At 69.3% G+C, this 56935-nt stretch carries 55 protein-coding genes (1 of these 55 cut by a window edge); 35 read left to right on the top strand and 20 right to left on the bottom strand.

Features of this window, described 5'->3' with window-relative positions:
• From DI005_RS38240 to DI005_RS20250, 3 genes are all read left to right on the top strand, one after another.
• Nucleotides 1–145: the 3' portion of a hypothetical protein gene (locus DI005_RS38240; RefSeq protein WP_158559847.1), read on the top strand. The gene continues 32 nt to the left of window position 1, outside the view; only the last 145 of its 177 coding nucleotides appear in the window; the start codon falls outside the window, past its left edge; the stop codon is at nucleotides 143–145.
• Between the two features lie 7 nt (nucleotides 146–152).
• Entirely contained in the window at nucleotides 153–512 is a 360-nt protein-coding gene (locus tag DI005_RS20255) for a hypothetical protein (RefSeq protein ID WP_113643139.1), read from the top strand.
• A gap of 602 nt (nucleotides 513–1114) precedes the next feature.
• Nucleotides 1115–1567, top strand: a complete 453-nt coding sequence (locus tag DI005_RS20250) for a hypothetical protein (protein WP_113643138.1) — start codon at nucleotides 1115–1117, stop codon at nucleotides 1565–1567.
• Between the two features lie 45 nt (nucleotides 1568–1612).
• Here DI005_RS20250 and DI005_RS20245 read toward each other — a convergent pair whose 3' ends face one another.
• From DI005_RS20245 to DI005_RS20235, 3 genes are all read right to left on the bottom strand, one after another.
• Complete coding sequence (locus tag DI005_RS20245; RefSeq protein ID WP_158559846.1) at nucleotides 1613–2524, bottom strand: ATP-dependent DNA ligase; 912 nt, start codon at nucleotides 2522–2524, stop codon at nucleotides 1613–1615.
• Nucleotides 2525–2680: 156 nt separating this feature from the next.
• Nucleotides 2681–2932, bottom strand: a complete 252-nt coding sequence (locus DI005_RS20240; RefSeq protein ID WP_113643136.1) for a hypothetical protein — start codon at nucleotides 2930–2932, stop codon at nucleotides 2681–2683.
• A gap of 58 nt (nucleotides 2933–2990) precedes the next feature.
• Complete coding sequence (locus tag DI005_RS20235; RefSeq protein ID WP_199543021.1) at nucleotides 2991–3233, bottom strand: helix-turn-helix domain-containing protein; 243 nt, start codon at nucleotides 3231–3233, stop codon at nucleotides 2991–2993.
• A gap of 149 nt (nucleotides 3234–3382) precedes the next feature.
• Here DI005_RS20235 and DI005_RS20230 point away from each other — a divergent pair, with 149 nt between their 5' ends.
• From DI005_RS20230 to DI005_RS39485, 3 genes are all read left to right on the top strand, one after another.
• A complete protein-coding gene (locus DI005_RS20230) occupies nucleotides 3383–3766 on the top strand; it encodes a hypothetical protein (protein ID WP_113643134.1) in 384 nt (127 codons plus the stop codon).
• 57 nt (nucleotides 3767–3823) lie between these two features.
• Complete coding sequence (locus tag DI005_RS20225) at nucleotides 3824–4021, top strand: DUF397 domain-containing protein (protein WP_113643133.1); 198 nt, start codon at nucleotides 3824–3826, stop codon at nucleotides 4019–4021.
• 425 nt (nucleotides 4022–4446) lie between these two features.
• Nucleotides 4447–5427, top strand: coding sequence for an NlpC/P60 family protein (locus tag DI005_RS39485; protein ID WP_113643132.1), 981 nt, complete (start codon nucleotides 4447–4449; stop codon nucleotides 5425–5427).
• 17 nt (nucleotides 5428–5444) lie between these two features.
• Here the strand turns inward: DI005_RS39485 and DI005_RS20215 are convergent, their stop codons facing one another.
• A complete protein-coding gene (locus DI005_RS20215) occupies nucleotides 5445–6050 on the bottom strand; it encodes a hypothetical protein (RefSeq protein ID WP_113643131.1) in 606 nt (201 codons plus the stop codon).
• Nucleotides 6051–6178: 128 nt separating this feature from the next.
• On the opposite strand from DI005_RS20215, the gene DI005_RS20210 reads away from it, so the two are divergent.
• From DI005_RS20210 to DI005_RS20165, 10 genes are all read left to right on the top strand, one after another.
• Nucleotides 6179–6721, top strand: coding sequence for a hypothetical protein (locus DI005_RS20210; protein ID WP_147263879.1), 543 nt, complete (start codon nucleotides 6179–6181; stop codon nucleotides 6719–6721).
• The gene (locus DI005_RS20205) at nucleotides 6721–7017 is read left to right on the top strand and encodes a hypothetical protein (protein WP_113643129.1); all 297 of its coding nucleotides are present in this window, start codon (nucleotides 6721–6723) and stop codon (nucleotides 7015–7017) included. Before DI005_RS20210 ends, DI005_RS20205 begins: the two co-directional genes overlap by 1 nt.
• Before the next feature lie 16 nt (nucleotides 7018–7033).
• Complete coding sequence (locus tag DI005_RS20200; RefSeq protein WP_113643128.1) at nucleotides 7034–7708, top strand: hypothetical protein; 675 nt, start codon at nucleotides 7034–7036, stop codon at nucleotides 7706–7708.
• 6 nt (nucleotides 7709–7714) lie between these two features.
• Nucleotides 7715–9130 (top strand): hypothetical protein, encoded by a 1416-nt coding sequence (locus tag DI005_RS20195; protein WP_147263878.1) that lies wholly within the window; start codon nucleotides 7715–7717, stop codon nucleotides 9128–9130.
• Nucleotides 9127–10608, top strand: a complete 1482-nt coding sequence (locus tag DI005_RS20190; protein ID WP_113643126.1) for an SCO6880 family protein — start codon at nucleotides 9127–9129, stop codon at nucleotides 10606–10608. The genes DI005_RS20195 and DI005_RS20190 overlap by 4 nt, the downstream gene beginning before the upstream one ends.
• A 15-nt stretch (nucleotides 10609–10623) precedes the next feature.
• Entirely contained in the window at nucleotides 10624–12168 is a 1545-nt protein-coding gene (locus DI005_RS39480; RefSeq protein ID WP_113643125.1) for a hypothetical protein, read from the top strand.
• Entirely contained in the window at nucleotides 12165–13922 is a 1758-nt protein-coding gene (locus DI005_RS20180; protein WP_113643124.1) for a type IV secretory system conjugative DNA transfer family protein, read from the top strand. Before DI005_RS39480 ends, DI005_RS20180 begins: the two co-directional genes overlap by 4 nt.
• A complete protein-coding gene (locus DI005_RS20175) occupies nucleotides 13919–14389 on the top strand; it encodes a DUF4913 domain-containing protein (protein ID WP_113643123.1) in 471 nt (156 codons plus the stop codon). Before DI005_RS20180 ends, DI005_RS20175 begins: the two co-directional genes overlap by 4 nt.
• A 30-nt stretch (nucleotides 14390–14419) precedes the next feature.
• A complete protein-coding gene (locus DI005_RS20170; protein ID WP_113643122.1) occupies nucleotides 14420–15820 on the top strand; it encodes a DNA translocase FtsK in 1401 nt (466 codons plus the stop codon).
• Between the two features lie 62 nt (nucleotides 15821–15882).
• On the top strand, nucleotides 15883–17400 hold the full coding sequence (locus tag DI005_RS20165) for a helix-turn-helix domain-containing protein (RefSeq protein WP_113643121.1): 1518 nt from the start codon (nucleotides 15883–15885) through the stop codon (nucleotides 17398–17400).
• Between the two features lie 373 nt (nucleotides 17401–17773).
• Here DI005_RS20165 and DI005_RS20160 read toward each other — a convergent pair whose 3' ends face one another.
• Nucleotides 17774–19303: a hypothetical protein gene (locus DI005_RS20160; protein ID WP_113643120.1), complete on the bottom strand. Its 1530-nt coding sequence runs from the start codon at nucleotides 19301–19303 to the stop codon at nucleotides 17774–17776.
• Nucleotides 19300–19791: a hypothetical protein gene (locus DI005_RS20155; protein ID WP_158559845.1), complete on the bottom strand. Its 492-nt coding sequence runs from the start codon at nucleotides 19789–19791 to the stop codon at nucleotides 19300–19302. Before DI005_RS20155 ends, DI005_RS20160 begins: the two co-directional genes overlap by 4 nt.
• 468 nt (nucleotides 19792–20259) lie before the next feature.
• Here DI005_RS20155 and DI005_RS20150 point away from each other — a divergent pair, with 468 nt between their 5' ends.
• From DI005_RS20150 to DI005_RS20145, 4 genes are all read left to right on the top strand, one after another.
• Nucleotides 20260–22287 (top strand): NACHT domain-containing NTPase, encoded by a 2028-nt coding sequence (locus DI005_RS20150; protein WP_158559844.1) that lies wholly within the window; start codon nucleotides 20260–20262, stop codon nucleotides 22285–22287.
• A 47-nt stretch (nucleotides 22288–22334) separates the two neighbouring features.
• The gene (locus tag DI005_RS37965; protein WP_147263877.1) at nucleotides 22335–22706 is read left to right on the top strand and encodes a hypothetical protein; all 372 of its coding nucleotides are present in this window, start codon (nucleotides 22335–22337) and stop codon (nucleotides 22704–22706) included.
• A gap of 62 nt (nucleotides 22707–22768) precedes the next feature.
• On the top strand, nucleotides 22769–22900 hold the full coding sequence (locus DI005_RS39475; RefSeq protein WP_255565729.1) for a hypothetical protein: 132 nt from the start codon (nucleotides 22769–22771) through the stop codon (nucleotides 22898–22900).
• Between the two features lie 20 nt (nucleotides 22901–22920).
• Nucleotides 22921–24960, top strand: coding sequence for a toprim domain-containing protein (locus tag DI005_RS20145; protein WP_113643117.1), 2040 nt, complete (start codon nucleotides 22921–22923; stop codon nucleotides 24958–24960).
• 5 nt (nucleotides 24961–24965) lie between these two features.
• On the opposite strand, the gene DI005_RS20140 is transcribed toward DI005_RS20145, so the two are convergent.
• From DI005_RS20140 to DI005_RS20110, 7 genes are all read right to left on the bottom strand, one after another.
• Entirely contained in the window at nucleotides 24966–25583 is a 618-nt protein-coding gene (locus DI005_RS20140; RefSeq protein WP_113643116.1) for a hypothetical protein, read from the bottom strand.
• 103 nt (nucleotides 25584–25686) lie between these two features.
• Nucleotides 25687–25974, bottom strand: a complete 288-nt coding sequence (locus DI005_RS20135) for a hypothetical protein (protein ID WP_113643115.1) — start codon at nucleotides 25972–25974, stop codon at nucleotides 25687–25689.
• A 34-nt stretch (nucleotides 25975–26008) separates the two neighbouring features.
• Entirely contained in the window at nucleotides 26009–26521 is a 513-nt protein-coding gene (locus tag DI005_RS20130) for a hypothetical protein (RefSeq protein WP_113643114.1), read from the bottom strand.
• Between the two features lie 61 nt (nucleotides 26522–26582).
• On the bottom strand, nucleotides 26583–26789 hold the full coding sequence (locus tag DI005_RS20125; protein ID WP_113643113.1) for a hypothetical protein: 207 nt from the start codon (nucleotides 26787–26789) through the stop codon (nucleotides 26583–26585).
• A 158-nt stretch (nucleotides 26790–26947) separates the two neighbouring features.
• Nucleotides 26948–27694, bottom strand: a complete 747-nt coding sequence (locus tag DI005_RS20120; protein WP_113643112.1) for a hypothetical protein — start codon at nucleotides 27692–27694, stop codon at nucleotides 26948–26950.
• Nucleotides 27695–27757: 63 nt separating this feature from the next.
• Nucleotides 27758–30184 (bottom strand): DNA cytosine methyltransferase, encoded by a 2427-nt coding sequence (locus tag DI005_RS20115; RefSeq protein ID WP_199543020.1) that lies wholly within the window; start codon nucleotides 30182–30184, stop codon nucleotides 27758–27760.
• A gap of 115 nt (nucleotides 30185–30299) precedes the next feature.
• Complete coding sequence (locus DI005_RS20110; RefSeq protein WP_113643111.1) at nucleotides 30300–30734, bottom strand: hypothetical protein; 435 nt, start codon at nucleotides 30732–30734, stop codon at nucleotides 30300–30302.
• A gap of 506 nt (nucleotides 30735–31240) precedes the next feature.
• Here DI005_RS20110 and DI005_RS20105 point away from each other — a divergent pair.
• A complete protein-coding gene (locus DI005_RS20105) occupies nucleotides 31241–31636 on the top strand; it encodes a hypothetical protein (RefSeq protein ID WP_113643110.1) in 396 nt (131 codons plus the stop codon).
• The gene (locus DI005_RS20100; protein WP_199543019.1) at nucleotides 31603–37335 is read left to right on the top strand and encodes a methyltransferase domain-containing protein; all 5733 of its coding nucleotides are present in this window, start codon (nucleotides 31603–31605) and stop codon (nucleotides 37333–37335) included. The genes DI005_RS20105 and DI005_RS20100 overlap by 34 nt, the downstream gene beginning before the upstream one ends.
• Nucleotides 37336–37491: 156 nt before the next feature.
• On the opposite strand, the gene DI005_RS20095 is transcribed toward DI005_RS20100, so the two are convergent.
• The 7 genes from DI005_RS20095 to DI005_RS20065 form a co-directional block, all read right to left on the bottom strand.
• Complete coding sequence (locus tag DI005_RS20095) at nucleotides 37492–38349, bottom strand: ParB/RepB/Spo0J family partition protein (RefSeq protein ID WP_113643109.1); 858 nt, start codon at nucleotides 38347–38349, stop codon at nucleotides 37492–37494.
• The gene (locus DI005_RS20090) at nucleotides 38349–39065 is read right to left on the bottom strand and encodes a ParA family protein (RefSeq protein WP_113643108.1); all 717 of its coding nucleotides are present in this window, start codon (nucleotides 39063–39065) and stop codon (nucleotides 38349–38351) included. The genes DI005_RS20095 and DI005_RS20090 overlap by 1 nt, the downstream gene beginning before the upstream one ends.
• A 1148-nt stretch (nucleotides 39066–40213) precedes the next feature.
• Nucleotides 40214–41749 (bottom strand): replicative DNA helicase, encoded by a 1536-nt coding sequence (gene dnaB / locus DI005_RS20085; protein WP_113643107.1) that lies wholly within the window; start codon nucleotides 41747–41749, stop codon nucleotides 40214–40216.
• 174 nt (nucleotides 41750–41923) lie between these two features.
• Nucleotides 41924–43120 (bottom strand): hypothetical protein, encoded by a 1197-nt coding sequence (locus DI005_RS20080; protein ID WP_147263876.1) that lies wholly within the window; start codon nucleotides 43118–43120, stop codon nucleotides 41924–41926.
• Between the two features lie 245 nt (nucleotides 43121–43365).
• The gene (locus DI005_RS20075) at nucleotides 43366–43575 is read right to left on the bottom strand and encodes a type II toxin-antitoxin system Phd/YefM family antitoxin (protein WP_113643105.1); all 210 of its coding nucleotides are present in this window, start codon (nucleotides 43573–43575) and stop codon (nucleotides 43366–43368) included.
• Nucleotides 43576–43915: 340 nt separating this feature from the next.
• Nucleotides 43916–44749, bottom strand: a complete 834-nt coding sequence (locus DI005_RS20070; RefSeq protein WP_147263875.1) for a hypothetical protein — start codon at nucleotides 44747–44749, stop codon at nucleotides 43916–43918.
• Entirely contained in the window at nucleotides 44746–45600 is an 855-nt protein-coding gene (locus tag DI005_RS20065; RefSeq protein WP_147263874.1) for a sigma-70 family RNA polymerase sigma factor, read from the bottom strand. The genes DI005_RS20070 and DI005_RS20065 overlap by 4 nt, the downstream gene beginning before the upstream one ends.
• 815 nt (nucleotides 45601–46415) lie before the next feature.
• On the opposite strand from DI005_RS20065, the gene DI005_RS20060 reads away from it, so the two are divergent.
• From DI005_RS20060 to DI005_RS20000, 13 genes are all read left to right on the top strand, one after another.
• On the top strand, nucleotides 46416–46685 hold the full coding sequence (locus tag DI005_RS20060; RefSeq protein WP_113643102.1) for a WhiB family transcriptional regulator: 270 nt from the start codon (nucleotides 46416–46418) through the stop codon (nucleotides 46683–46685).
• A complete protein-coding gene (locus tag DI005_RS20055) occupies nucleotides 46682–46945 on the top strand; it encodes a hypothetical protein (protein WP_113643101.1) in 264 nt (87 codons plus the stop codon). Before DI005_RS20060 ends, DI005_RS20055 begins: the two co-directional genes overlap by 4 nt.
• Before the next feature lie 202 nt (nucleotides 46946–47147).
• Nucleotides 47148–47423, top strand: a complete 276-nt coding sequence (locus DI005_RS20050) for a hypothetical protein (protein ID WP_113643100.1) — start codon at nucleotides 47148–47150, stop codon at nucleotides 47421–47423.
• Nucleotides 47420–47713 carry a hypothetical protein gene (locus DI005_RS20045; RefSeq protein WP_113643099.1) on the top strand — a complete coding sequence of 98 codons (294 nt, stop codon included), beginning with the start codon at nucleotides 47420–47422 and terminating at the stop codon, nucleotides 47711–47713. The genes DI005_RS20050 and DI005_RS20045 overlap by 4 nt, the downstream gene beginning before the upstream one ends.
• Nucleotides 47713–47904 carry a hypothetical protein gene (locus DI005_RS20040; RefSeq protein WP_113643098.1) on the top strand — a complete coding sequence of 64 codons (192 nt, stop codon included), beginning with the start codon at nucleotides 47713–47715 and terminating at the stop codon, nucleotides 47902–47904. Before DI005_RS20045 ends, DI005_RS20040 begins: the two co-directional genes overlap by 1 nt.
• A 113-nt stretch (nucleotides 47905–48017) precedes the next feature.
• Nucleotides 48018–49310, top strand: coding sequence for a DUF2637 domain-containing protein (locus DI005_RS20035; RefSeq protein WP_113643097.1), 1293 nt, complete (start codon nucleotides 48018–48020; stop codon nucleotides 49308–49310).
• A 105-nt stretch (nucleotides 49311–49415) separates the two neighbouring features.
• Nucleotides 49416–49739, top strand: coding sequence for a hypothetical protein (locus DI005_RS20030; protein WP_147263873.1), 324 nt, complete (start codon nucleotides 49416–49418; stop codon nucleotides 49737–49739).
• 61 nt (nucleotides 49740–49800) lie between these two features.
• Nucleotides 49801–50325 carry a hypothetical protein gene (locus DI005_RS20025; protein WP_113643095.1) on the top strand — a complete coding sequence of 175 codons (525 nt, stop codon included), beginning with the start codon at nucleotides 49801–49803 and terminating at the stop codon, nucleotides 50323–50325.
• A gap of 25 nt (nucleotides 50326–50350) precedes the next feature.
• Nucleotides 50351–50830, top strand: a complete 480-nt coding sequence (locus DI005_RS20020) for a hypothetical protein (protein ID WP_113643094.1) — start codon at nucleotides 50351–50353, stop codon at nucleotides 50828–50830.
• A gap of 19 nt (nucleotides 50831–50849) precedes the next feature.
• Nucleotides 50850–52247, top strand: coding sequence for a hypothetical protein (locus tag DI005_RS20015; protein ID WP_147263872.1), 1398 nt, complete (start codon nucleotides 50850–50852; stop codon nucleotides 52245–52247).
• Between the two features lie 111 nt (nucleotides 52248–52358).
• Nucleotides 52359–54743, top strand: coding sequence for a winged helix-turn-helix domain-containing protein (locus DI005_RS20010; protein ID WP_147263871.1), 2385 nt, complete (start codon nucleotides 52359–52361; stop codon nucleotides 54741–54743).
• 468 nt (nucleotides 54744–55211) lie between these two features.
• A complete protein-coding gene (locus DI005_RS20005) occupies nucleotides 55212–55958 on the top strand; it encodes an alpha/beta fold hydrolase (protein WP_158559842.1) in 747 nt (248 codons plus the stop codon).
• A 267-nt stretch (nucleotides 55959–56225) separates the two neighbouring features.
• On the top strand, nucleotides 56226–56935 hold a 710-nt coding region (locus DI005_RS20000), incomplete at its 3' end, for a metal-dependent hydrolase (RefSeq protein WP_147263870.1).

Below are 56935 nucleotides of genomic sequence, written 5' to 3'. Positions count from 1 at the left end.
GGTCTCCGGCCAGCTCGACGTGCCGGCCCGGCGGATCCCGCGATGGCACGAGCCTGACCCGGGCACCACGTTCTCCAACGATCCCGACACGATGCGCCGCGTCCGCGACGCACTGGTCAACCTGACCACCGACCGCCAGAGGTGACTCGTTGATGACCGCTCAACTCGACCACCCGCGCACCGAGTTCCCGACGCTGGACCTCGCTGAGCTGGACCAGGCACCGCTGCGCCCGGCGATCTACCTGCGCACCGTGGAACACCACGGGTTCCCCCGCGCGCTGGCATGCATGTTGCCGAGCGTGGTGCACGCCGTGCGCCATGTCGCCGGCGGTCACGACGAGCACGAGTTCATCGACACGCGCGACGGCGCCGCAGTGCGCCTGGTGCTGAGGATGGATGTCCACACCCACGAGGTTCGCGCTCAGGTCGCCGAGTCCGGCCCGTTCGGGTTGTGGGACCGCATCGTCGTCGCCGCGAGCACCTGGGATCGCGAGGGGCGTCCGCAGGACTGACCATTGCCTGCACGCAGGGCCCGCCACCGCGTGCTTACCAAGGCGGTTCGATCGGGTGGCCACGTGGAGTAGTTCAGCGACGTCGTGAACATCGCGTTGGTTTGGTTGGGCCGGCTAGTTGTTCGTTGCCATTCGGCGATGAAGCTGACACGCGGTGAAGCCGTGGTCGCTTGCCGTGCGGTCCTCGTAGTAGCGAGTCACCACGGCGTGGCCCCATGCTGGGCTGGGAAGGTCCTGCTTCCGGCAAAACGCACTTCGCAGTCGATCCCCTACTGAGAGATCGACTGCGAAGCAACTGGTAAAGGCGTTCTGGTCAGTTCAGCAAACCGAGGGATTCGGCTTACTGGGATTTAGGAGGCCACACCGCCGTCGCGAGCGCGCCACAGGCAGCAAGGGAGCAAACTATGACGACGGTCCCGTCCAGGAATAGAACTGTGCTCCATAGGGCAAGCGCAACTAGTGACCAGAAGACTATCCAGAGTGGCCGCCTCGGACGCATTAGGTGTAGTCCTCCAAGGTGGTCGCTGTCGTTACAGCTGTCGTCACAAGAAATCCGCCGACGGCGACGCCTGCTAGTAGCGAAGGCCTGGTTGGATCAGGCTATGGCGGGCTACCCGGAGCTGCGAGTAGATCGAGACGTTCTGGTTGTGCACGGCGACCAGCGCGAGCGGGCGCGTATTCGCGGCTGGCTGGATGGCTACGACGGCCCGCATCCGACATATCGGATCGAACTGTTCACCCGCATGGGGCGCTACGGCGGTCCCTATACCGCCACCGGGCCTGACATGTTCGAGGCGCTCGTTCGCTTGCGTCGTCAGCTTGAGCCCGAAGGCGTCGTGATCGCAGTGCAGGGCGCCCGGCAGGATGCGTTCCCAAGTGGCATGGCACGCAATATGGGTGGTGGCGAGCTGATCTATGTGCTGCGCCTGGGCCGGCAGGCAACCACCGATGATCTGGTCGACACCTTCCAGGACGCCGAAGTTGATCAGTTGGCGACGGTGCGCGATCAGTACGAGTACTGGAGGGCGTGGTCAGACCAGCCCGAAAAGGCGTAACGGCTGCGTCCGATCCTGGTTCCCTGCCCCGCCGCGCCCTCTGCCTCACGGAGCCTTCGCATTCGTGACGGTGATGCGGTGGCGGAAGCGGCCGAGGTCACGAGTTGCGTCGGTGTGGATCTCGACCTCGACGTCGGGCTGCACGGGCGTGTAGATACGCGGCTCCCCGCCGAAGAGGCCACCACCGATGCGGGGTGTACCGGCGATCGGGCGCAGGCGCCCAGCCAGGCTGGCCAGCGCGCGGCGGGACAGCGGCGCTGAGAGGCCGATCGGGTGGAGGGTGCCGTTGTCGTCGGCCTGGCCCAGCACGAGAGCGGTGGGCGCGGAGATGGGCCCGAGGACGCCGAGGACCACGGCTTCGGCCGTCTGGCTGTACTTGACCTTGATCCACCCGGAGCGCTCCTTGGCGCGGGTGGGGTAGGTGCTCGCAGTCGGTTTGGCGACAACGCCCTCGATGCCGACGGCGGCCTGCTCGGCGCTGATCCACTGGGCGGCGGTGGCGGGGTCGTCGGTGCTGCCGACCAGCTGGACCGGGCCGCCCGGCTGGCCGAGCAGGTCGGCCAACCGGGCGCGGCGGACGTGCAGGGGCTGGCCGCGCTGGTCGCGGCCGCGCCAGGCGAGCAGGTCGAAGGCCACGAAGACCAGGGCCACGCCCTCGGCGGCGCGTCGGCGGGAGCTGTAGGTCAGGGGGACGAACTCCAGGCCCCCGCCGGGGCGGTAGGCGACCAGTTCGCCGTCGAGCACCGCACCGCCCTTCAGCCGCTGCACCGCGGCAAGGATGTCGGGGAAGCGGGCGGTGAGGTCGCTCGGCCGGCGGGAGTGCAGCACACCCGCCGGGCCGTGCACGCAGACCCGCCAGCCATCGACCTTGGTCTCGTAGAGCAGGTCGTCTCGTACCGGCAGCGTGGCAGCCGGTACCGCGGCCGCCAACGGGAGTGGCGGCGGTGGGACAGGCACGTCTTCATGGTCAGCCCCAGCCAGGTTCATGGCGACCTGCGGTGACCCGATGGTGCGGACGCAGCGATCACACGGCTGAGACGAGTGTGTGGCCCTGGGGTCCCCCAGGGCCACACACTCATGCCGGTGTCGGTCGGGCTCGCGCCACGCCGATTCTCAGGGTTGGACGTTCAGCGGGACGATCCGGTACAACTCCCGGTCGCGCGCGCCGTCCGCACGGTAAGCGTAAGAGCTGGGTGAGTGCTCCTGCCAGCGGACGGGCCCGTGGCCACCGCGCTGGGCGTAGTGCTCGACTCCGGCTTTGGCCTTGTCGCGGCTGGTGTAGACGTGCAGCCAGTAGCGGGTGTAGGGGGCGGGCTCGTCGTCGGTGTGGTCCTCGACCAGGTACACGGTGCTGAAGTTGCCCATGCACTCGATCATGCCGGGCGAACCCAACAAAAGGTGGCATGCGGGGCAGCGTCGCGGTTCAGGCGTCGTCGGGCTTCAGCCCGGACAGCAGTGCGCCAGGATCGGTATCGAGCAGCTGCGCGAGCTTGAGGATGACGTCGAAAGTTGGGTTGGCCCGGCCGCGTTCGAGGTCGCTGATCGTGGAGTAGGACATCTCGCCGCGCTGGGCGAGACGTTCCTGGGTGAGGTGGAGCTTCTCGCGCTGCGCCCGCAGCCGGCGCCCGAACTCTCGGGACGCGGCAGTGGCGGGCGGGCGTGGCACGCCGTAACGATCAAGCACTAAAGGACCAGAAACCATAGGCCATGATCTTTAGTACATGTGCCTTAGTTCATGTACTAAAGTGGGATCGGGAGCGCACACGAAACACCAGGTTGACGGTCGCGGGTTGAGGGGCGGCGAGGGAGCCGACGATGACGGATCGGGTGAGGCGAGCACAGTCCGAACCCTGGTTTGGCGCAGCCGTCGAACATCAGCGGGCTGCGCGCGGCGAGGCGGCCGAGCGCACCCAACCACTGCCGCGGCTGCGGCGGCCGTACGTGCCCCTTCCCCCGACCGACATCCATTCCGGCGACCTTGTCCTTCCGGCGCAAGTCGTGCCCGCTGAGCTGCTCCCCTACCCGCGGCTCGAACACGACGACGTGATCCTGCTTCGCCCTGATGATCACACGGTGGCCGCGGTCCTGGCACCGCTTGCCGTCGGCCGTCTCTACACGGGATTGCGTGACGCGCTCTACCAGCTGACCCCGGAACCCCTTCGCCCCGCCGCTGACTGGCGGGCCGGGTTTCTGCCCTGAGCCCACCGCCAATAGCCATTGACCTCCATCCACGGCAGAGAAGGGAAACCCTGCGCGATGCGCCCTGAGCAGCTCCACTGGTTCAAGTCCAGCCATTCCGGCGGCGGCAACGACTGCGTCGAGGTCGCCTTCACCGCTGACGGCGCCGCGATGCGGGACTCCAAGAATTCGACTGCCGGTGCTTTGAGCCTGACGGCAGCGGGCTGGGACGCCCTGCTGCGTGCGGCGCACGCCGGCGAGCTGGATCTGACCTAGATCGACTCGCTGGCGCTCGGTCGACGCCTCCTCGTGGCGCCGGGCCGCTATCGCGAGGGTCCGGCATGGCGAACCTCCGTGCTCGCCGACTCGCTGCGGCTGCCCGACCCGCGCCGAACCGTGTGGGCATGGTTTTCGCGCCTCACCGCCGCGCCGTTGAACTTTCCGCCAATGTGTAAACAGCGCGGTACCCGTCGCCGGGGTGAGCAGCGGGTGTAAACAGCGCCCGGCGTGCCTTTCGACCAGCCCAAGGGCAGCCTGAACCCCCTGTCTCCCCCGTGATCCGGTGCTTCTTGTGACGATCTTGCGACTTTCTGTGGCCAAGTCTGTTGACGAGAAGTGTCTACACATGTTTACAGTGTGCGGTCTGCGTTGATCTGTAGCCGCCCGGTCATGGCGCGGCGCCCGGGACTGGGGAGAGCGGGATGAGGTCAGCACTGCGGCTGGGGGTCGCCGTGTTGTCGGTGCCGGTGCTGGCGCTGCTGTTTCTCCTGCTCGCGGTTTCGGGATCGGAGCAGCCGCCCGCGCTGGCGGCCGGGCAGATGTGCGCGGTGGGTCCGGCGCCGGATGGGTCGGTGGCCGGCTACGGCGGTGAGTCGCTGGAGATCGCCGCGGCGATCGTGGTGATCGGTAAGCAGCGCAAGCTGCCGCCGATCGCCTGGCAGATCGCCACCCAGGCCGGGATGGCCGAGTCGGGGCTGCGCAACCTCAACTACGGCGACCGGGACTCGCTGGGCATCTTCCAGATGCGGCCTTCGATGGGCTGGGGCACGCCGCAGCAGCTGCAGGACGTCGAGTATCAGGTCCGCAAGTTCTACGAGGTGCTGGTGACGGTGCCCGGCTGGGAGCGGATGCGTCCCGGTGAGGCCGCGCAGGCGGTGGAGCGCTCGGCGTTCCCGGAGCGCTATCACGCGTTCGAGGTCGCGGCCCGGCAGGTGCTGGGCGCGGTGCAGGGCATTGAGTGCCTGGAGGCCTCGCCGACCGCGACGGCCGGGGTGATCACTGCGGCGATGGAGCAGATCGGGGTCCGCTACGCCTGGGGCGGCGGGGATCTCGACGGCCCGAGCAGCGGCACCGGTATCGACGCGGGCGTGGTCGGGTTCGACTGCAGTTCCTTGGTGCGGTTTGCCTACCACCGGGGCACCGGCGGCAAGGTGACGCTGCCGCGTACCTCTCGGGAGCAGTACCAGGCCACCAAGGGCCTGCAGGTCCCGGTCGACCAGCTGGCCAAGGGCGACTTGCTGTTCTACGGCAGTTCCCCCGGCTCCATCCATCACGTGGCGCTGTATGCGGGCAACGACCAGATGATCGAGGCGCCGGAGTCGGGCAAGACGGTGCGCACCACGCCGGTGCGACTGGGTGGCGACTTCTTCGCCGCGACCCGCGTGCTGACGAGGGGGCAATGATGGCCCCGATCCCCCGTTCAGCCTGCTTCGGTGCGGGCGTTGACCAGCCACTCGCCGGAGGGCTCACGCGTCAGCTCGAGCGTCGCGGTCACCAGGGTTTCGGCCGGGAACGGCGGGGTGTCTGGGTTCAGCTCGCAGGCGGTGACCGCCACGCCCTGCACCAGAAGCCAACGGCTGTCCTCGGTACTCGGCGCGCCCGGAGCTTGTTCGGCGTGCAGGTCCCGCACGGTGCGGGTGCAGCGCTGCCGCTGGAAGTTCTCCCACACCACGCCGCCGTTGCCATCGCGGAACTGGGCCAGACCAGCGCGCATCTGGTCGGTGGCGAGGTTTTCCACCCGGGCGATCCAGGCGTCCGGACGCGGGTCGTGGGCGTAGAGGGTGTGCTGCCCGGCCAGCCACTGCCGGGCCACGGTCTCCGGCTGCGGGCGGGCCGCCGCGCTCGGCCTCGGCGGCACCGGCTCGCCGCGCCTGGGGCCCTGCTCGGGTTCGGCGCCGACGTGGTTGACCACGTTGGTGCCGTGGTCGTCCTCGGCGGCCTGCTGGTAGCCCACCCAGAACCCGGCGCCCAGGACGGCCAGCACGGCCACGGCGACCACGGTGATCCAGATCGTGCGTCGGCTCATAACGTTCCCCCCTGTCAGACGGCCTCCGGCCGAAGTGGCGCCGCCCTGGTGATCGTTTGTACCAGCCGGGTCCGCGCCAGGCCGGGCGTTGCCGCCTCTGGCGGCCGCCGCGGGACGGGGGTGGCAGCATGAGGATGCCTGTGGTCAGTGGGGTCGCTGGCGGGGTCGGTGCCCGCACGCTGGCGCTTGCGCTCGGCGTGGGCATCAACCCGCCGGGCCAGCACAGCGCGTGCGACGTGCTGGTGTGCCGGGGCACGGTGCATTCGGTCGGGCTGGCCGAGCGGCACGTCGCCACCGTGCGCCGGCCGGTGCTGCTGGCCGTGGTCGTCGACGGGCAGGGGCTGCCGTTCGCCGCGCGGGCGAAGCTGAAGATGATCGCCCCGCACGTGGCCGGGATGATCAAGGTTCCGTGGGTGCCGCGGTGGCGGGAGATCACCGATCCCTACGCCGAAGCCGCGCGGCTGGCCTCCAGCACCGCCGACGAAGTGCCCAAGCACCTGCGGGCCTACCACGCGACCGTGATGCAGCTGGCCCACCACCTCGCAGCCACGCTCTCCCCCGCCGTTACTGCTGCGCCAGCCCCCGCGCTCGGCGCTGCCCCACTGTCTCCGGCGGCACCGCCCGCGCGGCCGCCGTCGCACCCGTTTCGCACCACCGCAGGAGGTCACTGATGTCTCTCACCGCACTGTTCACCGAAGCCGTACCGCTGCTGGCCCAGCCGCCCGACCCGGCACCGGCCCCTCCGCCGGGGCTGCAGGGCTTCGGCAACAGCGTCATTTCCTGGACGAAGTGGGGCCTGCTGATCGCCGGGATGGTCGGAATCATCGTCTCGGCGATCATGATCGCGATCGGCCGCCGCAACCGGCACCAGACCGCCTATGACGGGCTCACCGGTGTCGGCTGGGGCCTGGTCGCCCTCGCGATCGGCAGTGTGGCGGCCACTCTCGTGGGCGCCTTCCAGCTTTAGCCCCGGGGGAGAATCCGTGACCAGTCTCGACAGCACCTCGTCCTCACCGCGCCGCCGCCCCACCGGGTGGATCGTGCTGGCCGTCCTGCTCGTGGCCACGCTCGGCGTCGGGGCCTACGTCCTCGGCCTTGAGGCGGGCGAGTCCACACCGGACGCGGCAGCGCCGCCCTCATCGGCGCCCGCGGGGCCGGATACCGCGGTGCCGACCTCGGCGCCGGCGGACACGCGGTGGGAGCTCTACCAAGGGTTCGCGCTGCCGTCCTCTCCCACACATGGGCCCTCCACTGTGGATGGGGCTCTCGCCTCCGGCTACGCGCGCACCCCGACCGGGGCGCTGCTGGCGTCGGTCAACGTGGTCTACCGGCTGGCGCTGGCCCCGGGTCAGTCCTGGCGTGCGGTCGCCGAGCAACAGGTCGTGGGCGATGGCAAGCAGGCCTTCATCGAGCAGATGGCCGGCGCCGATCGCGCCGCCACGAGCGGATTGCAGCCCTTCGCCGGGTTCAAGTTCCTCAGCTACGACGGCCAGACCGCGGTCATCGGCACCGCCGTGGGCACGCCCGGCAACTACACCACCTCCACGGTGGTCATGCGCTGGGTCGACGGGGACTGGCGGTTCTCGCTGACCGGCACCGACACCGCGCTCACCCAGCAAGTGAGCGACCTGACCGGCTACATCGCCTGGGGAGGGTGATCGAGGATGCCTGACGTCTGCCGGATGCCGATCGTGTCCACCTTCTGCGCGGGAACCGCCGTCGCCGGTGCCGCCGGGGACGCGGTCGGGGACGCCGTGGGCGACGCGGCCGCCGGGGTGGCCACCACCGCCTTCGAGAAGATGGCCGAGTCCGCCGGGGCGTGGGCCGGGGACATGCTCGTGCGGGCGATGACGTGGTGGGTGCAGACCCCCACGGTCAACCCGGACAACCCGGCCGTGCGCATCGCGCAGAGCTGGACGTTGCCGCTGGCGGGGATCGTCCTGGTTGTCTCGGTGATCTGGCAGGCCAGCATGCTCGCGCTGTCGCGCAAGAAGGAACCGTTGCTGCGCATCGGCACCGGGCTGCTGCGCTACCTCGTGGTCACCGCCCTGGGGCTGGTCGCGCTCGGCGGGGCGATCCAGGCCGGCGACGAGCTCGCCACGGCGATGGTCGGCGAAACCGCGAAGAACTTCGGCACCCACATGCAAGGGATGCTCTCCCGTGAGGTCGTGCAGAACCCGTTCGGGCTGCTCGTGGTGGGGCTGTTGCTGGGGTTGCTGTCGCTGGTCCAGTGGATCCTCGGGTTTTTGCGCCAGGCCGGGATCCTCATTCTCGCCGCGATGATCCCGCTGGCCGCCTCCGGCTCGCTCAACGAGTCGACCAAGCCGTGGTGGCCGCGCCTGGCCACCGCCGCGCTGGCGCTGGTGGCCTACAAGCCGATGGCCGCCTTCATTTACATGATCGGCTTCACCTTCGTCGGCGAAGGCCGCGACCTGGGCACCGTCATGGTCGGAATGATGATCTTGTTCCTGTCGCTGTTCGCGCTGCCCGCGCTGATGCGCTTCTTCTCCTGGGCCGAAACCCGCATCGGCGGCGGCAGCGGAGGAGGAGGCGGCGGGCTGGCCACCGGAGCGGCGCTCCTCGCCGCCGGGGCCACCGCCCGCTCCGGCGGGGGCGCCTCGGCCCCGGCGATGGCCAGCGCCCTGCAGGCCACCGGCCCGGGCTCCCAGGGGCAGGCCGGGGGCGGGTTCGGAGCCATCCCCGGCGCCCCGACCGGCGCCCGCGCCGCCGACAACACCGCAGGCCCCCACACCCCCGGTGCCCGCACAGGCCCGGGATCCGAGACCAGCCAACCCTCCTCCGGCCAGGCCGCGCCGGGGTCGAGCTCGGCACACCCGATCCAGCGTTCCGGCGCCACCCCGGAGGCGTCCGGTTTGGCCAGCGCTGGATCACCCGCCGCGCCCTCCGGGGCCGGTGCGGCGGGAACCCAGGGCTCCGCGGCTCCCGGCGCCACGACCTCCGGCGCCGGGGCCGCGGGCCACTACGGCTACCAGGCCACCCAGGCCGCCGCGAACGAAGTCACCCGCGGCGCGGCCCCACCACCACCTGACGGGGACAGCACCAGGGGGAACACACGATGACCACACCGGAGGCCACCACCTACGGCAACTGGCGCCGCGCACGAGGCCTGGGCCTCGGGCACCTCACCCCGGTGCAGAGCGCGGTGCTGCTGGGCTGCCTGCTCGTGCCGATCCTGTGGACCTACCTGCTCGGACTGCTCTCCGCGCTGCCGGTGATCGCCGCCGCCTCCCTGATCGCCGCGCTGATGGTGGTGCGGGTGCGCGGCACCACCCCGGCCGACGTGCTGCTGCGGGTCAGCCGGTTCAGCATGGCCCGGCACCGCGGCTGGTCCGAACTGTCCGGCGGGGTGCTCACCGATCACCCGCGCCGCCACGACCTGCCCGGGGTGATGGCCCCGGTCGTGCCCCTCTCCGCCGACGACGGGCGCGGCGGGCGGCACGGGCTGCTGTGGCACCGCCGCAGCGGACAGCTCACCGCCGTACTGCGGGTCAGCCCGCTCGGTGTGGAGCTGGCCGACCCGCGCGACGCCGAGCAGTGGGTCGCCAACTGGGGCGCGTTCCTGGCCGACCTCGGCTACCGGCCCACGGTCGCCCACATCGCCGTCACCTGCGACACCTTCCCCGCCGGGGGATCCTCGGCCCGCGACTACATCGCCGAGCGCATCCACCCCGCCGCGCCCCCAGCCGCGCAGGCGGTCATGCGCGACCTCGCCGAAATGGCCCCCGACGCGGTGGCCGACGTCGACACCCGCATCGCGATCACCTTCGACCCCGCCGCAGCCAACCCGCGCCCGCAGAACCTGCTCGACGCCGTCGCCGAGGTCACCCGCTGGCTGCCCGGCATCGAGCAGATGCTCGCCCCCTGCGGCATCGCCTACTCCGGGCGGCTCACCGCCCAGGAACTCGTCGCAACCCTGCGCACCGCCTACGACCCGGCCTCCCGCGCCGACGTCGCCCGCGCCGCGGCCGCCCCGCAAGCCGGGGAACTGCTGCGCTGGGAAGAAGCCGGGCCGGTGCGCGCCCAGGAGGACTGGGACTGCTGGCGCCACGACTCCGCCGTGTCCGTGGCCTGGGCGCTGTCGGAAGCTCCCCGCCAGGCGGTGATCTCCCAGGTGCTGCTGCCGCTGCTCGCGCCCGGCCCCTACGCCCGCCGGGCCAGCCTGCTCTACGAACCGTTCCCCGCCGAGATCGCGGCCAAGCGCCTGGAGGACGAGGTCAACAACGCCTCCATCCGCCAGTGGTGGGGCAAGGCCACCAAACGCGAAGCCACCCAACGCGACATCGACGACCAAGCCCAGGCCCGCCAGGCCGCCCGCGAGGAATCCGCCGGCGCCGGGGTCGGCCGCTTCACCCTCTACGCCTCCACCTCGGTGCCCACGCTGGAGCAGCTGCCCGCCGCGGTCGCCGACGTCGAGCAACGCGCCGGGCAGGCCAAACTGCGGCTGCGCCGGATGCGCGGCGGCCACGCCGCCGGGTTCGCCGCCGCCCTCGGGATGGGCTTCAACCCCTCCACCGTCACCGGCAAAGCGCACCGCTAAGGCGAAAGGCGTGCCATGAGCCTCGACACCCGCACCACCGGCGCACCGCACGACGACACCGCGGCCGCCGCACCACAGACGGCCAGCCCCCTGCAGCTCGCCACCCCACCCGGGGTGCTCGACCCCGCCACCGCCTGGGAGGTCCACGGCCGCAGGCCCCGGCCCGGCTGGTGGGGCTGGGCCGTGCCCGGCGGCGGCCGTGCCGCCCACGTCGAATCCGCCGCGCTCTACCAAGGCACCAGCACCCAGGTCTGCGGGCTGTACCCGTTCGCCTCCGGCTCCGGCGCCGCCCCGCGCGGCGTGCCGATCGGACGGCACATGTACACCGCCGAACCCATCGGCCTCGACCCCGGCGAATGGATGCGCTCCGGGCTGATCTCCAACACCGGCATCTGGGTGCAAGGCCAGCCCGGCATCGGCAAGTCCACCATCGTCAAACGGCTCGCCACCGGGCTCTCGGCGTTCGGCTACTTCCTCACCATCCCCGGCGATGTCAAAGGCGAGTACTCCGCGCTCGTCGACGCCCTCGGCGGCCGAATCTGGCGCATCGGCCGGGGCCTGCACTCCCTCAACCCGCTCGACGGCGGCCCGCTGCGCGCCGCGATCACCCACGCCCGCTCCACCGTGGAACAACAGCGGCTCCGCGAAACCCTGCGCGCCCGGCAGATCTCGTTGCTGGAAGCGCTGATCGTCATCGTCCGCCGCGCCGGCATGACCGTCACCGAACGCGTCGTGCTCGGCGCCGCGATCGACGCCGCCACCGCCCTCGCCGCACCCGCCGAGCCGGTCATCCCCGACGTGCTGCGCGTGCTCGAAAAGCCCACCACCGATCTGCTCGGCGCCGCCGCCTGCGACACCGCCACCGAGTTCCGCCGCGACCAGCGCGAACTGCTCAACTCGCTGCGGCTGCTCATCAACGGCGCCATCCGGGGCCTGTTCGACCGCGCCTCCACCGTGCACGCCGACCTCGACTCCCCCGCCATGTCCCTGGACCTCTCCGCGCTGGAAGACGACGACGATGACGTGATCGCCGCCGCGATGCTGTGCTCCTGGTCCTGGTCGGCCGCGATGATCGACTCCGCCCGCTCCAGCGCCGCCCAACGCAACGTCGTGCAAATCCAAGACGAGCTGTGGCGCGCCCTGCGGGTCGCGCCCGGCCTGGTCGAACGCTCCGACGCGCTGACCCGCATGAACCGCCACAAGGGTGTCGTGCAGATCCAGGTCACCCACTCCCTCGACGACCTCGAGGCGCTGCCCACCGAAGCCGACCGCGCCAAGGCCCGCGGCATGGCCGGGCGCAACAACATCATGATCCTCGGCGGCATGCCCGCCTCCGAAGTGGACTCCATCGGCGGCATCGTGCGCGTCTCCACCCGCGAAGCGCACCTGGTCTCCAGCTGGGCCGCCCCACCGACCTGGGTCGCCGGCGGCCGCCACCCCGGCCGCGGCCGCTACCTGGTCAAGTCCGGGCAGCGCATCGGCCTTCCCGTCGAGATGACCCTCACCGCCACCGAGCTCGACCTTTACAACACCGACCTCGCCTGGCAGGAACGGCGATGAGCGCCGCCCGGATGCAGCGGCCCGCCGGGCCGCCCGACACCACCCCCGCCGTCATCTTCGGTGCCCTCGCATTGGCCGTGGTGCTCGTCGGCGGCACCTGGCTCGCCGCGCACCTCGGGCTGGCGCTCGGCGACGACCCGGTCCACATCGACCCCAACCCGCTGGCCTACCTGTTGCAGCTCGTCATCGGCAAAGCCGCCTGGCCCGGGCTCGCCGCCACGATTTGCGCGATCACGCTCGCCGCGATCGCCACCGGCCTCGGCGCGCTCGCCGCGGCCGCCGCGCAGCGCTGGCGGGACCGGGACCGCCGCGGCAGCATCGACGCCCGCGCCCGTCACCTCGCCACCCGCGCCGACGTGCGCGACCTCGGCCCGAAAGCCGCCGCCGACAAGGCCGTCCGCCTGCGCCCCGCCGGCGTCGGCGCCGCACCGGGCGAGCACGGCATCGCGCTGGGCACCATCGTCGGGATCGGCCAGCCCGCCCTGGCCTCTTTCGAAGACACCCTCGTCGTCATCGCCGGACCCCGGGTCGGCAAGACCGTCTCCTACGTCGTGCCCACCATCGTCGACTCGCCCGGCCCGGTCGTGGCCACCTCCAACAAGCGCGACGTCCACGACCTCACCCGCGACGTTCGCGCCGCCCGCGGCCAGGTGTGGCTGTTCGACCCCAACGACAAGGTCGGCGCCGAACCGGAGTTCTGGTTCGACCCGCTCGGCGAGATCACCAGCATCGATGACGCCCGCGAACTCGCCAGCCACTTCGCCATGGGCTCCCGCGCCGCCGGGGCCCGCACCGACGCCTACTTCGACGGCGAAGGCGAAAGCCTGCTCGCCCGCACGTTCCTCGCCGCCGCGCGCGGCCGCCGCACCCTCACCGACGCCTATACCTGGCTGCAAAACCCCTACGACAGCACCCCGGTGGCGCTGCTGCGCCACGCCGGGGACCTCACCACCGCCGCCGCGCTGGAAGCCACCGCGCACCTGGCCGACAAGCAGCGCGACGGCATCTACGGCACCGCCCGCTCGTTCGTGCGCTGCCTGGAAAACCCCGCCATCACCCGCTGGGTCACCCCGCCCGCCAAACCACTGCCCAAACTCGAACCCGCCGCGATCGCCGCCTCGGCCGACACCGTCTACTGCCTATCCGAAGAAGGCGAAGGCAGCGCCGGACCACTCGTGGCCGCCCTGACCCAGGCCATCTTCACCGCCGGACGCCGCCGCGCCACCCACTCCCCCGGCGGGCGCCTCGACCCACCGCTGGTGACCGTGCTCGACGAGGCCGCCAACGTGGTGCGCCTGCGCCGCCTGCCCTCGCTGTACTCCCACCTCGGCTCCCAAGGCCTACCGGTGATGACCGTGCTGCAGTCCTGGGCGCAAGGCACCGACGTGTGGGGCGAGGGCGGCATGAAAACCCTCTGGGACGCCTCCACCGTGCGCCTGTACCTCGGCGGCGCCGCCGACTCCGCCTGGCTCGAGCGACTCTCCCAGAACATCGGCCCCTACGACCGCGACACCGTCTCCACCTCCTACGACGGGCGCGGCGGCCGCTCCCGGTCGCTGTCCACCCGCACCGAAAGCATCTACACCGCCGCCGACCTCGGCGCCCTGCCCAAAGGCCGCGCCCTCGCGCTCATCGCCGGGCACCGGCCACTGCTGCTGCACACCCAGCCCTGGATGCAGGGACCGCACGCCGAGGCCATCCGCGCATCCTTCCACCGCTGGGACCCCGGAACACGGACAGGAGTGACCCCATGACCACCACCGAACAGGCCCCACCCCAGCCCCGGTTCGCCACCCTCACCGCGTGGATGACCGAGTGGTTCCTACCCACCTGGCAACACCGCCTCGACCCCTCCCAGATCTGGTGCGAACAGTGGTGGCAGCACGCCGAAGCGATCAGCCGACTGGAAACCATGTGGCGCTCCTGGGAAGCGCTGCGCCTCGACGGGCCACTCGGGATGGCCACCTGGTGGCGCGACATCGCCGACTACCTCATGCACCAGCTGCTGGACCAGCACGGCCCCTTCGCCGCCTGCCGCGGCGCCCACAACCAGCGCGGCGCCGACGAACTCCAGCTGCCCGCCCAGCAACCACCCCGCGGCTGGTTCGACCTCGACGACCAGGACGACGCCGACGAGGACACCGACGGCCTCGTTCCCCGGCCCAGCCACCTGCACCGCGCCGCCGACGACGACACCGGCTACCAGATCGCCTGGCAGTAACCACCACCCCAGCACCGGAGAGACCCACCGATGGAGCTCGACGACATCAGCAAAGACGTCACCCGCTCACTCGCGCAACTCGTCAGCGTCGCGCTGTCGATCGCCGAGCAAACCCAGCAGCGCCGCGAACGCGCCGCCCAAGCCCAGCAACGCGACCTCGCCGACCGCGAGCACGCCCTCTCCCGCCGCCGCTTCGCCCGCGGCTTCGGCCTACCCGCCGAAGCCGACAACCGCCCCGTGCGCGCGGTGCCCGCCGAACGCACCCCCAACGACTGGTCGCCCATCAACCAGCTCACCCTCGCCGAGAAATGGGTCTACGCCGCCGTCCAGGAACGCGACGCCCAACCCGGCGCCACCACCGTCCGCACCGCGCTCGAACAACTCCTCGTCCAGCACGGCGTCAACCAGAAGACCCTCGACGACATCCGCATCCGCGACGACTTCGCCGGCGCCGTCGACACCCTCACCGCCCACCTCCACCACCGCGACCTCGCCCAGCGGCGCGACACCCGCACCGCCGGGGCGATCCTCGCCGAGACCATCGAGGCCAACGCCAGCACCTTCCGCCGCACCGCACAGAACATCCCCACCGGCGACCCCACCAACGCCGTCGAGGACAAGACCCACACCCTGACCCGCATCGCCTACTGGGCCCAACTCGCCGAGCACGGCAGCGAAGGACAACGCCGCGCGTTCCTACACCAAGCCCAGTCGCGCTACGGCCACGACTCCACCGTCGACGACGCCCTCGACCACGTCTTCCCCCAGCTCCGCGAACAAGCCCTCCAGCAGGCCCAGCAACGCGTCCTGGCCGACCCCACCAGCGAGGCCGTGGCCGACCTGGCCTACCTCGCCGGGCGCCACGACGCCGCCCAACTCCACAGCCAGGCCGCCGTGCGCGACAGCCCCGCCGAACACGCCGCTCGGCCCGAGATCACGCCGCAGCTGCGCGCGGCCGCCGAGGAAGTCACCAAGACCCAGTTCGCCGCCGCCCCGATGCTGCAACGCCGACTCGGCCTCGAACCCAACGAGTCCCACCGCGTCCTCGACAACCTCGAAACCCTCGGCGTCGTCGGACCCGCCGACGGCACTAAGGCCCGCGAAGTCCTCGCCCGCCCGAGCCAACTCGACGCCCTCCTCACCGAGGCGCCCCAGCCCGCCACCGAGGCCACCGACTCCCCCGCCGCCACCGCGACAGCCACCGCCAGCAAAGGCACGGCCTCCGCGCTGCGCGTGGTCGCCACTACCGGCCAGAACACCGCCACACCCGACCCTGCCGGGAATGTCTACGCCAACGGCGCCCCACCCGCACACACCGCCGGCGAGGCCTACCCCGAACCCACCGCCCAAGCCCTCGCCCGCCGTGGCAAGGCTGCCCGCCCGCGCACCACCAAGCTCACCCGCCAGCGCGACCACAACCACGGCCGCTGACGACAGCGGCGCTGCATACCGCGCGACAGTGACGAGCGGGGGCCAGCTGGCAAGATGGCGAGATGGCCGTCGTCGTCGAACCGATCGTCAGCCTCGAAAAGCTGCGACAGCTGCTGGCGGAGCAGAGCGAACAACCCGCCCTCGACTACAAGTCCACGCTCGACCTTCGTAAGGGTTTGATCGGTCGCCGGGACACCGTTGAGCTCGCCAAGGACGTCGGCGCGATGCAGTCCGAGCCCGACGGCGGCTACATCGTCATCGGCGCCGACGACCACGGACAGCCCGCGACCGACGCCGGCTTCAACAACACGCTGGCGGGCTTCTTCGACGAGGCGAAACTGCGCCCGAAGCTGGAGAAGTACCTCAGCAACCCCGCGATCCGCACCGCCCAGCACACCGTGGATGGGCATTGTTATGTCCTGCTCTACGTAGCGCCCAGCGATATCGGCTGGTGCATCTTCAAGGAGATCGGAGAGTACGAAAAGGACGACGGGACGAAGGTCGTGGTGTTCCGGGTGGGCGATGTCTTCGTCCGCCATGGAACCAGCAGTGAACGCTGGACCGATGCTGACCGGGAGCGGCTTGTCGAGCAGGTCGTCGCGCGCCGCAAGGAACGGTGGCGCCAGGAGATGGCAAACGAGTTCGCCGTGAATGCTCAGCTCGCTGGCACCGCAAGCAAGCTCGAGGCAATGCCGTCGACCGCTCTGTCCTGGCAGCTCGACCAGCAGACCTTCGAGCAACTAGCCACCGAACTGCTCCGGCACAACGACGACATCCCGCTACGACGGCTGCTCCTCGGTGTTCCCGCCGAGGCCGAAGGTCGGCTGGGCACGGTCGACCAGCCACAGCTGCTCGACCGGGTCACTGATGTCGCCGCGCTTGCCCTGCAGTATGAGCGAACCTCCTGGCTTACACGGGCGATTGAGGCGCTTGAACGCATCTACCACCTCGGTTTCAACGAGTTCGGCCACGATCGTCCAGAACGTTCCGTCAGGTGGCTCTGGTTGGATATCATCACGCGGGTCTACGCCCTCGGTGCCCTCGCGGTACGCCTCAACGACTGGGCGGCGGTCAGACACCTCTCCAGCCGCTGCCCTAGCGGAGATTCAGTCAGCTACTACGGCAATTGGCTCCGCCACGCGGTCACCGAAGTGTCCCGCGCCCGCATCTTCGACAACGAAGAGAAAGCCGGACTCATCGCTCGCGCGAACAACACCGTGCGTGAACTTCCCGCGCTGCACCCTGACCACACCGTCGAGAACGAGGCCCTCCTGACCAGCCTGTGCCAGTTCGACGTGTATGCCGCGCTCGTCGCCATCGGCGAGCAAGGCAAGGTCAGCAGCCAATACTTCTACACCAATTTCGCCCGCTACCACTCTCGACGCAGCGAGCCCGCGTTCCACCGCGTCGTCACGGACTCCGCGGTTCGCCGTTCACTCTTCGATGGCGACGATCAGTTGCTCGCCGACGCTATGTCCTCCATCAGCCGCATGGCCAGTCAGGAGGGATTCCACTACAACGGCTGGACCGGACTCCACGACTCCGCCGTCACCGGGTTCATCGCCAAGAACGGGACCTAGCAGGGCCTGTGAGCCCTCGTCCGTGTACTCGTGGCGAGAAGTTCATCCAGGTAGCCACGCGGTCGTCGCCCGCCCGGGGACTTGCCCTTCATGGTGCGACACGGGCGCTCACAGCGTCGGCGGCGAGTGCTGCCTCGGCCACCCACGATCGGGCCGACGGAGAGTCGTCCGCGCGGTGACGTGACCGTGCGATAAGGACATCTCTCTCGAATGAGATCTGGTGAGCTGGAAGGAGACGACAGCATGGGCGGCCCACCCATGGTCGACTAGTATATGATGTTATACGCATGCTGCTTCGACCGGGAACGGCGGTGCCCTACTAGCCGCCAACACCAGGACGCCGCAGCACGCCGCCACTTACTGACCTGGGCGGTCAGCGGTCGTGGTCACGGTCCCTCCGGGGCGGCTTCTGCGAGAGCACGGGCCTGGCGCGACGCGCTAGGTTGCCGTCAAGTGGGCTTCGCGGGGCGGCTTCCGATGCGAGCTGGGCCGCGTGAGCGACGGCCCGGGCACCAGCAGCGAGCCGTCGCCGAAGATTGCGTAGGTCACCGTGCGCGGCGGCAGCCAGGCGTGCGGCTGCTGCGGCGTTACACGCCTCGTTGGCGCGCTGCACTGCGGCCGAGAGTCGTGCAAGCTGTAACGCGATCTGGGCGATCGCAACCGGGCCGCCGTGCTCAGCGATGGTGGCGCTGGTGATTACGCGACACGCCGCGCGCATTGCCGTCGCGCCTCGGCTGGGAAGCCCTCGGGCCTCTGCATGCGGGAGCTCGGCAGCACGGGAAAGCCGCTCGGCGGTGCGCCGCAGCGCCTCCCGCTCCCGGTCCGGGGCTCGGGTGGCCAGGCCGGCGACAGCCTCGGCGGTCTCGCGGGCGTAGGCCCGCCAGGTCACCGTGTCGGTCAACGGTGTGGCGGCGAGCAGCTGCTCGAACTCGTCGAGCGCCTGCCGGGCCTGCGGCCACGCCGATGCGGGCAGCCGTCCCGCCCGAGGCCGCCCTGCCGAGCCCGCGTTCTTCGACCAGGCCGACAGTGACGCGGCGGGGTCGTGGCCGTCCCAGCGTCGCCGAATCGCGGTGAGCGAGAGGTCTTTGGCAAGTTTGCCGCCGCCGTACCAGATCGGGTTGTCCCCGCGTTGAGGCCGTAGCGCGACCGAGTAGCCCACGACATTGTCGCGGCCGCCGGGTGCGTAGCGAGGGCGCACGAGCACCCCGTGGCCGCGCATCAGCCGTACCCAGTGGGCCTCGGACTCGGCTGGTCCGATCGCGGCACGCACAAGCTGTTCGAGGCGTTCGCGGTCGCTGTCCGGGCGCCCGGCACGTTCAGCGCGGGCGCGTTCACCGCGGTGCCAGCCCGCACGGCCAGCGACATGGCGTTGAGTCTTGACCCGCAGGCCCAAGGTCGGGTCGTCCTCGAGCTCGGCGCGAACCTGGGCCATCTTGCGGTAGTCGTTCCAGGTGCTGGCGATGGTGCCGTTCTCCTGCGCCAGGTGCACCACGAGGTGGATGTGATCGCGCGGACCCTCCTCGGAACGGGCCATTCCGTGGTGCACCGCGACCCAGCGGCAGTCGTTCATGCCGAGGGCGTGGATGACCTTGCGAGCGACGTAGCCCCACTGGGCGTCCGACAGGCGCGGGTCGTCGGGGTGTAGCGAGATCGGTACGTGGTAGACGAAGCCGCGTTTGGGTGGCTCCATGTCCCGCAGGCGGGCCGGGACCTCCATCTCGCGTGCGAGGTCCATCTGCTCGGACACCTCGCGGATCTCGATGTCGGTGACGTCGTCGCGCCACCCGGCGACGATGCGCTGGTCGGTGTGCTCCTCGAACCGGCCCGGCCCGGCCAGGTAGGCAAGCAGGCCGGCCAGCCGGTCGCGGGTGCCGGGCTGGCGGCGAGCCTGTTTGACGATCACGGCGCGCCGTTCCGGCGCGGGTCCAGGGTCGCGACGACGTCGTCGAAGCGCTTCAGGTAGGTCTGCAGGGCGCGGGTCGCGGCCGGAACCTCAGGCGGGACCTCGCCGGTGACTTGGGCGATGCGGGTGAGCCGGTTGAGGTTGTCCCCGGCGCGGCGCAGCAGCCGCGATGCGCCGAGGATCTCGGCGGCCATCGCCTCCCGCTGCGCCACGCTCATCCCCGGCGTGGTCTGCGCGGACATCGCCGAGGCCACCAGAAACGACGGCACGCTCATCCCCGCTGCCTTCGCGGCCGCCCGGATGAAGAGGTCCTCCTCATCGCTGAGCTTCACGTCATGCCGGTGCGGCCGCCCGCCCTCCGCGCGCTTGCGCCGTGTGCCCGAACCTCGCCTGCTGATCTGCACCGAACACCCCCATCGCCCGGCTCCGCTCTCCCCCATCTCGCGGCCCGCCCGCACCGGAAACGCCCAGCGCAGCGATCGGACCACCCGTCTCAGGGTGACCCGAACCGGCCCCGACCGGCAAGATCCTTCCCGCGATCAGCCCGGCTGATCGCATATCTTGCTCCGCCGAAGGCCGGTTTCGAGCGTGCGCGCAGGGAACGAGCACACGCCATCCAGCGCAGCAGCGAGCGCCGGCGAGCTTCCGCAGCGCCGGGAAACTGCTCGCGGGTGGTGTGTAAGTGGCCGCGCTGCCGCGCGGCCGCGCCGCCCATGCGGCGCGGAGATGACACGGAGGCCAACGCCGCGTACGGCGCCACGCGGAATCTCTGGGCAGAGGTCTGGTCCTTACTAGGCTCTGGCGTAGTCGCAGGGCAAACGGAACCGAGGGGGGCTATGGGGCATCGGGAACGGTTACGCCGCCCGGTGGTGCGATGGGTCGCTGTGCTTGCGGTGCTGACTGGCGTGACGTGGTGGTTGTTGACACGGGGTACCCGGGGCGCCGAGGTCGCCAACGTGATCGCGCTTCCGGTGGCGGTAATCGCGCTGATCGTCACCGTGTCTGGCTGGGCGCCGTCGCGGGCTAGGCCGTCCGAGGAGAAGGTGCGTGAGGCCGTCGGCAGGCTCCGGCGGCAGGTCGCCGAGTCAGAGGCTCGAGCGATGCAGCTGCTCCTCGGCGATGCCGGTGACGCGACACCGGCGAATGTCGAGTTCACTAGCCCAGCGCCATCGTTCGTTCAGTGGCGTCCCGACAGTGGTCCGGACGAGGGCAGCCTGGTCTCCGTTGCCCACTTCTATCGGAGCCTGCGGCACGGTCGACTCGTCGTTCTTGGCGAGGCCGGTGCCGGAAAAACGGTACTGGTGTCCCGCCTGATCCTCGGTCTGATCCGCGAGGACGCCGACCACCGGCAGCGCGACAAGCCGACGCCGGTGCCCGTACGGCTCAGCCTGGCCGGTTTCCGCCACGACGCAGAGGCCAGTCCCGAAGCCGTTCGGACCTACTTGGAAGCATGGCTCGGTGAGCACCTGAGCAGCACGTTCGCGCTCTCTCCTGCCATCGCGGCGGCGCTGGTGCAGGGCGGCTGGATCCTGCCGGTCCTCGACGGACTCGACGAGATGGGCTCCGCTGCCGATGGTCTCCGGGAACGCGCGGTGCTCGACGCGCTGAACCTCCCGGTGGGTGCAGGCCTTCGTCCGGTGGTCGTGACCTGCCGGACGCACCATTACGAGGCGCTGGTGAGCACTGCCGACGACAGACGTGGGCGATTCCCGGTTCTTCAGGACGCGACCGCCGTGATCGTGCAGCCGTTGCGGACAGAACAGGTCGCCGCATGGCTCCAGCACCGATTCCCGGACCGCACTGCAGGGACTGTCCAAGCTCGGTGGCTGCCGGTGATCACGGCGATGCGCCATCAGCCCGACGGTCCGGTCGCCGCTGCTCTCACCAACCCGCTACGTCTTTATCTGGCGGTGACGGTCTACCGCAGCTCCTCGACGAACCCAGGTGAGCTGTGCGAGCTCACGCAGGCCGAACTCGATGCGCACCTCCTCGCCCACATCGTCCCAGCGGTGACCTCGACCCACGCGCGCCCCGACGGTAGCCACTACCGGCCAGGCGATGTGACTCGGTGGCTTCGCACCTTCGCCCGTCACCTCGACCGCATGAATCGCGCGGGGCGGTCCGGCACTGACGTGCACCTTTACGATCTCTGGCGAACCTCTGGACGCATCGTCGACGTACTCACAGCCGCGGTCACGGCCACTGCGGTCTCATTGCTGTTCTTCGCGGTGTCCTTTCCGTATCCGCCCCGGGGAAACCTTTACGCGGGCCTAGTCGTGACCGGCGTGGTCTTCTTCCTCTTCGAACTGTTCAGGGACAAGGACCGGGACGTGCGGCGCTTCGAGCTACGGGCACTCCTGAGGAACGGACGCAAGGCCATCCGGCGGCGAGTGCGTCGCTTGTGGCCGATATTCCCCGCCGCGTTCACCGCCGCTGCCCTTGCCGTCCTCATCGAGGGCCGTCCGTTGCTAGCCGCGTTGTTCGCAGCGGTCGCAGCGACGTTGTGGCTCATGGCCATTGTCGTGGCGATTTCCGCGATCAGCGACGGGGTGCGCGCCCAACCTGGCGCGCAGGTTGCGCGACCCAGTGACGTCATCCGTCAGGCGATCACCTACGACCTCGTCGCCGTCGTGGGACTCGCTCTGATCCCACCACTCGCCATGCTCGCGGTAGCCGCGGTCGCCGAGGAACCGCCCTCTCACTCGCGAGTGGTCTACGCGGTGGCTTGCCTCGCTCTCATCGTGGGCATCGCCCTGCGTGGCGGCGAGGCAGGCCTGCGGTATGTCCTCGCCGTGCGCTACAACGCGGCGAAAGGACGGTTGCCTCGTCGCACCTCCGCCTTCGTCGACTGGGCCTACGCCGCTGGGCTGCTGCGGCTGTCGGGTACGGCGTTGCAGTTCCGGCACCTCGAATTGCAGCGCTGGCTCGCCACCACGCCGTCGCAGGTACCCGTCCAGACGCCACCACATCCGATCGACAGTTAACAAACTCTGTCTACACTTGTTTACCGCTTCGGGTTACGCTCGGGCGTATGACGCAGGACAAGAGGGCGGCGGCGCGGGCGGCGCGGGAGTTGCTGCTCAACGCCCGGTTGCCGGTGATCGACGAGTTATCTGCAGCTCTGCGCAGGGTTGAGCGTCACGCCGAACGTGAGGCAGAGGCGCGTGCGGCCACGATCGCGGCCGAGGAACAGGCGCGCGAGGTCTATGCCTCCGCGTTGCGCGCAGGCTGGTCGAGCGAGGAGCTTCGTAAACTGCGGCTGATGCCGCCGCCGAAGCGGGCGAAGCGGTCGGGCGCGACGTCGCGCCGTGCGCATCGCAGCGACAGTGCGCCGCCGCCGAATGCGGGCCCCGCACCGAGCGGGCCCTCAGCGGGCGCGCCGCAGCTCGGCGGGCCGGCGTGATGAGCGGGCCGCTGGATCCGTGGGTTGCGCTGGAGTCGCTCCAATCGCAAGTGGATGACCTGATGCGCGCGTTCGAGGCACAGGAGAAGGCGTGGCAGCAGGAGGTCGCTGGTCTGCGCGATGAGGTGGAGCAGCTGCGGCAGCGGGTGCGTGAGCTTCGCGGTAAGGCGCGGCCGGGTAACGCGGGCGCCTGAGGGGGAGCTGGGGGTTTGCGATGGCCGCACAGTCGCGTCGGGCGCGGCAGCAGCGGGCGCAGCGCAGGCGGGAACGGCTGGTGGATCTGCACGCCCGGGTGGCGGCGCAGGAACGGCAACTGACCACGCCGCAAGGCTGGCGGGAGTGGCTGGAGGTCGCGGCGCGGTTCCCGCGCGGGGAGCATTCGCTGAACAACCTGCTGCTGATCTGGCAGCAGCGGCCGGAGTCGACCGCACTGGCCGGATACGACGCGTGGCAGGCGCAGGGGCGGCAGGTGCGGCGCGGTGAGCACGGCGTGCGGCTGATCGCCGACGACGACAGACGCGGCGAGCAGCCGGTGAACCTGTTCGACGTCGCGCAGACCGAACCCGCCGAGGGCGTCGACGGCGCGGCCGCGGTAAGCCTGGCTCCGCCGACCCTGGGGGTGTCGGCGGAGTCGGCGCGCGAGCACGTCCGCCAGGTCCTCGCCCAAGTCACCGGCGCTGGCGATGGTGCCGTGCGCGAGGTCGAGGTGCAGGCGGCGGCATTTCTGGTGCTGCGCGCTCACGGGCACGCTGTCGAGGCGCCGTCGACCGCGCCGACGTCGACGGCGGCGCGCGGGTGCGCCGAGCGTGCGCTCACCGTGGCGCGGGCGGTCCTCGGCAGGAGTGTGGACGGTGGCGATGTCGAGCGGTCGAGGGCCTTGCTGGAGCGGGTGCAGCGCGGTGCCCGCCAGACGGCCGGGCTGGCCGAGCGGGCGCAGCTGCGGGCCGCGCGCGGGGCGCCGGGGCCCGGCCGGGTGGGGCGGGATCTCGCCACGGTCGGCGAGCAGGACCTGTTTGCCACGCCCGCACGGTTGCAGCGGCTGGCCGAGGTCAACGCGGCCGCTGCCGCGTTCTACCGCGAGCAGTTGGCCGGGGCGCCGCAGGTGCGCGCGCAGCTGCGGCAGCGGGTCGGCGACGGGTCGGCGTTGCCGGGCGGGTTCGTGCTCGGCTACGCCCCGCCGGACTGGACTCCGCTGCTGGATCACCTGCGGGCGCAGGGTTTCGCCGACCGCGATCTGCTCGATGCCGGGGTGGTGCAGGAGAGCCGCAACGGGCGGCTGCTCGACCGGTTCCGCGACCGGGTGCTGGTCGGCTTGCACGATGAGCACGGGCGGCTGGCCGGGTTCATCGGACGAGCGGTGCCGCTGGATGCCGCCCCAGGCGAGCACATTCCGAAGTACCTCAACACCAGCGCCACCGAGCTGTTCGACAAGGGGCGGGCGCTGATCGGGCTGCACGAGCAGCGCGGCGCGCTCGAGGCGGGCGCGGTGCCGGTGCTGGTGGAAGGCCCGTTCGATGTACTCGCCACAGCGGCCGCGCCCGGCGCGCACGGGCGGGTCGTACCGATCGCGACCTCAGGCACGGCGGTCTCGGCCGAGCAGGTCGCGGCCATCCTCCAGGCGGCGAGCTCGCCGCGGTTCGTGCTCGCCCACGACGCCGACGACGGCGGCCGCGCCGCCACGGTGCGCACGGCGGAGATGCTGCTGACGACCACCGACCGCGAGGTGCGGGCGGCGCGGCTGCCGGACGGGCACGATCCGGCGTCGTGGGCGCGCGCCCAGCCCGAGCGGGTGCTGCTGCCCTACCTCGACGACCGGTTCTCGCGGCCTGCGGTGCAGGTGGTGATCGACGCGCGGATCGCCTCGTTCGGTGAACGACTGCAGTGGGTGGACGGCCGGGTGGATGCGATGCGGCACGCCGTGCGGGTCCTGGACGGGCAGCCGCGTGAGGTCGCGGCCGCCGAGGCGCTGCGCATCGCGCAGCGGCTGCAGCTGGATCCGGTCACCGTCGCCGAGGAACTCGGTGAGGTGCCCAAAAGTGGCCGCGCGGCCCAACGCGCGATCCAGCAGCGGCTCGACGCCCTGACCGGGCGGGCCCGGCCCGGTCAGGGCTCGGCAGGGCGGCCGCATCCGGCACGGCTGGCGAGCATGGCGTTCCCGGACCGGGTACCCGCGCCGCGCCCGCACGCGGAACGCCCGTCGACGCGGGCGCCCGGTCCGGGTGCGGGACGCGACGGGCAGGACCGTGGCCGGTGAGCCGGTCAGTCGGCCGAGACCGGCCCGTCGGCGGTGAGGTAGTGCTCGCAGTGGGTGCAGAACACGCCGCCGCGCGCGGCCTCGCTGGGCGCGGCCCGCAGGGTGCGGCACTGGCACCAGATCTTGACGTAGCCACGCGGCGGCGGGGTGTCCTGTGCGGGCGCGGGGTAGGTCTGGAGCGCGGCTTCCAGGTCCCGCACTGGGGTGGCGTAGCGCTGCGCGGTGGCCGGCGGCAGCGTCAACCGCGCCCACCCGCGTCGGCCTCCACCGCGCTTGGTCGGGTCATCCTCGGCCACGGCTAGGCCGAGGCTCTCGGCGTGACGCCGGAAGATCTGATTGTGGAAATGCCCCCGGTTACTGGTGTCCTGCTCGCCCAGCCGCTCGGCGGTCAGGTGCGCGGCCTCGTGCAGCAGCGCGACCAGGGTCGCCTCGGCGCCCTCCCGCAGCGGGTTCTCGCGGTGGCGGGCGGTCAACGACCCCAGCAGAAAACCCCCGGTGCGGGCCTTGGGACCGGCCACCACCGGCGAGGCTTCGGGCAGGTCCGGGTGCTGGACCCGGATCGCCGCCCACAGCTCGCGCAGGGCCTCGCCCAGGCGCGCGTCGGCGGCCTTCTCCTCGCTCACGGGTGGTCATCCCTTCCTGCGCTGTCAGGTGTCAGTGTCGTGCACGACGCTCAGCGGACACGGTGGGCCTTGATCGTCGGTGGTGGTGCTGCGGTGACTGGGCTCAAGTGGCGCTGGGAGCGGTCGTGGCGGAGATGTGCTGCCCGGCCGGTTCTGTGGCCCAAGTGGTGATCTGTGCGCCGGTCGGCTGCATCCAGAACGTGCTGCGGTGCGGGCACATGTAGCTGGCCGGTTCGTAGGGCCCGGCGTTGCTCGGGCGGTCCGTGGACACCGCGACGTCGATGCCGAGGGCGGTCATGCGGTCCTTGATGTAGTGGGCGCAGTCGTCGTGCTCGGCGGGCGTCGCGGGTGCCGGGCCTACCCGGCGGACGCGAGTCTGCTGCTGCCTCATGTTGGGCTCTCCAGGTGGTCGCGTGTTGGACTGGTCAGCGGTGCGCGCGGGTCAGCGCGGCGTGGGTGAGATGGGTGTCGGTGACGCGGCGCAGGCCAAGATGTCCCGTGCCGGGGATCGGCGTGGTGAACTCGACGGGGTTGGCCATGACCAGGTGCCACACGCCGGGCTCGCCCCAGGGGGCGCAGCATGTTCCGTCACCGCGGTGCGCGTCGATGAGATCGGCGGCGCCCACGTAGTGGCCGGGGTGGCATTGCTCCCGCGTCAGGCGATGGCCAGTCAGGCGCCGCACGACGTCGTCGCCGCGCGGATCCCATTTGCGCAGGCTGGACAGGATCAGCACACGCCCGCGCCACGTGCCTGCAAGGTTGGTGGTGCGGTTCTCCACCGGCTTCCACCTCGTCAGTGCTGTGGACCAGGGCGGAATGACGGTCAGCGACCGGACGAGGTCATGCGAGCGTTTGACCTCGTCCGCGTCGACACCGCTGGCCGGGTCAAGCCGTGCCGGGGTGAACGCGTCGAGCGTGGGCTCATGTTCGTCACTCATGGACTTCTCCTCGAGGCGTGTCAGAGGAAAAGGGCGGGCGGCGCCGGGCCGCCCGCCGGGGTCAGTGGGCCTGGGCGATGATTGCGTCGGCGACGGCGGCGTCGGTGGCCTCGTCCATGAACGGCTCGTTGAGGAGGACGGCGCCGGTGACGCTCTGAGCCTCTTCGCCGAAGTCGCCCGCGTTGGCCTGGCTGATGAACTCTCGGTCGTCGCCGATCCGCCTGCGGTGCTCGGCGAGGGTCTGGGAGAGAGAGCGAACGTCAGACATGTGCTTCCTTTCTCGCTTGGTTCCTGACGACTGGTCCGGTGGTTGATCGGTGAGAGGTGAGGCCATCGGGACCGGTCGGTGTTGTCCCTTCAGTTTACCCGTATTAAGACTGTGGTTGCAACGTATTTCCGCTGTTAAATGCTGATCCGTTCGAGTGGTTAGGTGAGATAGAGCTGGTAGTCGGCGCGGGTGGCGACGGCGTCGAGGCCCCAGGGCAGGTGGGTGTCGCGGTAGCGGTCGAAGCAGGTGCCGTCGATGGAGTCGACGCAGTCGAGGCCGAGCAGGTAGCGGATGCGGCGGCGGGAGGAGACGCGGCCGCAGTGGATCCACAGGCCGCGTCGTTTGCCCTCCCGGCAGATCTCGGCCATCTCGGTGGAGAGCTTGTAGTTGGTGGATCCGGCCATGAACAGGCAGCGCAGGTTCGGCCAGTTCCAGGGGATGCCGGTGTCTCCGGCGCCGTCCTGCACGCACAGCGCGAGCGGTAGGTGCGACATCAGTGGCGCCCAGTCGGCGAAGCGGCGGGCTGTGGCGGCCGCATCGAAGGGCACATCGGGCACGGTGACGAATAGCAGGTTCGGATGCCATGGGGCCAGCGGTGGCGTGGGTGGCAGGCCGATCGCGGTGCCGTCCAGGCCGAGTGGGGCCAGGGCGGCGATGCGCTCGCGGTGGCTGAATACACGCCCGTACAGGGCGGTTTCGACGTGACCGATCATCCGCGTGAACGTCGGGAGGTTCCAGTCGCTGAAGGCGTCGTTGTCCAGGCCAACGCAGAACCCGGCCTCCAGGGTGTCGCGCAGGCGGCTGACGTGGCGGGGGCGGGCCAGCCGGCCGAGGTGCTCGCCGTGGGCGTAGGTATCGCGGCAACGCAGCAGCGTGGGCAGGCCACCGCCGTTGAGCAGCAACATCGCGGTTCTCCTTCGCGCGGGCTCCGGGTGGGCCGCGGCGGGGCGGCCCACCCGGAGCGGGGATCAGGCGGCCCGGGTGACGGGGGTGTCGCCGGTGATGGCCTCGACCACGCAGGCCATGAGGTCGCGCGAGACGGGTGGGGTGACGGCGTTGCCGCACATGCGTACCTTGTTGCGGTTGCTGGTGCCGAGTAGCACGAACCCGTACTCGAATCCCATGCCGCCCTTGACTTCCTGGACGTCGAGCATCCGGAATAGGCAGTCCTCCACGTTGAGGTCGGTCTGCAGCACCGCGTCGCCCGCGACGGTGGTCTGGGTGGGCAGCGGTTTGGTCAGCTCGCGGTAGTAGGCCGCGTCGTAGGCGAAGAGCACCTCCGGGTTCCACATCAGGCTCTGGTGCCCGGCGGTGGTGATGGTGCGGGCGGGCTCGTCGAGCAGGGTGGCCATCTCGCTGCCGTCACCCCGGCTGCCGTTGTTGCGGAGGAGCAGACCGTGGTGGTTGCCGCTGGCGGCGAAGGTGTCCAGCGGCTCGCGGCCGGACTTGGGGCGGTTGTTGGCGCGCAGCGGGACGAGTACGACGGCCTCGGACTCGCGGGTGGTGCGGGTGCGCATCGGCGCCGACAGCGCGGTGGCGCTCTCGTTCCAGGTGCCGCCCGTCGGGACCAGCAGCCCGGTCTCGTGGCGACCGGTCTGGGCGCGCATCGGGTGGGCGGCCAGGCGGCCGTACTTGCCTTCGCGGCCCTCCATCGGCATCAGCAGCGGCGGGCAGGCCAGCGCCTTGGATTGGGTGGTGTGCAGGGTCTTGAGCGGCTCGTCGGCGGGCCAGGCGCGGGCGCCGGGGCGGCGTTCGAAGGTGTTGCCCGCCGCTTCGACGGTGACCGGGCGGCCGAACCGGCGCAGGCTCGCCGCGATCCGCTGGTAGGTCTTGGGCTTCAGTGGCGGCAGGCCGTGGCGTGCGCGATCGCCGATGCGGATGCCGGGATTGGTCCAGTCGATGATGGACAGTGCGGGCAGTGTGTAGGGGTGCACGATGCCGTGGCGGCAGGTGATGCGCGGGCAGCGGAAGACGTACTGGGCGCCGTAGGCGCCGTGCGGCTTGGCCGGGTCCTTCGGGGCGCGCAGGGCGGTGACCACCTCGCCGCAGTCGGGGCACCAGGCCTGCGGCCGGGTCCAGCGCTCGAAATCGGGCTCGGGGTAGCGCTCCTGCCAGAACACCACGTAGACGCGGTCACGCAGCTGCGGGGCGGGGGCGCCGAGCTGGTGGGCGAAGGCGGAGTTGAGGGTGAGCACCTTGTGCCGGTAGCCGAGGTTGCGCATCCGGGCGATCCACTGCGGGAAGTACCACCACTTCAGCAGCGGCGGGGTGTTCTCCACGATCACCGCCCGATAGCGGTGGTACTCGGCGAAACGCGGGACGTCCTTCATCAGCGCCCGCGAGCGCTCCTTGGCCTCGATGTCCTCGGGCTCGTCGTTGAGGTCGGACAGGTCGGTGAGGTCGAACAGGCCGGGCTCGGTGGCGCGGGTGTCGAAGTCGACCTTGCGGCCGGCGGCCTGGGACCAGAACGTGCACGCCGGGGAGGCCCACAGGATGTCGGTGCTCGGGTAGCGGCGCGGATCGATCTCGGCGATGTCCTGCCGGTCGTGGTCGACGTGCGGGAAGTTGTAGTTGTGGGTCTGGATCGCCAGGTCCCAGTGGTTGCAGGCCATCCGCACGGTGACGCCCTCGACCGACTCCATGCCGCTGCTGCTGCCGCCCGCCCCGCAGAACAGATCGGTGACCGTGAGGCAGAATGAGTCACCTCCGTTCCGCTTGGTTCGGTGCCCGCCCGAGGTGGTTGATCTGTGAGAGGTGAGGCCGCCTCGGGCGGTGTGATCGCGCTGCGGGCGGGCACTGCGCAGGATCACCAGCGCCTCGTCCAGCCGCGTGCGGGCCTCCCGCAGCTCGTCCTCCAGGCCCTGCCGGACCACCTCGTCGGCCTCGTCGAGTCCGCCGCCGACGGTGAGGCTGTGCCGCCACAACGCCTCGACGTCCTCCCGGCGGGCGTGCAGATCTGCCGCCGCACTGAGCGTCGCCAGCTGCGACCGGCCGTAGGAGCCCAGGACCCGGGCGGCGTCGTGGCTGGTGAGCGCGGCCAGCAGCCGGGTGCTGGCCTCGATCTCGATCAGCCGGGCCAGCAGGGTACGCAGCTCGGGCAGGTCCTGCGCCTGCGGTGAGGCCGCCTCTCCCCTGTCCTCCTCCGCAGCCAGCTCCAGCGCCAGCGCGTGGATGTGATCGGCCAGCTTCGAGGTGATACTCCAGCGGACCTGCAGGTAGAGCTCACTGAGGTCACGCGCCGAGCGCAGGCTCGACGCGGCCTTGCGCGCTTCGGCCAGCGGCGAGTGGACGGTGGCCAGACGCTTGACGTCCTCGCCGCCGAGCAGGACCTTGACGCGCCGCTGTATCGCGGTGCACTCGCGCGACACCGTGGGCGCAGACGTGGGTGCAGACATGGATCGGTCTCCGTTTCCGCTTGGTTCGGTGGACCCGGGCCGGAGTGGCTGATCAGGGTGAGAGGTGAGGCCAACCCCGGCCCGGGGAAGGAAGGTCAGGAGCTGAGCGCCGGGCTCAGGCGGTCAGGGCTTCGCCCAGCAGCTGGTACAGCTCCCGCGCGCCGGGAAGCGGGAGATTCCTCGCGGCGAGGCGGGCCTGTTCGCAGGCCCGCTTGTCGTCGCACTCGCACGCCTCGTTGGTGGTGCCGTCGGCGGAGAACAGCAGGTCCGCGTTCGTGGCGGAGATGTTGTCGAGGACCCAGCGGCCCGCGTGGACCTTGAGCGGCACGTACACGGCTTCCTCGATGTGGTGCTCATCGCCGAGCAGTTCGGAGGGCACGTTCTGCTCCAGCGCCTGGCGGGTGTCGGTCACCGCCAGGGCGACGCTGATCCAGTGCTGCCGCGCGGCCGGGGCCAAGTCGGCCCAGCCCAGCCCGTAGGCGCGGCCCTCGCCGGAGGCCGCGAACGCGGCCTGACCGAGGGCGTTGCGGGTGTGGTCGGTGTAGTCCACTGGTTCTCCTTCGGTGCTTGGTTCGTGCTGGTCCCGGCCCGGGTGGCTGATCAAGGTGAGAGGTGAGGCCTCCCGGGGCGGGTGAACCGGCTAGCGGGTCCGTGCCGGGTGTACCGGCGGGGTTGTCGCTGCCCTGTTCATGCCTCAATACTACAGTATTGAGACTGTCCTTGCAACGTGTTTTGCCTGGTAAAGCTGCGTTTCCTGGCGGCTTCTCGGGATCAGGCCGCTCCCCTCCGAGCCTGGCGGGGTCTGGGGCGGCCAGCCCCAGGCCGGGGTTGGGGCCCCGGCGACAACCCTGGCCTGGGTTTACATCACATGGCAGTCGGTGCTGCTGTGGGAATGAGGTAACTGCAGTTCAACGACATGTCGTGAACCCCTGGCGTCAACACGTGTTAACGGTTAGCGTCAACTGTCTGGGGGTGATCGAGGTATGGCGCGCCGAAGGCGGGACCGTCCGGCCGAGGACCAGCTGTCGTTGGAGGATCTGTGGTCGGAGGTGAGCAATGAACCGTTACGGGGAGCTGGCTCAGCGGCACTGGCAGACGTTCCTGCCCCGGCGCTACAGCCAGATCGAGGACCCGCAGGCGTTCTTCACGACGCTGGGCGCGGAGGTCGAGCAGGAGATCGACCAGATGACCGAGGACCTGCTGGCCCACCAGGACCCCAGTCCCGAGCGGGACTACCTGGCGGAGATCGGGCGGCGGAACGCGGCGCGCTCGCAAGCACGGGAGAAGGTGCTGGCCGAGCGGGTGCTGCTCCCGGCCGAGCCGGGGTCACCGCAGGACGAGGAACCGCCGGAGGAGCCGAGCGCGGGCGGCACCCGCAGCACGCCCTGGATCCCGGTGGCCGAGGATCCGGCCGACCCGTGGTGGCAGGAACAGGACCAGACCAACCCGTAGCCGGGCCGCCGACGACCGCGGCCGCCGACGCGCCCGCCCCGGCGGCCGCGAGCACAGTGGATGCGCTGGTTCCCCGGGTGCTGCAGGGCGAGCTGGACCTGGTCCAGGCTGCGCGCACCGTGCTGGGGGCCGAGCGGGCCGACCGTGACCGCCGTGCGGTCAACGAGCTCGTCGGTGAGCTGTCCCGGGCAGTGGCGCACCGGCGGGATCAGCTGCTCGGCGACGCGCGCCCAGCCTGGGAACAGCACGTGCGGCGCCTGGAACGCGCGGGCCGCTCACCACTGGAGGCTCGCGCCGAGGCGCTGCGCACCGTGCTCGACCCGACCACCCATGCTCCTGCGGAGCCCGCTCCCTCACGCTCAACCCCCGCGCCGGACCTCCCCGCGGCCCCGCCCGCCCCGCGAACAGAGCGCACCGAGCCGCCCCACACGCCCGAGCCCGGCCCCGGGCAGGCACGCGAGGACGACCGCACGGCAGCCTCGGCCGCACCGAGCGTGTCCATGGATGCGCCCCGGGCCCCGGCGGAGGTCGAACAAGCCGTCACGGGTCCGGACAGGGCATTGGCGGAGCCAGCGTCGTGGCGGCCGGCGGATACCACGCCCGTGGTGCCGTCGGGTGTGGTGTCGCGGGTGCGGGCCAACCTGGAAGCGCTGCGCACGCTGCGGCAGATCGAGGCCGAGCAGCGGTCCGCGACCGCGGCCGAGCAGGGCGTGCTGGCTCGCTGGAGCGGCTGGGGCGCGGCCGCGCAGGTCTTCGACCCCCGCCAGGACAGCCTCGCCTGGGCGCGGGCCGAGCTGAGCGAGCTGCTCTCACCGCGTGAGTACGCCGCCGCCGAACGCAATGTGCTCAACGCCCACTACACCGACCCGGCACTGGTGCGCGAGATCTGGGGCGCGCTCGGCGCGCTGGGTTTCACCGAGGGCCGGGTGCTCGAGCCGGGCTGCGGATCCGGCAACTTCATCGGCCACGCCCCACCGGGCGCGCACCTGGTCGGCGTGGAGCTCGACCCCGTCAGCGCGGGCATCGCCCGCCACCTCTACCCCAGCGCGCAGGTGCTCACCGAGTCCTTCGCCGACACCCGCGCCGAGGACGGCAGCTTCGACGCGGTGATCGGCAACGTGCCCTTCGGCGACGTGACCCTCACCGACCGGCGCCACAACTCCTCCGGGCACTCCATCCACAACCACTTTCTGGTCAAGAGCCTGCACTTGACCAAGCCGGGCGGAATCGTCATCGCGCTGACCTCCCGCTACACCCTGGACGCGGTCAACCCCGCCGCCCGCCGCGAGATGGCGCAGCTGGCCGACCTTGTCGGTGCCGTGCGGCTGCCCTCGGGCGCCCACCAGCGGGCCGCCGGAACCCAGGCAGTCACCGATCTGCTGATCCTGCGCCGCCGCGAGGACGACCGCGCCCCGCACCCGACCGGATGGGAACGGTCCCGCCCGATGCAGCTGGGCGCCGAGGCGATCACCGTCGCGGTCAACGAGTACTTCCACGCCCACCCGGAGATGGTGCTCGGCACCCTCGACGCGGGCGGCGGGCGCGGCATGTACCGGGCCGACGACCTGTATGTCGCCCCCGGCGAGCGGCCGCTGGCCGAGGCGCTCGGCCAGGCACTGCGGCAGGTCGCGGAGCACGCCACCGAGCACAAGCTCGACCACGCCCCGGTCACCGCGGCCGGCGCCGAGGCCGCCCCGGCGGCGCTGGTGTCGGCCCACGACGAACGTCCCGAGGGTCTGATCATCGCCCACCCCGACGGCACGTTCACCACCATCATCGCCGGCCGCGAGCAACCGCACCCGGTGCCCGCCACCCAAGCCGACGAGCTGCGCGCCCTGCTCGGGCTGCGTGACACCGTGGTCGGCCTGCTCAACGCCGAAGCCGCCAGCCTCAACGACACCGACACCCTCGACCAGCTGCGCGCCGAACTCAACACCCGCTACGACGCCTACGCCGCCCGCTACGGGCCGATCAACCGGTTCTCGCTGCGCCGTACCGGGCGCACCGACCCGATCACCGGCGAGGACCGGCTCGCGCGGATGCGGCCCAAACAGGGCGGATTCCGCGACGACCCCTACGCGGCCGCGGTGCTCGCGCTGGAGAACTTCGACCCCCAGTCACAAACCGCCACCAAGGCTGACATCTTCACCCGCCGCGTGGTCGCGCCCCGCGCGCCACGCCTGGGCGCCGACACCCCCGCCGACGCGCTGGCCATCTGCCTCGACACCCACGCCCAGGTCCGCCTCCCCGACATCGCCCGGCTGCTCGGCGTCTCCGAGGACGACGCCCGCACCGCACTAGGCACGCTGGTGTTCGACGATCCCGGCACCGGACGACTGCTGCCCGCCGCCGAATACCTCTCCGGCGACGTGCGCACCAAGCTCGAAACCGCACGCACCGCAGCCGCGGAGGACCCGCGCTTCGCGCCCAACGTCGAGGCCCTGCGGGAGGTCGTGCCGCGCGATCTGGCGCCAGAGGAGATCTCCGCCAAGCTGGGCGCGGTCTGGATCGGCGAGGCCGACGTGCAGCAGTTCCTGCGCGAAACACTGCAGGACGACACCCTGCGCGTGCAGCACGCTGGCGCCACGAACTGGCTGGTCGAGGGCAGGCAATTCACCGTCAACGCCACCCAGACGTGGGGTACCGAACGCGTCTCAGCGCCCGAGATCGCCCAAGCGCTGCTGCAACAGCGCGTGATCACCGTCTTCGACAAAGTCGACGTGCCCGGCGGTGGCGAGCGGCGGGTCCTCAACATGGAAGCCACCGTGCTCGCCCAGGAGAAGGCCACCGAGCTGAACGAGCGCTTCGCCGAGTGGCTCTGGCAAGACCCCGACCGCGCCGAGCGGCTCACCACCCTCTACAACAAGCAGTTCAACTCGGTGGTGTCCCGCTCCTACGACGACGCCGAGCTGTCCCTGCCCGGTCTGGCGCTGACCTTCGAGCCCCGCTCCCACCAGGTCGCCGCGGTCGCCCGAATGATCCACGAGCCCGCCGTCGGTCTCTACCACGAAGTCGGCGCAGGCAAGACCGCCGAGATGGCCATGGGCTGCATGGAACTGCGCCGCCTCGGCCTGGTCCGCAAACCCTGCGTGGTCGTGCCCAACCACATGCTGGAGCAGTTCTCCCGCGAGTGGGCGCAGCTGTATCCGCAAGCCAAACTGCTCGCCGCCTCCACCGACGACCTCGCCGGGCCCAAACGACGCCAGTTCGTGGCCCGCTGCGCCACCGGCGACTACGACGCGGTGATCATGACCCGGGGCGCGTTCGAGCGAATCCCCATGTCCACCGAAGCCGAACGGGACTACCTCGACCGCGAGGTCGAAGCCATGCGCGCCCAGCTCGAGCGCGTCCAGGCCCGCTCCGAGTCCCCCCTCGGCGTCAAACGCATGCAGGCCGCGCTGCAGCGCACCGAGGAGCGGTTAAAGGACAAGCTGTCCAAGCCACGCGACCCCGGCCTGACCTTCGAGGCCACCGGCATCGACTACCTCGTCGTCGACGAGGCCCACGGCTACAAGAACCTGCGCACTCCCTCCAACATCCCCGGTGCCGCGATCGACGGCAGCCAACGCGCCTCCGACCTGGACATGAAGCTGCACTACCTGCGGGAACGCCACGGCGAGCGGGTCGGCACCTTCGCCACCGCAACCCCGATCGCCAACAGCATCACCGAGGCCTACGTGATGCAGCGCTACCTGCGTCCCGACCTGCTCGACGCCGCCGGAATCGAAGACTTCGACTCCTGGGCCGCCACCTTCGGTGAAAGCGTCACCGGCATCGAGCTCTCCCCCGACGGCTCGTCATTCCGGATGCAAACCCGCTTCGCGAAATTCCGCAACGTCCCCGAGCTACTGCGCATGTGGCACGTCTCCGCCGACATCAAGACCGCCGCCGACCTCAACCTCGCCACCCCCGAACTCGCACCCCGCGCCAGCGACGGCAAACGCGAACCCGAAACCATCTCAGTACCCGCCTCCCCCGAACTCACCGACTACATCACCGACCTGGCCGACCGCGCCGACCGCGTCCGCGCCAGACTCGTCGAACCCCACGTCGACAACATGCTCAAGATCTCCAGCGACGGCCGCGCGGCCGCCCTAGACCTGCGGCTGGTCGACTACGACGGCGAGATCGACAACACCAAGATCCACTACGTTGCCGAACGGGTCGCCGCGATCCACGCCGCCCACCGCGACGACGTCTACCACCACCCGCACACCGGCCACCCGGAACCACGATCCGGATCACTGCAGCTGGTGTTCTGTGACCTCGGCACCCCCAAGCAGGACGGCACCTGGAGCGTCTACGACGCACTACGCGACGAACTCGCCCAACGCGGCGTCCCCCGCGAGGCAATCCGGTTCATCCACGAGGCCCGCAACGACCAGCAGAAAGGCGAACTGTTCGCCGCCTGCCGCACTGGAGAGGTCGCCGTGCTCATCGGCTCCACTGAACGCATGGGCGTCGGCACCAACGTGCAACGCCGCGCGATCGCCCTGCACCACATGGACTGCCCCTGGAGACCCGCCGACCTCGCCCAACGCGACGGCCGGATCATCCGCCAAGGCAACGCCAACAGCGAGGTCCAGATCCTCCGCTACGTCACCGAAGGCAGCTTCGACGGCTACTCGTGGCAGACCGTCGCCCGCAAGGCCGAATTCATCGGCCAGGTCATGCGCGGCCGGCTCGACGTCCGCGAGATCGAGGACATCGGCGACAGCGCACTCAGCTACAACGAGGTCAAAGCACTCGCCACCGGCAACCCGCTCCTGCTCGACCACGCCCAGGCCAAAGCCGAGCTCACCAAGCTCGAACGCCTTGCCCGCGCCCACGACCGCACCCAGGAACGACTCCCCCGCATCATCACTGCCGCCAAAGCCTCGCTCGTCCAACTCGGCGAACAACAACAACGCATCGAGCGCGCCCTCCAGGCCCGCACCCCCACCCGGGGCGACGCCTTCGCTATGACCATCCAGGGCCGCCGCTTCACCGAGCGCACCAAGGCCAAGCTCGAGCTCGTCACCCACCTCGAGAAGTTCCGATCTACCGCGGAGGAACTCCGATTCGGACAGGAAACCAGCTGGGAGAAGTTCGCCCAGCTCGGCGGACTCGACCTCACCGCCACCGCCTATCCCGCGCTCGGCAAGAGGGAACCCGAAGTCACCATCCACATTGACGGCATCACCGACACCGGAGTAACCCTCCGCAAGGAAGACTGGCTCGGCGATGGCACAGGTCTCATCACACGACTGGAGAACCGTCTCGGCGAACTCGAGAAGCGCCAGAACCAGAACGCCACAGCGATCGCCGACGCACACGCCGAGATCACGAGCAGCACCGCAGAGCTGGACAAGCCCTTCCCCCGCACAACCGAACTCGCCGAAGCTCGTGCCAAGCTCGCCCACATCGAGGCCCAGATGGCCGCCCAAGCCGAGGAAGACACCCGTGTCGATGCTGACACCGACGGTCGGGAGCAGGGGGCAGAACCCATGAAGGACTGCGCTGACGAGCCCGCTCCCGATTCAATTACGATGCGCCCTCCTGACCCACGACCGGCGAATCATCCGGCGCGACTGGCTTCCGTCAGCGCAGGGTCAGCCATCAGTCCAACTAGTCTCGACCGACTTTCCACGAACAACAGGTCCGTCGGTGTACCTGCTAACACGGCACGCTCGCGACCTCAGAGTTCAATGGAGCGTTGAACGTCGCCCACGGCTCCGTCCGCCGAGGTGGTAACGGCGTTACCACCTCGGCCTTCAACCAGCCGACACGACAACGCCCCGACGACCGCTACCGATCGTCGGGGCGCCCACGGACCATCGGGTGGTAACGGCGTTACCACCTCGGCGCTCAATCCCCTAGTCAGCCACCACCACTGCCTGCCGAGCTTCAGTGAGGAGCCTGATCAGCTCCTCCAATTCTTCCGAGCTGAACTGCTCAGCGATCGACTTCGCAGCTGCTGCAGGAGTACTCGCCCGAATGCTCCGGACACGCGAGGTGGTAACGGCGTTACCACCTAAAGGTCGGTATGGCTTCCCCGCAGCCACGATCTTCCGCTGCTCTTCCTCCGGTAGGTCCCCGAACTGCCGTGCCAACTCGATCTTGAGCTCGCCGGCTTCGAAGGCGTCCCGGAGTTCAGTAACCAGGTTGCGGAGCGCAAGGCGCTGCAGCACGTACACGTGAGACTTGCCGATCCGACGCGCGAGTTCACGCGCCGAAATTGACGCCTCGAGGAGTGCCTCGTGCAAGGCTTCGGCTTCCAGTAAGGGCGGCAAGGCCCGACGCTGCACGTTCTCGATGAGCATCACTTCGTACATAGATGCGACTTCGTCATCGTTCACGATGACGGGCACCGTGGCGAGCGACGCCTTCCTTGCCGCCTGCAAACGACGGTTGCCGATCAGAGCTACCCACTCCGCCCCGCCCAGCACACCCTTTTGACCTGGGAAGCGGTCGAGGAATGCGGAGCTCGAGCAGACCACCAGCGGCTGAATCAGCCGCTTACCGCGAATGGTCTCGGCCAACGCCTCGATCTCATCGTCCTCCCCGGGAGGCCGCTTATTGAGCGGGTTAAGCGCAACCGTCTCGATCGGAACCTCTGGGCCTGATCCGATGGTGCTGGCATCCACTGCAGCGGCACGCGGGGTAGGCGTCTCTTCGACTTCATCGAGGAAGTCATCATCCGCCAGTTCAGCGAGGTTGATGCGTTGTCCCATCAGTCCTCACCAGCCTCGGTGGTAACGCCGTTACCACCCGCGTGCTTCGGTCCTTCGCCGTTGCTGCCCAGGATCTCCAGCGCCAGCCGGAAGAAGTCCTGCCGCGCTTCCAGCGCCACCCTGTTCTTCGGGTACTCCACGACTGTCGTGCCCTCCGCTGGAGCCCGCGTGTGCAGCTTGTAGTGCCGCACAACGGTATTGAACAAAGGGAAGCCCTTGCGCTGAACGAACTCCTGCGTCTGGCGGAGATCGCTCTCGCCGTCTCGAGGGTCCCAGTTGTTGATCAACACCCGAAACGGTACGCCGGCTGGTCCAATGACCTTCTGGATCGTTCGCGCTGCCGGAGTAAAGGCGAGCACCTCGGGTTCGATCGGAACGATCACGTCGTCCGCCTGTTGAAGCACGGCCTTGAGGATCTCCTCCTTGTCGAGACTTCCCGGCGTATCCACAAAGATGTGTGAGTACTTCCGGATCCGCCGCAACTTCGACAGGATCTCGGGGTTATCGCTGCACTGCTCGAAGTCGAACGGGAGCTTGTCGCCCACACGCTTGGCCCATTCGAGCATCGATGCTTGGGGGTCCGTTGAGACGCCCAGCACCGAGGTTTCATCGGGGGTTCCGCCCATCGTGTCGGCAACGACCGCGGCAACGCTCACAGTCACTGTCGTCTTGCCGACGCCACCCTTCTGGTTGGCGACGACATGGACTCGCGCCATGTAAAGACCTCCGTATGCTTCCCGGCCCGCGAACGGGCCAGTACTTCGGATGGGATTCGTGAACAGGATGTCAGTTGCCAGCCGGGGGAGTGGGCAATGGGTGCCGCGAGTCGCACAGCCGACATCGTCGGACGTGACACCAGGCTGGACACGACCTGAACTGCAGAGGCGAATGTCCACGGTCGACGCTGGACGTCCAGCGTCGACCGACGGCAGGCTGATCCATGCGTGGACAATTCTGTCCAGTCACACCGCCACAGACATACAGCGTCTAGTACTCCGGCGAATGAGCCCTTCGTCCGATCTGACTCGCCCACTGTTCAAGTTCGTCGTTTCCCCAGTTCAGATCGGGTGGACATCGCCAGCTGTGTCCAACTTCTGCCACTCACTGGTGTCCATCTGTGCATCAAGCGACGATCAAATGGACACCACGCCAGGTGGGTGCATCTGAACTTCCACCGCACGTGCCCAACAAATCTGACGAGTGCAACACGAGCGTCCACAGCGATCCGGCGAGCCAGCTAGGTGCCGGTGGACAGGCATTGGGCCAAGTGGCACGGCCGAACAACTGCTCGCCAAACCGGCCTAGGTGGTCGTCGATCAACGGCAGATGGCAGCCGCAGGGAGCTACCCAACTGTGCAACTTTCGCTGGCCACAACACACGGACGCTTCGCGGCTCCCGACGAAGAGACGTCAAGGTGTCCCAGCACAGCGGAGGCCGGCGTTGTGACCGGACATATCTGTCCCAGGGTTGTTCCTTCAGCCATGCTCGGCAAAGTTGCAGGCCGCGTCTCTGCCAAACACGACCATAGGCCACCAACCACTAGCAACCCGCGGCGCAACCACGCGCAACTCAGCAGGCCTTCTGCCCTGGTCAGAGCGGTTGCACGTCGTGGTTGCATCCGTTCGCGTCACCCGCGGCGCAGCCGCCCCTCTCAGAAGTCGGCTCCCTCCCGCGCGTATACGCGCGCGTCGCGCGTATACACGCGCGCGTGCGCGCGCGTCGCGGCGCTTAGGCCCGTGGGACGCCTGCTGGCGCGCTCACGCGGGTCGCTGGTTGCAGTTGCACCCGTGGGGAGCGCGGGCGGGTCGCCGCGAACCGGGGCGGGCAGCAGCGCGTCGAGGCCGGGTCTCGCGGTCGGCCACGCTAGGGCGTGCAGGTGTCGCGGTGATATCCGGCGCGGCGGTCAGCCGGGTCGGTGAGCACGTCTCGGCAGCCGGGGCACGTCAGCTGACGCACCGAGGTGTCTTCGCCGGTGACGACCGTTGGTTCGATTGGCCGGACGTTGTCTCGGGCGAAAGCTGGGTGCGGTTCGGGTGGTTCCTGGTCGTGGGCCAGGTCGGCGAACCGGCTGTAGTGCAGTTGATGTGCGACGGTGATCGTGGCCTGCGGCCCCGCGCGGTGTTTGGCCAGGATCAGGTCGGCTTCGCCCACGCGGGGGTCGTCGCGGTCGTAGGCGTCGGGCCGGTGCAGCAGAATGACGATGTCAGCGTCCTGCTCCTGGCTGCCGGACTCCCGCAGGTCCGCGAGGGAGGGGCGCTTGTCCTGGCGGTTTTCGGGTCCGCGGTTGAGCTGGCTGATCGCTACCACCGGGATCTCGAGCTCCTTGGCCAGCAGTTTCAGCGTTCGGCTGATCTCGGCGACTTCCTGCTGGCGCGATTCGGTCTTCTTCGCACTGGTCAGCAGCTGCATGTAGTCCACCACGATCAGGCCGATGTTGTGCTGCTGACGAAGCCGTCGTGCCCGGGCTCGGATGGTTTGCAGGGTGAGCCGGGGGTCCTCGTCGATCCAGAGCGGCAATCCCGCTTGGTCCAGCTCAGCGCGACGCCGGCGTAGCGCCTCCCAGTCGTCCTGACTCAGGCGGCCACTGCGCATGTTCGCCAGCCGTACTCGGGCCTCTGCCGAGTACAGCCGCATCATGACTTCGGGTGCCGACATCTCGAGACTGAACAACGCCGCAGGTGTTCGGTGCCGGACCGTCGCCGAGCGCAGGAAATCCAGCCCCAACGTGGACTTACCCAGGCCAGGACGGCCGGCCACGATGATGAACTGGCCTGCCTGTAGTCCAGTGGTCACCTCGTCGAGGTCGGTGAATCCGGTGGGCAGTCCCAGCGCGCCGCCCCCGTTGGCGCGGTCCTGTATAGCGGCGAGCTCGCCGAACAGTTCTTCCGTGACGTCGGTGACCTGCCGGGCTTGGGCGTGATCCCGCCCTGCCGTGATTTCGTCGACCACGGCGCGCGCACGATCGGCAATCGATTCGTTGGGATCTGCCACACCTTGGTGACCCAGCTGCCAGATCCGTTGCCCGGCCTCGACGGTGCGTCGCTTTTCAGCGACCTCGACCACGCGGCTGGCGTGCTCGGGGACGAACGCGGTGCTAGGGCAGGCTGCCACGAGGGTGTGCAGGTAAGGCGCTCCGCCAAGCCGTTCGAGCTCACCGCGACGTTCAAGCTCGGCCGCCACGGTGATCGCATCAGCGGTTTCACCTCGGCTGTAAAGCGTCACTGCCGCGTCGTAGACGGCCTGGTGTCCGGGGCGGTAGAAGTCCTCGCGGCGGACAAGTTCCAAAGCCTCACCCACAGCGTCGGGGGAGAGCAGCATGCCTCCCAGCACCGACTGCTCAGCGAGGATGTCCTGCGGCGGCTGCGACGCGTCGTACGGCGCGTCGGTGGTTATCGACATTTCGAAGCCCCTTCGTAAAGGCTCGGTGTACGGTGCGTCAACCCACACCGAACCGGGTTTCGCGGCTGAGTTGCCCTGTGCGACCCGAAGAGTCAACCGGCCAGGAACTGGGACCACTGAGGCCCCGTTCGGCGCTCTACGGCGATCTCAGGGCCTAAAGGCACCTGTTGGAGATCAACTGGCCGCGAGGATGCGGGCGTATGCAGCCTGGTCAGCAGCTCGATTCGCTGCCTTCTCCCCATCCGACAATCCGGGCTGCGGTGTGGCACCACCGTGCGTCTGCCCGCTGAGCCGGCGCAGCCGCGATGTCACCACCGCTCCTGGCGACTGGGTTCCGGCAAGGTCCGCGGTCAGCCGCTTCACGATCTTGTCCCCAGCCCAGCCGCGAACGAGAGCCGTGACCACGCAGTCGAGGCCGTCGTGCGGTTGGTTCCACTGTGGTACCTGCTGCTGAACCATCTCGAGCAGTTTCTGCGCACGCCGCCGTCGAGCCTGGCTCAAGCGCTCTTCCTCGGAGTCCAGCTTCGAGCTGGGGGAGTGGCCGGTGCGCGCTGCGCTTGACTTGGCCACGGGTGCCGTTGTCGGTTCGGCAGAACCTCCATCCATCGATCCATCCACCGCGGTCGTTGACTGCCCCGTGGCGCTAGCGCTCGTGGATGGTTGGTGGGAAGGCAAGTTAGATGGCAAGTAGGGCACCTGTTCGCCCTGGTCAGACCCCATGTCCGGGGACAGTTCTGTCCCCGGTTCGGACAATTTTGTCCCGATCTTGGACAGAACTGTCCGGTCAGACCGACCTGCGGGACCTCGCTGTTTGCCCAGGTCAGTCTGACCGGACACATTTGTCCCGGAGCTGTTGGCGACACGGCTCGCCCGGTTTGCCGCCCTCGCCGCTTCCCGTGCTTGCCGCGCGGCTTTCTGCTCCTGCGCACGCCGCAGCTCCACCCGCTTCTTCTCGGCGTAGGCGTTAACCGGTCCGGCGTAGTCCTCTGGGACCTCGTGGTGGATCACCAGGCGCCGAAAGGTGCGCACCTCGGGCTTCGCCTTGCCCTCAACCCGGACGGACTCCTTCCAGGTATGCAATTCCTCGATGACACCGGCCGCGTAGCAGTCTTTTCTGGCCCTGCTCACCGACTTGGCATCCTTGCCGAGGAGCTCGGCGATCACCTCGTCGGTCAGATCGACCTCGAAGTCCTCGTCAGCATCGAAGATGAACGACCGGACCGCTGAGTAGTAGCGATACCCACGGTCGCTGAGCTGCTGGTTTAGCCACACCCAGTCGCCCTGGTGGGTGAACGATGGCTTCGGCGCCTTACTGCGCACCGCGCCCACACGATTGGTGGCTTCAACGTCGGAATGATGCGTACTGCTCACAGGGGTCTCTTCCCGCTCTGCGCGGTCCACTGGCCCGAGGCAAGGCTGCTCCTGTGAGACAACTCGCGTGGAAGCCATCGATCGGCCCCGACGTGTTGTACACTCATGGAGAAGACGTTGCGGGACAGGAAACCGCGTGTCGTATGAAGGCCCTTCGCCCCATGACTTGGCCGGTCTAGGCGAGGGGTCTTCTGCTGTCTGCTGGCATCTGCAGGCTGTCGAGGCCTGCATAGCCATGCCCTAACTCATGCCGCCGCCCCCTTGTGCTTAGCAAGTTCAGCACGCAGCTGCGCGACTTCGTCTTCTAGACCTTCAAAGCGCTGGTACTTCTCCTCGGGAATCACCCGCGCCCACGGCTTGTCATGAAAGGTGAGCATCATGACCTCGCCGTTCTTGAGGGCACGTCGGATGGCGCCACTACGGCTCTTAATCTCGCTGGCTGCCATGCTCGCCACAGATGCCTCCAGGTCGTTCGAGGTGACAGCAACCTAACAAAACCAGCCCAATTTCGTGGGTACTCGCGTTGTTCGGAGTGTCGCGAATGTCGGCGCGGTGCCCGGTGTCTCGGTCGGCCACGCCGGTGGGCTTGACCAACTCATCGACGCGCAGGGGCAGGCATGACCACGGAGACGAGGGCGTCTCGGTGGCAAACTCGAGGCTGTCCACCTTCATCGAAATGCAGTTCGATGTGATCTCCATCGAGCACCCGAGCATTGACGACTTCTCTGCAGACGCCACGAGCTATCACGGTCATTCCCGGTTCAACCTCGTGCGCGTAAGCGCGCCAGCGTGTCATCACAGGTCTTGCTCCTCCAGATCCTTCCGTTGCATGACCACCACCGCTGCATCGTCTTGTGTCTTGAATCTTGGCCAGATCTCGCCATACGGGTCGCGCTGTTCCGCGTCGCGGACACGAGCGATGAGCGCGTCAGGTCCGGAGTCATGGAGAATCTCCATGACTCCGAGCCACCGGGCCTCGTTGTAGAGCGTCACGAGGTGGCTAACCCCATCGGTCATCAATGCGACGGAGTCGATGTCGGCGATGGCAGTGCGTCCTGTGATGGCGTGGTCAGCGGCCTCTGGATTGGCGGCGGCAACCCAGTACCCATCCTTGACGTTTCGTTGAGTCAATTGGTCAACAGACATCGCCTTGACGGCCGCTCGCTGTGCTGCGGTGCCGATCGGTAGGTTCAGCGCTGCCTCTCGCAAGCTCGAGTCTTGGGCGTCGTCGACGCGACTGTCCGTTACGACTTGGAAGCCGTTGTTCCGGTCACGTATGAGCAGCGAGACATCCGCCAGAACCAGCCACTCGAGCCAACGACCGTTCCTTCGAGCGATGCCGACGGCGGCGGCTGGCATGGCACGGTCATCCATATTGCATTCGCCATGTTGGCCGCCGACCTGCTCGATCGCAAAGGCGAGGGCACGACTGAGGGGTAGAGAACGCGACGCCGCCGCTTTGATCAAAGCCGGCCCGAGGTGGTTGACGTACCAGGCCGGATCGTGGTTGCAGCCTGTACCCCCTGGCGCCGAGACACCATCGAGGACCACGATCAGGCCTGGTGCTGCGCCAGCCCAATCCTCATTGGGGCGAGCTGGGTCTCCAGGCTGTAGGGCCATCAGCGTCACTGAGTGGCTCCCTGCTCAGGTCGGTACAGATCGGTGACGCGTTCCGAGTCGAGGACGCGTCGAGTCTCTGGGTCGAACTCGCAGCGAACGATGCATGAGAAGCGATTCAGACGCACGTTCCGGTAGATATCCGCCAGATCGGAGAGCATGTAGTGCAGGCCACCGGTGACGCCGGGAGCGTGAATGCCCGCCGAGTAGAGGTACGTACCAGCACCATCAACCCGTGGCAACCTGGCCAGATAGCCGTAGTCGACCGATACCCCGCTGTCCATGGGTGAGCGGTAGATCTGATCGCGGACCCGATCGTGGAGGAACCAGCCATCGTCGTCATGTTCGAAGCGGATGGCGTTGTCCGCGCGAAGGGACTGTTCGATCAGAGGTGAAAGCCTCGGGCCGCAACATACAAGGAGGTTGTCGCGCGAAAGATCGACGAAGCCAGGTGGTTGAAGAACCTCGTACTCGACAGTGAAGCCGAGATCGCGGCCGGCGTCGGAGAGCAACCTGTAACCGCCGAGGTCGTCGGTCGAAACGACCGGGCCGGGTTGGGACTTGTCACCTTCGGATTTGCCGCCGACAACCATTGTCAGATTGGTCCCCTTGCCTAGAAAGGCCCGTTCAGGCTTGGGTCCACTGTTGGCGAGCTGGGTGACACGTTGACGGCTGATGCCCAGGTGATTGGCAATCTTGCCGGGCTTGATCTGCGGGTCGGAGAGTAGAACCTCCAACGCTTCACGTCGGATCCGTGAAGCCTCAGTGCTGTACTCCGCCAACTGACCTACCAGGTCATGCGCTTTGCGCACCTGTAGCCAAGGGTCAGTGATCCGGGCGAGTGCAGCGATCTCCTCTTGCATGCCCCAATCGTCCATCCGGGTACCTCCAAGTGCAACCCCTCTTGACAGTGCAACCCGGGTCACCTTACGGTCTGAACCATCGCCAAGTGCAAGGGGCCTTGACGGAGAACAGCACTTGCACATGACGTTCAGGAGTTTGAGAACTACAGAGGGAGATCCGCAGAGGCCACTGGATGAGCCCGAGCGGATGGGTCGGCCCACGTTGCGCAGTAGCTAGGGGGTCGGACCTTGTGACCGAAGAAACCCACCGCGCCGATGGAAGTCGGTTCGCAGTCGGTCGGTAGCCGGATTGACGTGTCTCCGGCCCGGCTTGGTCGGCCCTCACGGGCTTGGGCAGGGCACGAGGGACGGCGAACGGATCTCGCGCAGCGTCCCTTCGAACGGGCCGCGTCGCCTCCACGGGGAGGCGCCGATAACCGACCCGGTGCCTGCTCCGCCAGAGCCCACGCCTCGTGGGTGGGAGTTGAGAGGACCGGACATCACGTGACTTACCGCCTCGGCGGTCCGCTGTGCGACGCGACCGCGTCGATCGCATGACCGCTTGGAAGGCGTACCCGCGCACTCGGTGTGCGCCGGTGACCGCCACCTCGTTTCGGGCCTGCCCGGTGGCGGTGGCCGAGGGACACCGAGACAGAGCTGCCGCCGTCCTCGCTGCTGCGACCAAACAAGCCGGCGAGGACGGCGGCGACCAACGACTACTCACGAGGAGGAGCCGCAATGGACACGGTAACCGGCGAGGTGGAGGTGTTTCCGGATGCCTGCACCTCGGATCTGGAGACCTTCCCTGACGCGACGATGGTGGGAGGTGGGCAGCTGTGACCTGGAGGAATCGGGCGGCGTGCCGCCCGAACGCTAACGGGTTCAACCCCTTAGTGCACGAGCCCAACGTGATCGTGGCCGAGGCGTTCTTCGAGCCGGCCAGCGACCACGCCCGCGAGATGGCTAAGCGCCTGTGCCGCCGGTGCCCGGTCACCTCGGTGTGTCTGGAGGAGGCACTCGATGCAGGTCTCGACTACGGCATCTGGGGCGGGCTCGAGGAGCAGGATCGCCGCCGCTTGAAGCGGCGCGGGGCGGTGAGGGGATGAGTTCACCCTGGACTGTCGAGAAGCTGCTGCACGCCGCCGGGGACTCGACCTCACGGATCACCGTGGGAGACAACGCGGAGGTGCGCATCGACGGCTGGCCCGCCAGCCGTCGAGAGCTGGAGCTGTTGGCGCAGCTGGTGGCCAGCGGGCTGGTTGATCTGAACCTCACCCGGCCCGCGGGCAGCCGCTGTTGCTGGATCACCGCAGCTGGCAAGAAGCAGCGTCGCCGCTGGGGGTATCTGGCGGGCGCGGCCCGGTGATCCGCGCGGAGCCGCGAAGTATCGAAGGCTCTGACCGCCTCGTCACCGTCGCAGCGGCTTGCGTCTGGGACCGCGCGTGGCCGCCGTACGCGCGGCGGCCTTCTCGGGCGCCCCGTCATCGCCCGCTGACCACAGCCACACACCCCAGTCCTGCACTGGCGGGCGCCACCACGGCGCGTCGTGCACACCCAAGGAGGACTTCGTGATCACTCGCATGCCCATCTGGCACAAGGTTGTCATCACCCCCTCGGACGCCCCGGCGGCGGAGCTGCCGGAGGTGGAGCCCACCGCGGCTGACCTGCTGGCCGTGGAGATCGGCGACGACCGGGTCGCCGAGGACCGCATCGCCGCCGCCCTGGAGCTGGCGGCCTACGAACACACCCATCGCGAACTCTCGGCGATCCGCCGCGCACTGGCCGACACCTTCCTCGACGAGCTCGCCGAGGACACCACACCGGAGTGGAGGACAGCAGCATGACCAGCACCGAGCTCGACCATGAGGCGGTCGAGGACCGCACGTCCGTCCTGGAGCCCAGCGACGAGTCCGACTACCTCGAAGCCGAGGACACCGATCTGGCCGAGGATGCCCTGGACCTCGGTTCAGTCGGTGAGGGCCGACTGGCGCCGGTGCTGCTGATGATGCTCGTCGCTGGTCTCGCTGTCGTGGTCGCGGTGTTCTCGCCTGTCGGCCTGGTCACCTGGCTTGCCGCTGGCGTGGCTGTCGCCTTTGGAGTGCTCACTACCCGCGCGCTGCGGGGAGGTGCCTGATGTTCGCTCCACTCGCCGCGCCATCGACTGATCTCGGTCACTTCGTGCGGATCAGCATCCGCGCGGAGATCGAGGCCGTGCACGTGTTCCAGACCGATGCCGCGAGGCACGGCCAGTCCGAGTATCTCGCTGCGCTTGAAGCGCACGAGCGCGAGTTGTGGGACGCGCTGGCCAACGCACAGTCCCTCTGACCCGGCGCCAGCGCCGGGGCAGCCCCCGACCCCCTCATTCCTGTCCCGCATGGGTTCGGGGTCTGCCCAGACCGCTGGGGCCACCCACGTCGTGTGTGAAGGAGGCAATTCCGATGAACGAGGCCGAGCCCGCGGCGGCCATCGGGACCATGCGCCCGCTGATGAACGGCCTGTACGTGCCCGAACATGTCGACGACACCGCCCCGATCGACATCGTTGACCAACCCCTCGCGCCGACGCCGATCTCGACGGCACCGACCACGGATGCCCGATCGCGCCCCGCCGAGGCACGGCCCCCGACGCCTGGCACGCCGCTGAGCACCGCGCCTGCGGCGGTCGAGCCTCCCGGTCCGCCGGAGCCCACGAATGTGCGGGGGCCCGCCCTCGCAGAGCTGCCCGTGCTGGAGAAGGAGCCCCGCCGGCCGATTCTGCGGCCCGCGCTCGCGGACTGGATTCGGGCGCGCGCTGAGGCCAAGCGAGCCAAGCCGGTGAGGACCGCGAAGGTCGCCAAGGCGAGGTCTCGGGAGGAGGAGGATGAGACGATCACCACCGGCGCGTTTGCCACCGTGTGCGCGCTGACCGTGGCCGTGTCGGCCCTGTGCTTCGTCCTGTCGTTCGACATGATGGCCACCGCCGCCGAGCGCTTCGGCTGGTCGGAAGCGCTGGCCAAGTTGTTCCCGGTCGTCATCGACCTGGGCGCGGTCGGCGGCACCGTGATGATCGGGATTTCCACCCACCGCGTCTACCGCCACACCGGCTACCAGCTGGTGATCACCACCTTGCTCGCGTCGGTGCTGTTCAACCTTGTGGGCCACGACATTCGCGGTGAGGCAGTGCTGGGTCTGCCCCGGCACTGGGCATGGACTGGGACGGTCGCCGCGGTGCTTGTGCCGTTCCTGCTGGCGTTGTTTGTGCACGCGGCCGCGCGAGCGTTGCGGGCCTACATGACGCAGCGTCGCGCGGCTCAGGCGGCGGCTGAGGAGGCGCAGAAGGCCGCGCGGGAGCGTCGCCACGCTGAGGCCAACCGTCTTCGCCAGGGCGCACAGTCGCAGAACCCGACCGCGCAGCGGCCGGTGACGGCGCCCAACGCGAGCGCGACGACCTCGGCAGCGTCCGCGACGCTGGCCCGCACGACCGCCCCGGCGCCGGCCGCGGTGCCCGCGACGGTGGCCCCGCAGCGGAAACAGCCGCCGACCTCGGCGGCGCCGACGTCGCAGGAGGCGGCTCAGCTCGATCGCAACCGCCCGGTCAAGAAGGACGTCGCGATCCAGCTGGGCAGGCAGCACGGGGTGACTACGCCATCGCAGCTTCGGTCGTTGCTGAAGCGCGAGGGCTACGACCTGCCGAACTCGCGCACCACGCTGACCAACTGGTGCCGCGAGATCACCGAGCCGGCCGCCGAGTAGGGGCGGCTTCCAGTGTCGGTGGGGCGGGCGTGCTGCCGACCCTCGGCGGCATCCCCGAGCCGCCCGCCCCACCGGCTTTTCCTCATTGCGCAGAAAGGAGTTCGTGTGGCCGGTCATCGCCGCACTGTTGCCACAGGGCAGGTCCGGCGCACCACCGGACGCCGGGTACGGCAAGTGCGACAGCATCTGCCCGCCGGCGAAGCCGAGCAGAACGCCCGCCGCAAGGCCCGCGACGGCGCGAAAGCGGTGGCATATCAGCGCATCAGACGGACGTCCGACCCGATGCAACAGCTCGACGCGGCCCGTGACTACGTGCGCTCGGCCGCAGCGAAGTACAGCCACGGTCCGGCGCTGAACCGGCTGGTCAACGCGATGTTGGAGATCGGTGACGAAATTTTCCGCGACGGCACCCGACGCCGCCGCAGCTGAGGAAACCCACGAGAGAGAGGAGGCGGCTGTCGTGGCTGCCCTACCCGATGAAACTGCAGCGGTGGCCACGGACGCCGCCGCTGCCGGCGAGGACGCGGGCGTGGTGCGCCATCTGCGCGCCGTGCCCGCACCGGCCCCGGAATCGGCGGTCGAGATCACGTCCGAGATCCCGGCCGTGGTCGACGTGCCCGCCGACAAGACCGCCGACGCGGCCGCCGAATCGCCGGGGGAGGCCCCGACTGTGGCCGACCGGCGGGCGTGGCTGACCTGGCTCGCCACGGTGCTGCGACCGAACTCCGGCCTCTACACCGACAGGCCGACGTCGATCCAGGAGGAATGGCGGCGGATGCGGTACGGCGGACAGGTCGCCGACCGTGGCCCGCTGCGCGCGGCCGAAACCGCCTACGGCGCCTTCGCCGTGGCGAACAAGACCGTGGTGAAGACATGGGAGTGGATCGTCGATCACCCGGCGCGCTACGCGACCGTCTCCGCTCTGGTGGTCCTGGCCGCGTTGTTCCCACTGACCCGGCCGCTCGTGGCCGCGGTGCTGTTCCCGTTCGCGTGGATCTACTCCGTTCTCGACTGATATTCAGTGAAAGGTAGTTCTTGTCATGGTTTGGGATTGGCTGCTGTGGCCGAGCGCCGGACTGTTCTTATTCTTGCGTTCGAAGCTCCAGAAAAGTCAGAAGCTCAGCAAATTCAAGTGGATGTGGGTGCCTGAGTACGCGCTGCTGGTGCTGGGGGTGTGGGCGCTGCTCAATGCTCCGTTGCCGTTCCTGCCGAGCGGGTGGGACAGCCTCGCTGGCATCGGCGCTTCCCTGTTTGGGCTGATCGCCGGCTGGGTCATCAGCTGGTTCGGTGGCGCGCCCAGCGGTGCCGCCATCGTCGCGGGAGTGTTCCTGTTCGCGATCGTCGTCGCCGCGGCGCTCGACCTGTTGGATGGCGTGCCCGAGAAGCTCGCCAAGACTTTTGTGTACGCGGCGCCCGTGCTCGTGCTCGCGACCGGGGGATGGATCGCTCAGAGCATCGGCGGAGCGATCAATTGGGTGGCCCTGGCCGGGCCGAACATCGTGATGGCTCTCGTGCAGTAGGAGGTGAACACCGATGGAATTGCTCCTTGCGATGCTTTTAGCGCCGCTCGTGGTGAAAACGCTGGGATCCGCAGCCACTGACACCATTGCGATGTGGCGGGATAAGACCCCACCGAGCCAGAAGCGGTGGGAGAAGCGACAGCAGGAACGGGAGAAGAAGGGGCTAGCGCGGCAAGCGATGCCCACCTCGCCGTGGCGGCTGCGCTGGCAGAACCACTGCGAGACGAAGACAGAGAAGCTGCGGGCCAAGCATGCCGGGAAGATGGCCTACTTACGTGATCACCGCGACGACATCTCCGAGCGGACCCGGCGTCGCCGCGAGAAGTGGGCCCACACGCTCGACTCCGCGGCAGCCGGCATCGCGGCCGCAGGCCGCGCTGGCAAGGGCCGCTTCGCCGCGGCCAAGGACGCGATGCGCAAGCGCCGCGAGGGCACGGACACGCCCGCCGAGCCCACGCCCGGCGACGACACCGCGCCGGGCGGTCGCACCACGACCGGCGAAGACCGCCCCGGCGCGACGGTGTTGCCGTTCCAGCGTCCCGTCGAACCGATCAATCTCGACGCCATCAGCGGGCCGATCGCGCCCGACAGTGACCGGTACAAGCCGACGGCACCGGTCGCGTCGTCGCACGCCCAGGCCGAGCCGGACACCGAGGATGGACGCGCAGTGCTCGACGAGCGGCCTCTGGGCCAGTACGGCAGCGCGCACCAGCGCCTGTTGCAGGCCGCGAAGGACGATCCGGACAGCCTGGACCTCAGCTCGGAAGACGAGTTTACCCAGGACGGGCTCGCTGATCTGCGGGCTGCGGGCTGCCTGAGCCAGGACAACCGGCTGACCGAGTTCGGCGCCCGCGAGCTCGCGCGACTCAACAACAACGGCAGCCGCATCGTCGGTGGCGACCCCGCCGACGGCGCGCGGCACGACGAGTTCCCCCACCTCTCACCAAACCAGGAGGTAGCAACCATGACCGCTCCCGCCGCGACCGAGATCACTGACCTGCACACCGCCCGCCAGTTCTCCGAGGCCACGGCCAAGTACGGCAGCTCCGTGGCCGCCGAGCTGGCCGATGTGGTCGCGCAGCTGCAGACCTACCAGCAGGGCATGGCCACCGAGGCACATTCGTGCGACGGCGGCAGTGCCAACCTCACCGGTGCAGGCTTCGGTCCGAAGATCACCGGCGCCTTCGATGCCTCGTCGGAGAAGCTCAACATCGCCGCCGACGCACTGAAGAAGGCATTCGACGCGGTCGTCGAGGCCCAGGAAGCCTGCGACGCGGTGTCCGGGGAGATGCAGGCCGCGACCAACATCTTCGCCGGGCAGGAAAACGTCGCCGACACGCTCGGCGCGCACGCCCAGGCCGAGGGCGTGGCGACCAACACCGGGTTCTACACCGGTGCCGCGGTCGCGCGCGCCTGAGCCGCACTCGACCGTGCCACCCATGCAGCGTCCTGGGTGGCACGGTCTGTGGGCAGCTCAGCCCCGCACTCACCACGATCACGAGCAAAGGAGGGCGCCGTGCCCACGAAGATGGCCAAGAGCGCCGCCGTGGATGCGGCGCGCGACGAGCTCACCGAGGCATTCCCGGAGCCTGCCGAGCTGGCGAGGGATGTGCGTCGGGAAGCGCGGTTGGCCGAGTTGGTGGCCGCCGAGCAGCGGCGCGACCGCAAGAAGCCGCCACAGGAGCGACGCACGGAGAAGCAGCTGCGTGCCGCGCTGTGGAATCAGGCCAAGAAGGACGTACGCAACGCCGACATCAAACGCTGGATCGCCTCGAAGGCCCGCGCGGCCGCGATCACCGTGGCCGCGGATGTGGGCAGCGCCGCGCATCGCAACCGCAACCAGCTCGCGCCGTTCATGATCGCCGCCCCGTTCGGCGTCGTCGGCCTGGTCGCCAACCTGGCCGTAACGCAAGGGACCGCACAAGCCATCCCGGCCGCCGCAGTGATCGGTCTGGTCCTCGGATGCGCGGCAGCATGGTTATGGCACAAGGGCGCCGGAACGCGACTGCCCGCCCTGTCGCGGCGCGTGCCCGGCCGGTACCGGGCGAAAGTGCAGGCCGGCCTCGGCGCGGGCTGCGCGTGGGCGACAGTGATGCCGCTGCTGCCGTGGACGCCCTACCTGTGGGGCATGGCACTGGCGTGGCTGGGTGCGACGTGCTGGCTGTCGCTGGAGTGGTGGCGCGAGCACGACCACCCGATCCCGCTGCAGGCCAGCACCACCAGCGACCGGTCCCAGGACGGCAAGACACCGCCGCCGAAACGGTCGCGGTCGGTGGACGGCGGCTACGGCCAAGAGGTCATCGACGCGTGGGCCGCCTACGTCGACACCGACAAGCTGCTGCGCGGGAGCACGCTCACGCATGCCGAGCAGATCGAATTCGGCTGGCAGTGGCGCATCAACCTCGTCCGCGGCGCGCAGACCGTCGAACAGGCCCGCGGGCTGCGCGGCAAGATCGCCGCCGCGCTGAACGTGCCCGTCGACCGGCTATTCCTCGACAAAGACCCGAGAGAAGGCGCCACCGAGACCAGCGGGCGACTGCAGATCCTGACCGAGACCCCGGCCAACCACTACGACGGTCCGCGCATCGTCCGCGATGGCGGCGACGTCTACGTCGAGATCGGCGCCTACACCGACGGCGAGGGCTGCGAGCGCTATCACCTGTTCAGCGATCAGCTCTCGGCCGAGGACCTGGCCGCGGGCGACAAACCCCGCGGTTCGATCTTCGGCGGGTACGCCCTGGGTACCAAGGGCTCGGGCAAGTCGCGACTGCTGGAGCTGCTGGCCGACGGGCTGCGGGAGATCGGTGTAGTGGTGGCCTACCTCGACCCGCAGAACGGCAAGTCCTCGCCTGCGCTGATGGCCGAGGCGGACATGCCGCTGGCTGGGCTGCACGGCAATGAGCGCATCTACGGCAACGTGCGGGACCTGTTGCACACCATCCGCGCAGTGTGTGAGGTGCGGGAGGCTGTGGGTGCCGACGCGCCCGGGTTCCAGCATTGCCCGGAGACGCCGGGTTTCGTGGCGATCATCGACGAATGCCACGAGGTGTTCCAGGCAACTAACCCGGACACCGGGCAGACGTTCGGTGCAGATTTCGCCGAGCTTGACCGCAAGATGCGGAAGAACGGCGTCGCTCTGTTGACCGCGTCGCAGTCCATCACCCAGGACACCTTCGGTGCGGGCAACATCGCCGCTGTCCTGCGGGACGGGCTGTGCCAGGAGAACGTGTTCATCCTGGCCTACTCCGGCAAGAACCTGACCCTGGTTCCCGGCTACGACGGCCAGGATGTTGCCACCCTCCCGCTCAACCGCGGCTACGGCTACAACCCAAAGGGCCAGCGGCCGCACACGCGATTCCAGGCCCGGTACACGCCCGACTACCAGCCTCTGCTCGCGGCCAAGCCGCGCCCGGACCTGGAGCCGCTGGCACGCAAATGGATCGGGCCGGTGTGGGCCAACAGATTCGAGACCGCGCACGCCAACCTCGAGGCCTCCCGCGCGTTCTTGCGCGCGGTCGCCACATGGGACGGCGACCCGCGGACCCGACCTGTGCCGCCCGGCCTTCGCCAAGCGGAGGACAGCGAGGTTGGCGGCCCGCCCCGCCGGGTCGGGGGCACGTCGACGACGACCGTCCTGTCGCCGTCGCAGCAGCGCGCCGCCCGGGCCGCTCAGGAGAACCACACCGTCGCCGAGCCGGTCAGCGAGCCCATCAGCGAACCTGCCCGGCCCCAGCCGACCGCCGCGCAGCAGCGTGTACTCGACGCTCTGCTCGAGCTCGGCGCGTCCACCAGCCAGGGGCTGGCCGACCATCTGCGTGTTTCCCGGCAAGCTGCCGAGAAACACCTCAAAGCGCTCATCGCAATGGGCGTGGTCGACCGCCACGATGGACAGTGGACACTCGTCAACTCCTGAAAGGTCAACCATGGCTTGGGACCCGGCTGACGTTCTACGCACTTCCCGGCAGCGCTACGAGGAGGCGGAAGCCGTCTGGCGTCGCGCTGAAGGTGGCTCACCGGAGCGGCTTGAGGCCAGTCGCACGGCCTCACTGGCCGCGCTGGCAGCCTTCGCCGCGCAGGAAGCGAAAGAACGCGAAGCCAATCGGCGTCGGTAACAGCCGGAAGCGACACTTGCGTTGGTCCGCCCGGCCCGCGCCCGGAACGGCCGCCAGGCCGCCCGCCCGGCGCGAGGCCGGGCGGGCGGCGGCGCCGCAGGCGCCGCCCTTGACGGAGTAAAGAAAGTTCTCACCACGCTGCAACGTCGCCGGGTGTGATCCGTCGGGTGATGCACGACGGTACTCCGCCAGTTGATATGCGACGCTCGGGCGTGCGCCGCGAGGAGTGTTCCGCCGATGAGGTTGGCGGGGTCGCTACCGTTGGCTCCGTGAAACGCACAGTCCAGGTGGTGGCGAAGGACGGCGCGACGCTCCGCGTGCACCTTCAAGGCGATTCCACTCGGCCCGCAGTCGTGCAACTGTCGGGTGGGCCAGGCTACGTGGCATACCTCGCCGATACCGAGTGGTGTTGTCCGGCGTTCGTGATCACGCCTGAGGCAAGGGGCGTCGGCGGCAGCGCGGGGAACGCGCACGATCTCGCGCAAGCGATCGCCGACCTTGAAGACATCCGAGATCACCTAGCACTAGACTCCTGGGCTGTCGTGGGCCACTCGTGGGGGGCGGACCTTGGCCTGTTCTATGCGCTGGCGCACCCCGAACGGGTCCGGGTCCTCGTCCATGTCTGCGGTAGGGGCGTGCAGAACGATCGTGACTGGTCGGCTGCCTATCACGCGGCCAAGGACAACGACCTGAGCCCGGCCGGCGACCCCTTCCCCTATCCGTACTCCACAGAAGTTCACGCCGAGCTTCTGCGCAGCTGGCGTCAATGGATCAAGCGTCCTCAGCTCTGGCGCGAGATCGCCGGATGCTCGGCCCGCGTCATCGTAGTGGTCGCCGGGAATGACATCCGCCCTTCATGGCCCAATGCACAACTCGCCGAGGCACTGCCCTACGGCGAGTACGTCGTTGTGCCCGATGCGCATCACGATTTTTGGGCCGCACCGGGTCAAGCCTGGTGCGAGAAGGTCCAGCGCCCCGCGGTTGAGGTGGACGCAGCTCACCCTGCCGGGCCGTAGCAATCGCCACCCATCAACCGATCGCAGCAGCGCCGCTTTCGGTCGTTGGTCGCGCCGGCAGTGTGTCGCGCATCATCTGGCGGACGGCTGTCACGCATCACCCGATGGAGCACATGCAGCGTCGCCGGGCTGCCCTGTCGTGGCTGATACACGACTGCATCGACCGGCGTTTAGGCATGCTACGCAGCCGGCCCGCAGGGCGGGCTCCCCACAACCGGGAGCTCGCCCTGTTGCTGTTCGGGCCCGGACGTCTGGAGGAGATCAACCATGATGGGCCGCACTCACGCGCTCACCGGCTGGTGCGCCGGACTCGCCGTCGCCCCCTTCGCCGGGGTCACCACGCTCGCGCAGGTGCTGGTGTTCGCGGCGACGACGGCCGGTTTCGCGCTCCTGCCGGATCTCGACCATCCCGGAGCGCGGGCTTCGAAGCTGCTGGGCCCGCTCACCGGCGGGCTGTCGTGGTTGCTGCGCAAGGCATCGGCCTGGCTCTACGCGGTCACCAAGGGGCCGCGCGACGAGCGGGGCAAGGGCACCCACCGGCACCTGTCGCACACGTTGCTGTTCGCCGTGGCGCTCGGCTTCGCCACGTCGGCGGGCACCGAGGCCGGTGGCCCGTGGGCGGTCGCGGGCGTGGTCCTGTTCGGGCTGCTGCTGGCGGAGGACGCACTCGGCGACTGGCTGCTGCCCGTTTCGGGCGGCGCGGTGGTGTGGTGGGTCTACGAGAACAACCCCAACGCGCTCGCCGAGCTCGACGCCGTCACCGGGCTCCTCGGCATCGCGGTGGCGCTGGGCTGTTTCACGCACTGCCTCGGCGACGCGCTCACCGAGTCCGGTTGTCCGTTCCTCTTCCCGCTCCCGATCGCGGGCGAGACGTGGTACGAGCTGCGCCCGCCGAGCTGGCTGCGGTTCCGCACCGGCAAGGGCTTCGAGAACGGCTTCGTCTTCCCCGCGTTCGCGGTGCTCGCGGTGCTGCTGAT

Origin of the sequence: Prauserella sp. PE36, assembly GCF_003311655.1 — a bacterium.
In the GTDB taxonomy this organism is placed as follows: domain Bacteria; phylum Actinomycetota; class Actinomycetes; order Mycobacteriales; family Pseudonocardiaceae; genus Prauserella_A; species Prauserella_A endophytica.
Note: the sequence above shows the minus strand (reverse complement) of the source record. Positions and strands in the feature narration are given on the sequence as shown.

Bases quoted from the DNA above. Each gene is read 5' to 3' on its own strand.
- DI005_RS20130 (WP_113643114.1), bottom strand. From the start codon at position 26,521: ATGAGTGACGAACATGAGCCCACGCTCGACGCGTTCACCCCGGCACGG.
- DI005_RS20105 (WP_113643110.1), top strand. From the start codon at position 31,241: ATGAACCGTTACGGGGAGCTGGCTCAGCGGCACTGGCAGACGTTCCTG.
- DI005_RS39475 (WP_255565729.1), top strand. From the start codon at position 22,769: ATGCGCGCGTTCGAGGCACAGGAGAAGGCGTGGCAGCAGGAGGTCGCT.
- DI005_RS20125 (WP_113643113.1), bottom strand. From the start codon at position 26,789: ATGTCTGACGTTCGCTCTCTCTCCCAGACCCTCGCCGAGCACCGCAGG.
- DI005_RS20010 (WP_147263871.1), top strand. From the start codon at position 52,359: ATGGCCAAGAGCGCCGCCGTGGATGCGGCGCGCGACGAGCTCACCGAG.
- DI005_RS20095 (WP_113643109.1), bottom strand. From the start codon at position 38,349: ATGGGACAACGCATCAACCTCGCTGAACTGGCGGATGATGACTTCCTC.
- DI005_RS20180 (WP_113643124.1), top strand. From the start codon at position 12,165: ATGAGCGCCGCCCGGATGCAGCGGCCCGCCGGGCCGCCCGACACCACC.
- DI005_RS20135 (WP_113643115.1), bottom strand. From the start codon at position 25,974: ATGAGGCAGCAGCAGACTCGCGTCCGCCGGGTAGGCCCGGCACCCGCG.
- DI005_RS20145 (WP_113643117.1), top strand. From the start codon at position 22,921: ATGGCCGCACAGTCGCGTCGGGCGCGGCAGCAGCGGGCGCAGCGCAGG.
- DI005_RS20065 (WP_147263874.1), bottom strand. From the start codon at position 45,600: ATGCAAGAGGAGATCGCTGCACTCGCCCGGATCACTGACCCTTGGCTA.
- DI005_RS20215 (WP_113643131.1), bottom strand. From the start codon at position 6,050: ATGAGCCGACGCACGATCTGGATCACCGTGGTCGCCGTGGCCGTGCTG.
- DI005_RS20165 (WP_113643121.1), top strand. From the start codon at position 15,883: ATGGCCGTCGTCGTCGAACCGATCGTCAGCCTCGAAAAGCTGCGACAG.
- DI005_RS20255 (WP_113643139.1), top strand. From the start codon at position 153: ATGACCGCTCAACTCGACCACCCGCGCACCGAGTTCCCGACGCTGGAC.
- DI005_RS20090 (WP_113643108.1), bottom strand. From the start codon at position 39,065: ATGGCGCGAGTCCATGTCGTCGCCAACCAGAAGGGTGGCGTCGGCAAG.
- DI005_RS20170 (WP_113643122.1), top strand. From the start codon at position 14,420: ATGGAGCTCGACGACATCAGCAAAGACGTCACCCGCTCACTCGCGCAA.
- DI005_RS20020 (WP_113643094.1), top strand. From the start codon at position 50,351: ATGGTTTGGGATTGGCTGCTGTGGCCGAGCGCCGGACTGTTCTTATTC.
- DI005_RS20190 (WP_113643126.1), top strand. From the start codon at position 9,127: ATGACCACACCGGAGGCCACCACCTACGGCAACTGGCGCCGCGCACGA.
- DI005_RS20040 (WP_113643098.1), top strand. From the start codon at position 47,713: ATGTTCGCTCCACTCGCCGCGCCATCGACTGATCTCGGTCACTTCGTG.
- DI005_RS20225 (WP_113643133.1), top strand. From the start codon at position 3,824: ATGCGCCCTGAGCAGCTCCACTGGTTCAAGTCCAGCCATTCCGGCGGC.
- DI005_RS20230 (WP_113643134.1), top strand. From the start codon at position 3,383: ATGACGGATCGGGTGAGGCGAGCACAGTCCGAACCCTGGTTTGGCGCA.
- DI005_RS20205 (WP_113643129.1), top strand. From the start codon at position 6,721: ATGTCTCTCACCGCACTGTTCACCGAAGCCGTACCGCTGCTGGCCCAG.
- DI005_RS20210 (WP_147263879.1), top strand. From the start codon at position 6,179: ATGAGGATGCCTGTGGTCAGTGGGGTCGCTGGCGGGGTCGGTGCCCGC.
- DI005_RS20055 (WP_113643101.1), top strand. From the start codon at position 46,682: ATGAGTTCACCCTGGACTGTCGAGAAGCTGCTGCACGCCGCCGGGGAC.
- DI005_RS20250 (WP_113643138.1), top strand. From the start codon at position 1,115: ATGGCGGGCTACCCGGAGCTGCGAGTAGATCGAGACGTTCTGGTTGTG.
- DI005_RS39480 (WP_113643125.1), top strand. From the start codon at position 10,624: ATGAGCCTCGACACCCGCACCACCGGCGCACCGCACGACGACACCGCG.
- DI005_RS20240 (WP_113643136.1), bottom strand. From the start codon at position 2,932: ATGGGCAACTTCAGCACCGTGTACCTGGTCGAGGACCACACCGACGAC.
- DI005_RS37965 (WP_147263877.1), top strand. From the start codon at position 22,335: ATGACGCAGGACAAGAGGGCGGCGGCGCGGGCGGCGCGGGAGTTGCTG.
- DI005_RS20175 (WP_113643123.1), top strand. From the start codon at position 13,919: ATGACCACCACCGAACAGGCCCCACCCCAGCCCCGGTTCGCCACCCTC.
- dnaB (WP_113643107.1), bottom strand. From the start codon at position 41,749: ATGTCGATAACCACCGACGCGCCGTACGACGCGTCGCAGCCGCCGCAG.
- DI005_RS20045 (WP_113643099.1), top strand. From the start codon at position 47,420: ATGACCAGCACCGAGCTCGACCATGAGGCGGTCGAGGACCGCACGTCC.
- DI005_RS39485 (WP_113643132.1), top strand. From the start codon at position 4,447: ATGAGGTCAGCACTGCGGCTGGGGGTCGCCGTGTTGTCGGTGCCGGTG.
- DI005_RS20035 (WP_113643097.1), top strand. From the start codon at position 48,018: ATGAACGAGGCCGAGCCCGCGGCGGCCATCGGGACCATGCGCCCGCTG.
- DI005_RS20120 (WP_113643112.1), bottom strand. From the start codon at position 27,694: ATGTTGCTGCTCAACGGCGGTGGCCTGCCCACGCTGCTGCGTTGCCGC.
- DI005_RS20115 (WP_199543020.1), bottom strand. From the start codon at position 30,184: ATGTCTGCACCCACGTCTGCGCCCACGGTGTCGCGCGAGTGCACCGCG.
- DI005_RS20195 (WP_147263878.1), top strand. From the start codon at position 7,715: ATGCCTGACGTCTGCCGGATGCCGATCGTGTCCACCTTCTGCGCGGGA.